Origin of the sequence: Pseudomonas vanderleydeniana (genome assembly GCF_014268755.2) — a bacterium.
In the GTDB taxonomy this organism is placed as follows: Bacteria; Pseudomonadota; Gammaproteobacteria; order Pseudomonadales; family Pseudomonadaceae; genus Aquipseudomonas; species Aquipseudomonas vanderleydeniana.
This window is the reverse complement of the sequence record NZ_CP077093.1, coordinates 4354705-4411797: the sequence shown is the minus strand read 5'-3', so window position 1 is coordinate 4411797 and position 57093 is coordinate 4354705. Positions and strand designations below refer to the sequence as shown.

The 57093-nt window shown below is 57.8% G+C and carries 51 protein-coding genes and 2 pseudogenes (2 of these 53 cut by a window edge); 22 read left to right on the top strand and 31 right to left on the bottom strand.

Translation table 11 applies throughout. The features are described from left to right. The 3 genes from HU752_RS19640 to HU752_RS19630 all read left to right on the top strand — a co-directional run. Positions 1–769: the 3' portion of a p-hydroxyphenylacetate 3-hydroxylase oxygenase component gene (locus HU752_RS19640; protein ID WP_186679089.1), read on the top strand. It extends 401 nt beyond the left edge of the window; the window shows 769 of its 1170 coding nt (coding positions 402–1170); its start codon lies off the left edge, out of view; it ends in the stop codon at positions 767–769. A 61-nt stretch (positions 770–830) separates the two neighbouring features. Next, on the top strand, positions 831–1757 hold the full coding sequence (locus HU752_RS19635) for a p-hydroxyphenylacetate 3-hydroxylase reductase component (protein ID WP_186679093.1): 927 nt from the start codon (positions 831–833) through the stop codon (positions 1755–1757). A gap of 291 nt (positions 1758–2048) precedes the next feature. Then, complete coding sequence (locus HU752_RS19630) at positions 2049–2780, top strand: hypothetical protein (protein ID WP_186679097.1); 732 nt, start codon at positions 2049–2051, stop codon at positions 2778–2780. Between the two features lie 258 nt (positions 2781–3038). Here the strand turns inward: HU752_RS19630 and HU752_RS19625 are convergent, their stop codons facing one another. Further along, a complete protein-coding gene (locus HU752_RS19625; RefSeq protein ID WP_186679099.1) occupies positions 3039–3446 on the bottom strand; it encodes a helix-turn-helix domain-containing protein in 408 nt (135 codons plus the stop codon). Between the two features lie 246 nt (positions 3447–3692). Here HU752_RS19625 and HU752_RS19620 point away from each other — a divergent pair, with 246 nt between their 5' ends. Next, entirely contained in the window at positions 3693–4154 is a 462-nt protein-coding gene (locus HU752_RS19620; RefSeq protein WP_186679101.1) for a RidA family protein, read from the top strand. Positions 4155–4168: 14 nt separating this feature from the next. Here HU752_RS19620 and HU752_RS19615 read toward each other — a convergent pair whose 3' ends face one another. The 7 genes from HU752_RS19615 to HU752_RS19585 all read right to left on the bottom strand — a co-directional run bounded on the left by HU752_RS19615 (position 4169) and on the right by HU752_RS19585 (position 10048). Beyond that, complete coding sequence (locus tag HU752_RS19615; RefSeq protein ID WP_186679103.1) at positions 4169–5155, bottom strand: LysR family transcriptional regulator; 987 nt, start codon at positions 5153–5155, stop codon at positions 4169–4171. Positions 5156–5219: 64 nt separating this feature from the next. Continuing rightward, a complete protein-coding gene (locus tag HU752_RS19610; RefSeq protein WP_186679104.1) occupies positions 5220–5912 on the bottom strand; it encodes a DUF1963 domain-containing protein in 693 nt (230 codons plus the stop codon). A gap of 189 nt (positions 5913–6101) precedes the next feature. Continuing rightward, positions 6102–6446 carry a hypothetical protein gene (locus HU752_RS19605; protein WP_186679106.1) on the bottom strand — a complete coding sequence of 115 codons (345 nt, stop codon included), beginning with the start codon at positions 6444–6446 and terminating at the stop codon, positions 6102–6104. A gap of 219 nt (positions 6447–6665) precedes the next feature. Next, positions 6666–7091: a hypothetical protein gene (locus HU752_RS19600; protein ID WP_186679108.1), complete on the bottom strand. Its 426-nt coding sequence runs from the start codon at positions 7089–7091 to the stop codon at positions 6666–6668. A gap of 700 nt (positions 7092–7791) precedes the next feature. Then, positions 7792–8148, bottom strand: coding sequence for a DUF6124 family protein (locus HU752_RS19595; RefSeq protein WP_186679114.1), 357 nt, complete (start codon positions 8146–8148; stop codon positions 7792–7794). 421 nt (positions 8149–8569) lie between these two features. Then, positions 8570–9610 carry an alpha/beta hydrolase family protein gene (locus HU752_RS19590; RefSeq protein ID WP_186679116.1) on the bottom strand — a complete coding sequence of 347 codons (1041 nt, stop codon included), beginning with the start codon at positions 9608–9610 and terminating at the stop codon, positions 8570–8572. 99 nt (positions 9611–9709) lie between these two features. Further along, positions 9710–10048, bottom strand: coding sequence for a hypothetical protein (locus tag HU752_RS19585; protein WP_186679117.1), 339 nt, complete (start codon positions 10046–10048; stop codon positions 9710–9712). Between the two features lie 299 nt (positions 10049–10347). Here HU752_RS19585 and HU752_RS19580 point away from each other — a divergent pair, with 299 nt between their 5' ends. From HU752_RS19580 to HU752_RS19570, 3 genes are all read left to right on the top strand, one after another. Then, entirely contained in the window at positions 10348–10893 is a 546-nt protein-coding gene (locus HU752_RS19580) for a GNAT family N-acetyltransferase (protein WP_225920027.1), read from the top strand. A gap of 321 nt (positions 10894–11214) precedes the next feature. Continuing rightward, entirely contained in the window at positions 11215–11841 is a 627-nt protein-coding gene (locus HU752_RS19575) for a TetR/AcrR family transcriptional regulator (protein ID WP_186679119.1), read from the top strand. 196 nt (positions 11842–12037) lie between these two features. Next, positions 12038–13309 (top strand): OmpP1/FadL family transporter, encoded by a 1272-nt coding sequence (locus HU752_RS19570; RefSeq protein WP_186679124.1) that lies wholly within the window; start codon positions 12038–12040, stop codon positions 13307–13309. 117 nt (positions 13310–13426) lie between these two features. On the opposite strand, the gene HU752_RS19565 is transcribed toward HU752_RS19570, so the two are convergent. Beyond that, on the bottom strand, positions 13427–14212 hold the full coding sequence (locus HU752_RS19565) for an SDR family NAD(P)-dependent oxidoreductase (protein WP_186679127.1): 786 nt from the start codon (positions 14210–14212) through the stop codon (positions 13427–13429). A gap of 100 nt (positions 14213–14312) precedes the next feature. Beyond that, positions 14313–15770 (bottom strand): efflux transporter outer membrane subunit, encoded by a 1458-nt coding sequence (locus HU752_RS19560; protein ID WP_186679129.1) that lies wholly within the window; start codon positions 15768–15770, stop codon positions 14313–14315. A gap of 170 nt (positions 15771–15940) precedes the next feature. On the opposite strand from HU752_RS19560, the gene HU752_RS19555 reads away from it, so the two are divergent. Next, the gene (locus HU752_RS19555) at positions 15941–17050 is read left to right on the top strand and encodes an efflux RND transporter periplasmic adaptor subunit (RefSeq protein WP_186679131.1); all 1110 of its coding nucleotides are present in this window, start codon (positions 15941–15943) and stop codon (positions 17048–17050) included. Next, entirely contained in the window at positions 17047–20136 is a 3090-nt protein-coding gene (locus tag HU752_RS19550; protein WP_186679133.1) for an efflux RND transporter permease subunit, read from the top strand. The genes HU752_RS19555 and HU752_RS19550 overlap by 4 nt, the downstream gene beginning before the upstream one ends. A 301-nt stretch (positions 20137–20437) precedes the next feature. On the opposite strand, the gene HU752_RS19545 is transcribed toward HU752_RS19550, so the two are convergent. The 7 genes from HU752_RS19545 to HU752_RS19515 all read right to left on the bottom strand — a co-directional run bounded on the left by HU752_RS19545 (position 20438) and on the right by HU752_RS19515 (position 25047). Beyond that, entirely contained in the window at positions 20438–20941 is a 504-nt protein-coding gene (locus HU752_RS19545) for a hypothetical protein (RefSeq protein ID WP_186679135.1), read from the bottom strand. A 94-nt stretch (positions 20942–21035) separates the two neighbouring features. Next, positions 21036–22097 carry a diguanylate cyclase gene (locus HU752_RS19540; protein WP_186679139.1) on the bottom strand — a complete coding sequence of 354 codons (1062 nt, stop codon included), beginning with the start codon at positions 22095–22097 and terminating at the stop codon, positions 21036–21038. Positions 22098–22293: 196 nt separating this feature from the next. Further along, complete coding sequence (locus HU752_RS19535) at positions 22294–22764, bottom strand: hypothetical protein (protein WP_225920026.1); 471 nt, start codon at positions 22762–22764, stop codon at positions 22294–22296. Between the two features lie 271 nt (positions 22765–23035). Beyond that, positions 23036–23407 (bottom strand): hypothetical protein, encoded by a 372-nt coding sequence (locus HU752_RS19530; RefSeq protein WP_186679144.1) that lies wholly within the window; start codon positions 23405–23407, stop codon positions 23036–23038. A gap of 169 nt (positions 23408–23576) precedes the next feature. Next, the gene (locus HU752_RS19525; RefSeq protein ID WP_225920025.1) at positions 23577–24029 is read right to left on the bottom strand and encodes a hypothetical protein; all 453 of its coding nucleotides are present in this window, start codon (positions 24027–24029) and stop codon (positions 23577–23579) included. Positions 24030–24119: 90 nt separating this feature from the next. Beyond that, on the bottom strand, positions 24120–24587 hold the full coding sequence (locus HU752_RS19520) for a GFA family protein (protein WP_186679145.1): 468 nt from the start codon (positions 24585–24587) through the stop codon (positions 24120–24122). A 16-nt stretch (positions 24588–24603) separates the two neighbouring features. Further along, positions 24604–25047, bottom strand: a complete 444-nt coding sequence (locus tag HU752_RS19515; RefSeq protein WP_186679147.1) for a GFA family protein — start codon at positions 25045–25047, stop codon at positions 24604–24606. A 121-nt stretch (positions 25048–25168) separates the two neighbouring features. On the opposite strand from HU752_RS19515, the gene HU752_RS19510 reads away from it, so the two are divergent. The 5 genes from HU752_RS19510 (at position 25169) to HU752_RS19490 (ending at position 28820) form a co-directional block, all read left to right on the top strand. Further along, positions 25169–26062: a LysR family transcriptional regulator gene (locus HU752_RS19510; RefSeq protein ID WP_186679149.1), complete on the top strand. Its 894-nt coding sequence runs from the start codon at positions 25169–25171 to the stop codon at positions 26060–26062. 47 nt (positions 26063–26109) lie between these two features. Then, positions 26110–26580 carry a hypothetical protein gene (locus tag HU752_RS19505; protein WP_186679151.1) on the top strand — a complete coding sequence of 157 codons (471 nt, stop codon included), beginning with the start codon at positions 26110–26112 and terminating at the stop codon, positions 26578–26580. A gap of 439 nt (positions 26581–27019) precedes the next feature. Beyond that, complete coding sequence (locus tag HU752_RS19500) at positions 27020–27487, top strand: hypothetical protein (protein WP_186679153.1); 468 nt, start codon at positions 27020–27022, stop codon at positions 27485–27487. Between the two features lie 177 nt (positions 27488–27664). Further along, positions 27665–28096 (top strand): tetratricopeptide repeat protein, encoded by a 432-nt coding sequence (locus HU752_RS19495; protein ID WP_186679155.1) that lies wholly within the window; start codon positions 27665–27667, stop codon positions 28094–28096. Between the two features lie 268 nt (positions 28097–28364). Next, positions 28365–28820: a methyltransferase family protein gene (locus tag HU752_RS19490; RefSeq protein WP_186679157.1), complete on the top strand. Its 456-nt coding sequence runs from the start codon at positions 28365–28367 to the stop codon at positions 28818–28820. Positions 28821–28855: 35 nt separating this feature from the next. Here HU752_RS19490 and HU752_RS19485 read toward each other — a convergent pair whose 3' ends face one another. After that, positions 28856–29848, bottom strand: a complete 993-nt coding sequence (locus tag HU752_RS19485; protein ID WP_186679159.1) for a zinc-dependent alcohol dehydrogenase family protein — start codon at positions 29846–29848, stop codon at positions 28856–28858. A 108-nt stretch (positions 29849–29956) separates the two neighbouring features. On the opposite strand from HU752_RS19485, the gene HU752_RS19480 reads away from it, so the two are divergent. Then, positions 29957–30835 carry a LysR family transcriptional regulator gene (locus HU752_RS19480; RefSeq protein WP_186679162.1) on the top strand — a complete coding sequence of 293 codons (879 nt, stop codon included), beginning with the start codon at positions 29957–29959 and terminating at the stop codon, positions 30833–30835. Between the two features lie 209 nt (positions 30836–31044). On the opposite strand, the gene HU752_RS19475 is transcribed toward HU752_RS19480, so the two are convergent. The 4 genes from HU752_RS19475 to HU752_RS19460 form a co-directional block, all read right to left on the bottom strand. Next, positions 31045–31410, bottom strand: a complete 366-nt coding sequence (locus HU752_RS19475; protein ID WP_186679165.1) for a DUF6124 family protein — start codon at positions 31408–31410, stop codon at positions 31045–31047. 531 nt (positions 31411–31941) lie between these two features. Beyond that, entirely contained in the window at positions 31942–34647 is a 2706-nt protein-coding gene (locus tag HU752_RS19470; RefSeq protein WP_186679181.1) for a pentapeptide repeat-containing protein, read from the bottom strand. 181 nt (positions 34648–34828) lie between these two features. Beyond that, the gene (locus HU752_RS19465) at positions 34829–37483 is read right to left on the bottom strand and encodes a DEAD/DEAH box helicase (RefSeq protein WP_186679185.1); all 2655 of its coding nucleotides are present in this window, start codon (positions 37481–37483) and stop codon (positions 34829–34831) included. Further along, positions 37480–38466, bottom strand: a complete 987-nt coding sequence (locus tag HU752_RS19460) for a HamA C-terminal domain-containing protein (protein WP_186679187.1) — start codon at positions 38464–38466, stop codon at positions 37480–37482. Before HU752_RS19460 ends, HU752_RS19465 begins: the two co-directional genes overlap by 4 nt. Positions 38467–38705: 239 nt before the next feature. Here HU752_RS19460 and HU752_RS19455 point away from each other — a divergent pair. Both HU752_RS19455 and HU752_RS19450 read left to right on the top strand, forming a co-directional pair. Beyond that, positions 38706–39084, top strand: a pseudogene (locus tag HU752_RS19455) (histone-like nucleoid-structuring protein, MvaT/MvaU family). Between the two features lie 508 nt (positions 39085–39592). After that, a complete protein-coding gene (locus HU752_RS19450) occupies positions 39593–39961 on the top strand; it encodes a hypothetical protein (protein WP_186679197.1) in 369 nt (122 codons plus the stop codon). Positions 39962–40079: 118 nt separating this feature from the next. Here the strand turns inward: HU752_RS19450 and HU752_RS19445 are convergent. From HU752_RS19445 to HU752_RS19410, 8 genes and pseudogenes are all read right to left on the bottom strand, one after another. Beyond that, positions 40080–40466: pseudogene (locus HU752_RS19445) on the bottom strand (aldehyde dehydrogenase (NADP(+))); the annotation flags it as partial. Between the two features lie 68 nt (positions 40467–40534). Next, positions 40535–41035 (bottom strand): hypothetical protein, encoded by a 501-nt coding sequence (locus tag HU752_RS19440; RefSeq protein ID WP_186679199.1) that lies wholly within the window; start codon positions 41033–41035, stop codon positions 40535–40537. Between the two features lie 24 nt (positions 41036–41059). Next, a complete protein-coding gene (locus HU752_RS19435; protein WP_186679201.1) occupies positions 41060–42247 on the bottom strand; it encodes a DUF3800 domain-containing protein in 1188 nt (395 codons plus the stop codon). An 870-nt stretch (positions 42248–43117) separates the two neighbouring features. Next, complete coding sequence (locus tag HU752_RS19430) at positions 43118–44698, bottom strand: aldehyde dehydrogenase (NADP(+)) (RefSeq protein WP_186679203.1); 1581 nt, start codon at positions 44696–44698, stop codon at positions 43118–43120. Between the two features lie 204 nt (positions 44699–44902). Beyond that, a complete protein-coding gene (garD, locus tag HU752_RS19425; protein WP_186679586.1) occupies positions 44903–46456 on the bottom strand; it encodes a galactarate dehydratase in 1554 nt (517 codons plus the stop codon). A 79-nt stretch (positions 46457–46535) separates the two neighbouring features. Continuing rightward, positions 46536–47903, bottom strand: a complete 1368-nt coding sequence (locus HU752_RS19420) for an MFS transporter (RefSeq protein ID WP_186679204.1) — start codon at positions 47901–47903, stop codon at positions 46536–46538. Between the two features lie 105 nt (positions 47904–48008). After that, on the bottom strand, positions 48009–48920 hold the full coding sequence (kdgD, locus tag HU752_RS19415) for a 5-dehydro-4-deoxyglucarate dehydratase (RefSeq protein ID WP_186679205.1): 912 nt from the start codon (positions 48918–48920) through the stop codon (positions 48009–48011). 286 nt (positions 48921–49206) lie between these two features. Then, the gene (locus HU752_RS19410; protein ID WP_186679208.1) at positions 49207–50106 is read right to left on the bottom strand and encodes a LysR family transcriptional regulator; all 900 of its coding nucleotides are present in this window, start codon (positions 50104–50106) and stop codon (positions 49207–49209) included. Positions 50107–50206: 100 nt separating this feature from the next. Between HU752_RS19410 and HU752_RS19405 the strand changes: the two genes are divergently transcribed. The 5 genes from HU752_RS19405 (at position 50207) to HU752_RS19385 (ending at position 55633) form a co-directional block, all read left to right on the top strand. After that, positions 50207–51445 carry a 3-hydroxyacyl-CoA dehydrogenase gene (locus HU752_RS19405; protein ID WP_186679212.1) on the top strand — a complete coding sequence of 413 codons (1239 nt, stop codon included), beginning with the start codon at positions 50207–50209 and terminating at the stop codon, positions 51443–51445. Continuing rightward, complete coding sequence (locus tag HU752_RS19400; protein ID WP_186679214.1) at positions 51442–53229, top strand: acyl-CoA dehydrogenase C-terminal domain-containing protein; 1788 nt, start codon at positions 51442–51444, stop codon at positions 53227–53229. The genes HU752_RS19405 and HU752_RS19400 overlap by 4 nt, the downstream gene beginning before the upstream one ends. A 78-nt stretch (positions 53230–53307) precedes the next feature. Then, positions 53308–54471 (top strand): iron-containing alcohol dehydrogenase, encoded by a 1164-nt coding sequence (locus HU752_RS19395; RefSeq protein ID WP_186679216.1) that lies wholly within the window; start codon positions 53308–53310, stop codon positions 54469–54471. A gap of 357 nt (positions 54472–54828) precedes the next feature. After that, complete coding sequence (locus HU752_RS19390) at positions 54829–55026, top strand: hypothetical protein (RefSeq protein WP_186679218.1); 198 nt, start codon at positions 54829–54831, stop codon at positions 55024–55026. 55 nt (positions 55027–55081) lie between these two features. Further along, complete coding sequence (locus HU752_RS19385) at positions 55082–55633, top strand: DUF2857 domain-containing protein (protein ID WP_186679221.1); 552 nt, start codon at positions 55082–55084, stop codon at positions 55631–55633. Between the two features lie 66 nt (positions 55634–55699). On the opposite strand, the gene HU752_RS19380 is transcribed toward HU752_RS19385, so the two are convergent. Next, positions 55700–57093 carry the 3' portion of a TonB-dependent siderophore receptor gene (locus HU752_RS19380; RefSeq protein WP_225920024.1) on the bottom strand. It continues 709 nt past the right edge of the window, so the window shows 1394 of its 2103 coding nt (coding positions 710–2103); its start codon lies beyond the right edge, outside the window; the stop codon is at positions 55700–55702.

Sequence of the window (57093 nt, the reverse complement as noted above, 5' to 3'; positions counted from 1 at the left end):
GGGCTGGAGCAGCGGTTGCGACCACGCCGAGTGGGCGATCCTCGGTTGCCGCCGGGTCAACCAAGAAGGCGGCCAGGACTACGGCTTCGCCGTGCTGCCGCGCAGCGACTACGAGATTCGCGATGACTGGTTCTCCGCCGGCATCAAGGGCAGTGGCACCAAGACCCTGGTCGTCGACAACGTGTTTGTGCCCAACCATCGTATCCAGAAAGCCAAGGACATGATGGAAGGCAAGTCGGCCGGTTTCGGCCTGTACCCGGACAGCAAGGTCTTCTACTCGCCATACCGTCCGTACTTCGCCAGCGGCTTTGCCACCGTCAGCCTGGGCGTGGCCGAGCGCATGCTCGACGCCTTCAAGGAAAAGACCCGCAACCGCGTACGGGCCTATACCGGCGCCCAGGTCGGCGCGGCCACCCCGGCGCTGATGCGCCTGGCCGAGTCCACCCACCAGGTTGCCGCAGCACGCGCCTTCCTGGAAAAGACCTGGGCCGAGCACGCCGAACACAGCGAAGCCCATCGCTACCCGAGCCGCGAGACCCTGGCCTTCTGGCGAACCAACCAGGGCTATGCGGTGAAGATGTGCATCCAGGCCGTCGACCGGCTGTTCGAAGCCGCCGGTGGCGGGGCGTGGATGGAGTCCAACGAACTGCAACGCCTGTGGCGCGACTCGCACATGACCGGCGCCCATGCCTACACCGATTACGACGTCTGCACGCAGATCCTCGGCCGCGAGCTGATGGGCCTGGAACCCGACCCGAGCATGGCCTGAAACCGCTCCATCCATAACAACAATCGAGGGGCTGCCACCGAGGCGGCTCCGGGAGTCTTGCATGTCTGCTGAATTCGATTCGCGCGCGTTTCGCCGTGCGCTGGGTAACTTCGCCACCGGCGTGACCGTGGTCACCGCCGCCACCGCCGACGGTCGCCGGGTCGGCGTCACCGCCAACAGCTTCAACTCGGTCTCGCTGGAGCCGGCGCTGATTCTCTGGAGCCTGGACAAGCGCTCGGGGAGCCTGGAGGTGTTCGAACAGGCCAGCCATTTCGCCGTGAACATCCTCGCCGCCGACCAGATCGACCACTCCAATCACTTCGCCCGCAGCAAGGACGATCGCTTCGCCGACATCGAGCATGAAGTGGGCGAAGGCGGGGCGCCGCTGCTGGCCGACTGCTCGGCGCGCTTTCGCTGTGAAAAGTACCAGATGGTCGACGGCGGCGATCACTGGATCCTGATCGGCAAGGTGGTGGCCTTCGACGACTTCGGCCGCGCACCGCTGCTGTATCACCAGGGTGCCTACTCGATGGTGCTGCCGCACACCCGCATCACCCAGCCGGACCTGCAGGAGCGCCCGAGCAGCCACTTCCAGGGCCGCCTGCGTGACAACCTCTACTACCTGATGACCCAGGCCGTGCGCTGCTACCAGGGCACCTACCAGCCACGGCAACTGGCGACCGGCCTGCGCACCAGCGAAGCACGCATGCTGATGGTGCTGGAGAACGATGCGGGCCTGAGCCAGGCCGAACTGCTGCGCGAAGTGGCAATGCCGCAGCGTGAAGTGGAAGAGGCCATCGCCAACCTGTGCCGCAAGGGCCTGGTCACCGAAACGGAAGGGCGTGTGCGACTGTCCGTAGCCGGCATCGACCAGACCGAGGCGCTCTGGACCATTGCCCGTGAGCAGCAGGAGCGGGTGTTCAGCCAGTTCGATGAGGAGCAGGTGGCGAACTTCAAGCAGGTGTTGCAGGCGATTATTTCGGCCTGAGAAATGGACCGACGCCACGTAATGACCAGTGTTCTGCGGTGAGGCGACTGGCCTATTCGCGGGCAAGCCCTGCTCCTACAGTGGGGTGGCGTTCACAGGCGTTGTGGTTGCCTCTCTCTCCCGTAGGAGCCGGCTTGCTGGCGAAGCTTTTGATCTTCAGGCACAAGGGAGCGACGCTGCCTGGTTCGACGCTGAACGAGTGGACGCTGCCTCTGGTGGCGACCCAAGGCAGATACTCAAGTATCGACTAAGCTTGGGTCGGTTCAGCCCCCTGCCAGAAGGATCTAAGCCATGGGAAACCTGGTTGTTGCTCACGTGATGAAGGTAATGCCGGATTTGGAGTCACTTGGTGCCTTACCGATGAGTTTGGGTTGGTCATTGCATCACGATGAGAGCGCCAGTTCGTTCTACCTGGATACATTCAAGGCCGGTGCAGAACAGAAATGGCCCTTTACGTCTATGCCTCCGAGCAAGGATTTCCCGCTTGAGCTTCCTCCAGAATTGGACGTTCTTTCTCGGGTGTACAAGCTGCTTGTGGACGCTCAGCTAGCCAACCCCTTCAAGAGGGCCTTCTTGAATATGAGTTTGGCGCTGAGCAAGAGCCTTCAGTTACACATTTGCAGCTTTTGCACAGATGACAATGGGCTGGATTTTGTGTGCATATCATCAAATGGTGAGCTGAAAAAGCTGCATTGCATTTGCGGTGATCTGGACATCAGCTATGAGCTTGGGGAGATCACGATACAGCCACTTTTGCTCGATGGCACCGAAGGTACGGAGGCAAGCAGTCTGCATGATCCAGAGAACGGCATACGTGTCTTGGATCGAAATGTCGCGCCATCGCCATCGTTACATTCGGTGGCCTCAGCAGAGACCACTCGCTTTCTACAAGTAGAAATCCCACCGCTGGGACTCGGTAGTTTTGATGGGATGGATGTTGTCCCGATAAAAATTGCCGGCTCCGAGATCGCTTCACTGACGCCTAGGGTGCCAGTGAAGAAGGAATGGTGGAGATTGTGGTAACAGTGCCCACCCAGGGCTATTAGGCTATGTATGAAATCGCTTGAAACTTGGTTATGCGGCGTTAAAAACCGGCTCGGAATGCTCATTGACAACCAGTCAAGTCGGGCGCGACCCCGGTCGTTCCTCGCCGGTTTTTGCCTTGCCTAACCTGCGTTTCAAGCAATTTCATACACAGCCTAGGACACTGAAGAAACCAAGCAGGAGATGACCAGTTTCCTATCGATGCAGCGGATGCGTTCGTGGCCGGCCCGGTCACCGTCACGCCGACCGGAGGCCGGCGTTCGGATAGAGGGCCTGCTGCCTCCAGGACAACGGCGTCATCCCCTCGGCTTTCAGGAATGTTCTGGAAAAATGCGCCTGGTCACAGAAGCCGCACTCCAGCGCGATATCGACCAGCAGCATCCGTGAACGGGTCAGTAGCTCCTTGCTCTTGCTCAGCCGCTGTTCGCGCAGCCACTCCTGGGGAGGGAGCCGAGTGCTTTCCTTGAACATGCGTGAAAAGTGACTGCGTGACAGTGCGCAGGCTCGTGCGATTTCTGCCACCGATATTCCTCGATCCAGATGATCCAACATCAATTGCTTGGCCGTGCGGACTTGCCAGGGCTTGAGCCGCTTGGGCAAATCCACTTCAACAGTCGCCAACACGATGCAATCGTTACTGTTCATGGAGTTCCATTTCCCCTGGGTGTTAGGTGTTTGGGTCAGGCAGCGCGCCGTCCTGAGACCTCGGGTAGTGAGAGCCTTCTCAGCGGGTTGTCGCCAGGTGCCGGCAAAAGATAGCGAAACATGCGTCGAAATGAAGGCGCATTTTTGCCTCTTTGTAGGCGCATTAATGCGCCATGAGTAGCGCTCTGGCGGTGCTAGCATCTGTGCCACGCGGATCACGTCGATCCCACTCGCCAGGAGAACCCAATGGCAGCTTCACGACCTTTCAACGACGACACCGCCTACTGGGGTGTTCCATGGGAAGACAGCTACGGTTATCCGCAGGCGCGGCGGGTAGGGAACGAGATCTTCGTGTCGGGGCAGTTCAACCACGACGAGGAGGGCAACCTGGTCGCCCCCGCGCCGCTGGATGCCGACGGCAGGCCGAGCGATTACTCCTCGATGGGAGAGCAGATGCGGGTCTCCTACGACAACATTTCCAAGCTGCTCGCCCTGTATGGCGCCACGCTGCAGGATGTCGTCGAAGAGACGCTGTATGTGCTGGACATGGACGCGGCCTTTGCCGTTGTCGGCAAGGTGCGCAAGGCCGCCTACGGCACGGAACGCCCCCAGGCTGCCAGTAACATCATCGGGGTATCGCGACTCGCGCAACGGCCGCAACTGATCGAGATCGTGTGCAGGGCGGTGATCGGCGCGCAGAGCCGATAATCAGCACTCGCAACCTATGAGGCCTGTAAAGGCTGATGCCCTTCCACCAGAGGCTTGAGGTCGGCCACGGCCGCTGCGCAGAAGGTCATGAAGGCTTTGACCCGCCAGGACTTTCTGATGTCCTGGTGGGTGAGCAGCCAGAGCTCGTCCTGCAGCTCGCGCACCACGGGGCCGACGCGAACCAACCCGGGCGTGATGTCGCCGAGCATGCAGGGCAGAAAACCAAAGCCCAGGCCGGCCGCGATGGCCGCGCTGGCGGCGGCAACCGAGTCCGTGCGGTACGAGATACGCTCCGGGGCCACCCGGCACTCGACATAGTTCGTCGCCTTCAAACCCTGTAAGCCGCCTGAGTAGGACACCCAGGACTGTCCTTCCGCGAAGGGATCGGCAGTGACCGCCTGCTTGGCGGTGCCATAAGCGGCCCAGGCGATGTTGGCCAGCTTGCGACCCACCAGCGTGTCCGCCGGCTTTCGGGTGGCACGCACGGCGATATCCGACTCATCCCTGGCCAGGCTCAACGTCTGGTTGCCCACCAGCACTTCGATCGTGATGCCTTCATTGAGGGTTTTGAAATTCGCGATGATCGGGGTGAGAAAGTACAGAAGCAGCGAGTCGCTGGTGGTGATCCGCAGTTTCCCCAGGGGGCCCTGGCCGGCCCGCGAAACCCTGCGGGTGACACTGACGATGTCCAGCTCGACGCGCTCGGCCAGTGCACGCAACTCGGCACCCTCGGCCGTCAGCAAGTAGCCCGCCTTTCGATGATCGAAGAGCGCCACCCCGAGTGATTTCTCAACCTGGGAGAGGCGCCGCGACACGGTGGAGACATTGATGCCGAGCTTCTTGGCCGTGTCAGCGCGATTGCCACAATCGCTCAAGGTCTTGATGATCCGCAAATCGTCCCATGAGAGCTGGCCGACAGCCTCGCCAGCATCCCATTTGGGGCCTTGGGGAGCAGCAGGGGCGGGCGGACGGCTTTCAGGTGACGACTTCACGTAAAACATTCCAGATAGGGTGCGCTGATGATACGAGAAGGGGCCGGTTCAACCAAATATGGCGAGAACACCCTCAGTAGAAGTCGTAGTAAAGCTGCCATTCCCCTGTTGCCGTGTTTTTCCAGAACATGAGGCTACCGCTGTCGACCACGTTCAAATGGATCTTTGCATCTGACGAAACCTGAAACACGAACTCAAAACCATCACCCGGATCAACACCCGATTGGCAAAACGAGGGATAGCCGCCGATCTTGTGCTCGTAAACATGGGTGGTCAGGTCGTAGTAGCTGTCTATCGTCCCGGCTCGTTCGAGTTTGAGTATCTCGTCCTCAAGCTCTGCGGGAACGCCACCGCCATCCCATAACGGAAAGTCGTCCATCAACTCGGCCTTCAAGGGAAACGCCTTGAGGGGCGAGTCCGCCACGGAAAGTGATTTGTTGACCAGGGTATCGGTATCGCCGTACTCCCTGATCAACCAATTGGCGCCCATGGGCTCGAATGGCTCTGGAAACTCCCTGGACATGAAGAGCGTGAGTACCCGAACGTTCGCCAGTGCCGGGCAGGTGTAGGGCAGGCTGGGCAGGTAAAACTGCGCATAGGGCAGTATCTGCTCACCCGCGGCGTTCACCGGAATGGTTTCATCAGGTCGAAACAGGAAGACCTTGCCCAGCCAGCTTTCATCGTGCTCATGGGTAGGTCGAAACCCGCCGGCGACAAATTTTGTCGCGGGTCGTACCAACTGCAACTTGATCTCTTCGATATCCATTCGGGCGTTAACTTGATCGGGAAATGAGTCGATGGGCGAGCATACCATGGGGAGGGGTGCCGCTATTTTGAGCATGCTCAGACGGGCGTGTGGGAACGATCATGGCTGCCTGGCTCGGGTCGATAGCTGCCGGGCCCGAGCAGCATCGTGCCTTCAAACTAGCACTGTCCGCTGTGCCCCAACGCTCACTCAGTCAAAGTGATGGGCATAAATCTCTACTTGGTTTGGGAACAACTCTTCGTAAAGGGGATGAGGCACTCCCAGAACGCTGACTTCTATACTGCCATCTTTTAGGTCTTTCGAATAATCCGAAATATTAATGCCTGCGCATGGAATCGTAATGCCTGTAACAGTTCTAACGGAAAGGCATAGAGACGATTGGTCTCTGAGGCTGGATTGGCACTCAACTTGGATGGCAGCGTAACCATTGGCTGGTTTGAACTCGCCAGAGGCGACGCCCATCGGAGGATCGCCGTCTTCGAGCGCTGACCAGCCCACCAAAGTTGACCCGCTGTAGAAGTGAAATAGCTCCATGTCTCCGCCCGCTGCTTCTTCGAGGGCGGCGTGCGCCCTAGTTTTGATTTCATCCAGTAGCAGGAAGGTAGAGTATTTGCGAGGCCAACGGCAACCCGACGCGGTCTCGTCGAGCGGTAGCTATCGGCTAATGACAGACATTCTTGCTTGTCTCTACGGATCTGGCTCGCGACATACGTGTGGTTCCGGATTTTTCGTAGTGGGCATCTATGGTGCCTGTCAGCAGTTGTACTTGCCCAGGTAAGTGACAGTAGCTGTGCTTTCTGGCAAGCGAGTTACGGGCTCGACTTGAGATGAACGCGAGCGACGATCGTGCCATATAGCGTTCGGATTTGCACCAATCATTATGAAATGAGTGAACGGGGATCCTTTGGCGACCACCTCTGCCCGCTCTGCCGGGCAGCTTATCTGAGAGACGACACTATCGAGCCCACCTGACAGTTCCACAAAGTCGGAGTCGATATGGAATTCAAGCTCGGCAGCCATTCGCCACGTTGGGTTGCGATCTTCCCAGTCATTCCATTCGGTATCGGTAGCCGCTGCGGGAGGTTCTGGTTCCCATTGTTCAAAGGCGTATAACTCTGCCTCTTCAACACTTGCGAAATTCGCACCGAACAGGTGAAATCCCCAACGTTCTTCATCCATGGGCCACATCTCGCTTAGAGAAAAACACATTGTAAATAATCAAAAGATGAACTTACAAACTCACCAAAATCGCATTTCTCACACATCAGTTCGGGGCTAAAGAAAAGCTGGCCCGTGGCCCCACTCCGTCCTCTATGGATCAAGAGCTGATATCCCGGCATCGACGAAGGTTCACGACTGAACGCAATGACTTTGCCGAAACTTCCAGGATGCATTCGCGCGGTGGTTACAAATTCATACTGATCATTCCTTATCCTCACGCGCGACAAGGATTGCCGCCATGCTTAGACCCAACAAGCCCATCCTGGCTTCGTTCCTACTGCTAGTCTCGACCGTTTGCACCGCCGACGATGAGATTACTCAGGAGTGGGGGCGCTTGATAAAAGCTGATTTTCCCCAAGGATGTGTGATCCGGCTTCACAAGTACCTGTCAGCCAATGGAGTCAACGGCTCGCGAGGCGGTGCGTGGCTTGTGCAGAGCTGCGAGGGTAACTTTGAATACGGCACCAGCTACTATCCACGTGGGGTGCACATGGACAAGAAACGGATCAGCGCGAGTCGCAACCGCAAGCTTGACGACCTGACCCCGTTGCAGTTGAAGCGCATGTACTCGCTCCCGGACTAAACCAGATTCGATTCAGTCAATGTCCGCAATGGGTCGATAGCGGATTCGTCATTGCCGCCATCGACCGTGACACCGTCAACTACTGGCGGCTACTACCTGCTGCTCCAGCAGGCCCATTCTCAACTGTGCAAGCTCAATCAGGTGCACCACCCCCATCGCGACCTTGCGATTCGGGCCGGTCTGGTTGTCGGCGTTCTCATAGGCCGTGGCGGCCGCTGATTGCAGGATCGAGTGAAGGTCGAGCAGGGTGTCTTCGGGATTCGGCGAGGTCGGTGGCTGGTTTGTCGGTGCGGCGGCAGTGACAGAGGCGGGTGCAGGTTTCGGTACAGCATCCGGCCCCAGATCATAGTGGGCCAGCGCCTGGTCGACTAGACGAGGATCAATGATTCCGGCACGAGGTGTAGCCGGCGGATTGGGGGTGGGTTTGAACATGGCTTGCGATACTCCTAGTGCAAATTAGGAAGCCGTCACCATCGCTACCAAACGATTTAAGGTGGCGGCCGTACGCAGGTTGGTAGACCGGTGCACTAGGAACCCGGCGCGTCCGAGGACGCCCTGCGCACGGCCACCATGAAACGGAGGCCGAAAAAAAGCGCCTCGCTCAAGGTGGCGCTTTGCGCCTAGTGACACCAGGGCTACCAAACCCTGTCACTGATGTGCAGTGACAGGCCGAAGATAGCCACCGGCGATGGACCGGCGCAAGCGGTCAGGATTTTCTAGGAAATTTCACTCAAGGGAAAGGGAGTAGTCTGGTTGGGCGCTGAGTGGACTGGGACTGCCGTCGTGAAGGGCAGGAGTCGACCCAGCCGTTAGCCACTCACCAAGCACCCATCGCCAAGGGCGTCAGCACCCGTCAGTTGTGAAATGATTGCGCCAGAAACTCGGTGATCAGCGAGGCAATCTGCGATTGGATCAACGCCCGCGGTCGGGCGTTATCGCCGTCCCGACAAATGACTCCATCGCCGGGTGCGTCTTCTTCGAGCAACGCCATTGCGCCAGGTTTGCACCTCGACAAGAAACTGAAGTGGCTGGCATCGCCGATCTCGACATAACGACTGATCGCCGGTGGCAGCCGCTTAGCCAGATCGGCCGACTCCAACCGGGCAGGGAGATCTTCGGAAGGGGCGCCTGCCGCAATCACCAGTGCCGGCACCGGCAATCTTGCCAGGCTTTCATTGGTCAGGCCGCGTGACAGACCCAGGTCCAAGGTGACGATGGCGGTGACGCGTTTGTCTCTCAGGTCACTGCTCAATCGAGCTTTCGATGACGGGTCGCTGTCAGGGTTGAGCTGTTTGTAGACGCTGCAACTGGACAGTTGCGGATAGGTGACGCATTCCTGGAGGAAACGCTTGGAGTCGAACCGGGCACCGGCCATTTCCAGTGCGGTCCAGCCACCGAGGGAATGTCCCACCACCGCAATCTGATCTTTCGCCACCCGCCCATACGGGCTCGGCTCAGCCACGACCGCATCAATGGCACGCTGCAGGTCGATGGGCCGCTGCCACAACTGGGCTGCAGCTGCTGGATTGCGGTCGCGGGTGGTCGTACCGGGATGGTTGACCGCTGCCACGATGTAACCCTGGTGAGCCAGGGCACTGGCGATCCATGACTGGTTCCCCCAGTTACCGCGAAAACCGTGGGAAAGCACCACCAATGGATGCGCGCCTGCGGCCGGAGGCGCATCGCGTACGGCAACGTCACCGACAAATACCGCACTGTCAGCGATCAACTGCGGTGTGGCGGTGGTTTTGCTCGGATACCAGACGACCAGTTCCAGCGGGCGATTGTTTTGCTCGTCCGGCAGCGTCTTGTTCTGAAAGCCGATGCTCTCGTAGCTGGCGAATGCCGGTACGTTCAGGCAGGTAAGAAGCACGAAGCCGAGTACTGTTTTCATTGTTTTTCTCTTCCTTGATGGGACTGCATCGATTGGACGCGACCAGGCGCGCGAGCAACCTATCCGTCCTCGTGACAGGTGCTCAATAAGATCATTAACCTAGAGAGAGTAAAGGCGTTTCAACTGCGCAGGAGGCATGTTGAGCTTGCGCCCGCGACTGACGCTGATCAGTTTTCCATTTGAACGCGTGGCCGCTGGACGGTAGCTTGCACCGTATTCGTAACTGCCCTGGCAGGTTTGCACCAGCCATGCACTGGTGCGCACGCCGTTCGCCCCGGTGGTCGATAAATAGGGGGTCAACTGAGTCACACAACCCTTGGGGAAGTCTGCCTTGATCAAATGCATCCATTCCTGAGTAACCGCGTCGTTCTCGGTTGAATAGGCGGCCGAGCTCAGCGCCAGGGCAAAGCCCAGCAGGAGTGTGTTGAGTGTGCGCATGCCGGCAATCCTTGTCGTGCGTGAGGGGTGGAGAAGGGTGGGCATTATGCTGATCGGATCAAGAAGCGGATAGCATTGACGAACGACCCTCATTGACCCAAAGCGGGTTTCCTCGCGCCGATCCGATGCCAAGTGGTCTGTCGATGGGTTGCCTTCAAATCTACGCGAGGGTTTCGCACAAGCGATTGCACCTGCTGGCGATGGCTCTATCAATATCCGTCGTATTGGATCTTTTTCTTATGATCTGTCGCTCTAGACTGGCTCCATTCTCACGATTCGCCGGGAAAGGAAACCATCTTGTGCGTGACTTCGACTGCCAACCCGTTTTGTGTGGGAGCACACTAAGGCTCAGGCCTCTCGCCGAACATGATTTTGAAGGCCTGTTTCTGGCGGCCAGTGACCCGTGCATCTGGGCCGGCCATCCCGCCAGTGATCGCCATGAACGGGAGGTATTTGCAGCGTACTTCGCCTCTCGACTGTCCACCGGCAACGCGCTCACCGTCATCGATATCGACTCGGGGCAGATTGTGGGGACGTCGAGCTACTACCCGCCGCCTGACCGGCCGGAGAGTATCGCCATCGGCTTTACCTTTTTAGTGCGGGCGAAATGGGGTGGCGATACCAATCGCGAGCTGAAGCGATTGATGGTGGAACATGCATTCAAGACCTACGACACTGTCTATTTCCACATCGCGCCTTCGAACATTCGCTCACAAAAAGCTGCCTTGAAGATCGGCGCCGTGCATTTGTATGACGCCGAGCTGAAAGTGTCGACTGCGCCTGCGGTGTGCAAGTGCTACGGACTCACCCGGGCACAATGGGCTGCGTCGCAACAAAGCACCTGAAACAGCGGCGCCATGGATGCCCATGAGGGGCAGCGTCCATCGCTACCAAACGATTTGGGGTAGTGGCATCGAGGACCAGAACCGGCGCGCACGGCCACCATAGAGCGGGAGCAGACGATGACCTGGTCTGCATTTTGAGTTGTTGAGCGTCTGCGAAATCTGGGACGATTCAGGCTGCAGAACGAATCAGGGCACGACCTCGTTTGCCGATCTCGATGTCACGACGCTCTGCATGGCCTCATCTAGAATCACCGGTCTTGTGACCTTATTCCTGTGTAGTCACGAGTTGTCAGCCCACCATAGGATGAGTAAGCTGCTGTCATGAATCAGCTATCAATACCTGCCTCCTCGTCGAACACCCGTGGCCCGGCCGAGCACGACATTCGTGACCAGATTGTCGCCGCGGCCAATGAGCACTTCAGCCAATATGGCTATGCAAAAACCACGGTTTCCGACTTGGCCAAGGCCATCGGTTTTTCCAAGGCGTACATATACAAGTTTTTTGATTCCAAGCAGGCGATTGGCGAGGCCATTTGCGCCAACTGTTTGGGTCAAATGGTTGCCGCCGTTGAACAGGCCGTTAACACCGAACCTGTTTCGGCGACCGAGCGTTTGCGCAGATTGGTAAAAACCGTGATTGCCACGGGTGTGGACCTGTTCTTCAACGACCGCAAGCTCTACGACATTGCGGCGTTTTCCGCTTCGGAGCGTTGGCACAGTGCCCAGGTGTATGAAGCACAGATCAAGGACTTTATTGTCGACATCGTGCGTCAAGGGCGAGAAGCGGGGGAGTTCGAGCGCAAGACGCCACTGGACGAGACCGTCGATGCGATCAATCTGGCGCTGCGACCTTTCGTCAATCCCTTGCTGTTGCAGCACAATCTGGATTTTATCGAGCAAGTGCCCACGCTGACCACCAACCTCATCCTGCGCAGTCTCATGCCCTGACTGTCACTGATCCAATGGGTCAGCGATTCGAGTCAAGCCACATCCCCACATGACGTTTTCCGTTCCCGGCCGAGGAGGGCTGGGGGTGCGCACTATTTTGTTTTTTGTGACCATTGACTGAATTGGTCACATGGATAATATGGCTTCGCTGTAGTGCTCTATGTTTTCTTTCAGTGATCTCCATAGAGTCCCGACAATGAAAAAAATAATGCTCAACAGTCCTGTGGGGCTGGCCGTCGTGCTTGCGTCTTCCAATGTGCTGGCTGGTGGCTTTGCACTCAACGAACAAAGCATCAGCGGGATGGGGTCCGGTTTTGCCGGGAGATCTTCATCGGCCGAAGACGCCAGTACGATCTACGGCAACCCGGCGGGTATGGCCCGGTTCAAGAAAGAGCAGGTCAGCGTGGGGGCGGCTACATTGTTCGCCAAGTCTGATATCAGCCGGACTCGCAGTACGTTCGGCGGTAAGGAGGATGGCGACATGGTGCCCACGACCACCGTACCGATGGGGTATTACGTCAAGCCCGTCGATGACCATTGGGCATTTGGTGTCGGATTTTACGTACCTTTCGGGTTGATCACCGACTACGGCAGTGGGTTTGCCGGACGCTACTACGCCAATAAGAGCGAAGTCACCACGCTGACTTTCCAACCGACCATCAGCTACGCCTTTAACGAAAACGTGTCGATTGGTTTCGGTCCAACTATCAACCGTATCGGCGGAGAGATATCGGGCATGGTGCCCAATCCGTTGAGCCCAGGGCGTAATGACGGCAAGCTCAAGAGTACGGGTGATGACACCGCACTGGGGTTCAACGCCGGCGTGCTGGTGCAGGCGACAGATCAGACCCGCCTGGGGCTGACTTATCACTCCAAAGTCAGTTACCACCTGGATGCGAAAACCAAGGTCACCGATGGCATCTTCAGCGTGCTGGGCGTCAGCGGTCGTAGTTATGACGCCTCTCTGGATGTGAATACGCCGGAGTCGGTGGACTTTTCGGTCACGCATCAGTTCAATCACGACTGGACGCTTTATGTTGGCAGCACTTGGACGCGCTGGAGCCGCTTCAAGGCGCTGACGATCGAAAACAGCGGCCTACCGTCGTTGCTGAGCGGCCAGTTGGGTACGATCAGCGAAGAGCAGAACTGGCATGACACATGGGCTCATGCTATCGGTGCAGCCTATCAATTGAATAACCAGTGGGTGTTGCGTAGCGGGTTTTCGGTTGATCAATCACCCACCAACAATACCGATCGCGGCCCCCGCATCCCTACGGGCGACCGAAAGGTCATCAGCTTCGGTGCGGGTTGGACGCCGGTGGAAAATGTCACGATCGACTTCGCTTACTCCTACCTCTGGGAGGAGAGCGTGAAGGTCAACGACACCTCGCCATCCAGAGGTGCCTACAGTGCCAGGTACAAGAACAGCGCGAGTGGGCTCGGTACGGCGGTCAGCTACCGTTTCTAGTTGGGGGCTGTTCTTTCTCGATGTCGGCTCGGGAGTGCGTGTTGCCTCCCGAACCCGCATGCACAAGACAAGGCGTATCGGGTCGACTCTTGCAGAGACGCTTGCCCTTTTTGTACGTCAAACCCCCATCACTTTCGCCATTAGGCTCTGATGGAAGCGACGTGGAGTCGCCCACGTCAAGACAGCAATGAGCTTATTGGCAAAGCCCGGCACGACACTCATACGTCCAGCGTGCAACGCGTTGATTCCAGCCCTCACGACAGGTTGAGGCTGCATCATCACTCCTTTGAGTGCGGGCGTGAGCTTTTGCCGAGCGCTTGCCGCAAACCCGGTGTCCGACATTCCGGGGCAAAGCGCAGTGACCACCACGCCGTCGTGCTTGAGTTCACGATGCAGTGCATCGGAGAATCTGAGCACAAATGCTTTCGCTGCGGAATAAACGGCAAAATTCTTCACGCCCTGAAAGGACAGCAGGCTGGCAACCATCAGGATATGGCCTTTGCGCCTGGCACGCATGTCGTCTGCAAAGAGCCGCGTCATCGCGGTCAGGCTGGCAATATCCAGGTCGATCATAGCCAGAGAGCTTTCAAGGGGTTCGTCCAGGAACGCGCCCTGTAAACCGTACCCTGCGTTGTTGATCAACACGTCGACGACAAGATTGTGATCGTGCAGATACTGATGCAGACCCACAATCACATGGATGGAAGAGAGATCGGCCTGCCTGACGATCACGTCTACGGCGAAACGGTTGCGCAACTCATCCGCAAGCGCCTCGAGTTCGGCCAGCCTGCGTGCCACTAGAATCAGCGATCGACCTTTTGCTGCGTACTGTCGAGCGAACTCTTTGCCGAATCCGCTGGAAGCGCCAGTAACGAGCACCCAGGAGTTCTCTCTATCAGTCATTTTGTTAACCTCTGCTTGAATGGGAGGAAAGGTGTCTGGCCTTGCTGCGAACATAAGGTCGAGCAAGGCTGAAACCTGGCCCGTGCAAAGCTGGCGAACATCATCGCGACACAACCGGTAGGGTTTCAGGAACGTGCCAGCCCCCGCCGAGCGCTTTGAATGCCGCAACCGCGGCGCGCGCCGATTCCGTCTGCGCTTGCGCACGGGCATCGCAAGCCTGGAGCAACGTTTCGTCGGCGTGGAGCACCTCGATCAGGCTCGCGGTGCCTTTTGTGTAGGCGATAAAAGAGGATTGCCGAGCCTGCGTCAGAGAGGCCTCGCCTCCCGCGAGCGTGGTCGCCTGAGCGCTGCGGTTTACCAGCGCGGAGAAGGCGTTCTCGACATCCTCGGTAGCGCGTAACACCGACTGACGATAAGCGGCCAGCGCTTCGGCTTCCTGCCCCTTGGCCTGATCGATTTGCGCGTTTATCCGACCAACGTCAAAGAGTCTCCAGCGCAATCCAAGGACGGCCCCCGACTGACTGGCACCGCCGGTGAACAGGTTGCCGCCGGAAACAGTCGTTGCGCTACCGAGCAATGCGCTGAGCGAGAGTTTCGGGTAGTACTCGGCAATCGCCACGCCGATGCGTGCATTGGAGGCTGCCAGGCGGCGCTCGGCCACGATCAGATCCGGCCGGCGGCGCAGCAGATCGGCCGGTGTTCCCGAGGCGTTTATCGGCGGCACAACAGGAATGCTCCCGGTACCAGCCAGTTGCGTGCGGTGAGTACCTGGCGGAGTGCCGAGCATGACGTCCAATGCATTCATGGCGGCATCCAGGCCGGTCTGCAGCACGGGTACGGTCGCCTGAACCTGCGCCAGCGCTCCCTCAGTCTGTTGAACCTGATAGCGGGCAGCGAGGCCCTTGCCGTAGAGCAGGCGGACTTTCTCCAGCAGCCCCTGCTGCGTTTCGACTTGTCGGTTGGCAATCTCCAATCGCGCCTGCAAGCCACGAAGGGCGATGTAGATGTCGGCCGTTTGCGCCGCAATGGCCAGGCGTGTGGCGATTGCGCCAGCCTCGGAGGCCTGGTACTCGGCGAGTGCGGCTTCGCGCTCGCGTCTCAGACCGCCAAAGACATCAATCTCCCAGCCTGCATTGAGGTTGAGCTCGTAGGAGCTTCCATGGCGATCGTAGCCAGGCGTTGAGTTCAACACCTGGCCGAGTGGTGTCTCGACGGATTGATAGGCGCGCGCAGCCTGACCATCAATGCTTCCCGAGGGCAACAAGGCCGCATTGGCGGCGCCCAATCCTGCCCGTGCCTGTGTGACCCGCGCCGCTGCTTGTGCCAGATCGAGGTTCTGTTCCAGCGCCTGGGTGACGAAACCGGTCAACACCGGATCGTTAAAACTCTCCCACCAGCTCACCAGCAGGGGCGGCACCTCCGCCGACGCCTGTTCGGCCGACTGACCCAGGTAACGATCAGAAAGCGGGAGAGCAGGCCGTTGATAGTCGGGACCGACCGCGCAGCCAGCCATCAAACTGGCGGTCACCAAAAGCGTGATAGGGCGAACAGGAGACATGGAGGTACCTGCAGGAAGAGGGTATGTGACTTTATTAAATGATGGTCACAGCCTTTAGGTCAATAATATCTGCTTATTTCGCATTTTGTCTTGCATGATTTGTGACCATTGACATTAGTGGTCACTGAAATGAGAATGCCGGCATGTCCTATTCTTGAGTAACGGAACCTATGCGCCGGCCTCTAGCTATCCCGATTGCCGCTTGCCTGTTGCCGCTCGTCCTGACGGCATGTGGCGACTCGAACGTCCCTGATGATCCACGTCTGCATGCACCGTTGGTGAGGGCGGCTGCAGTTCAGGCGGCATCCGAAGCCTCACGTTCCTTCACCGGTATCGTGGTCGCCCGTGTCGAGGCTGATCTCGGATTTCGGGTCTCGGGCAAGATCCTTGAGCGCCTGGTCGATACGGGCCAGGCGGTCAAGCGGGGTCAGCCACTGATGCGCCTGGACCCGATTGATCTCGGGCTGCAGGCGCGGGCACAGCAAGAGTCGGTCATGGCCGCTCGGGCGCGAGCCAAACAGACGGCGGATGACGAGGCCCGGTATCGCAACCTGGTCGCCGCCGGCGCCATTTCTGCCTCGGCCTACGATCAGATCAAGGCCGCCGCAGATACCGCCAAGGCACAGCTGAGTGCGGCCCAAGCGCAGGCTGACGTCGCCCATAACGCGTCGGGTTATGCGGTGTTGGTTGCTGATTCCGATGGCGTGGTGGTGGAAACGCTGGCCGAGCCAGGACAAGTGGTGAGCCCGGGGCAACCCGTGGTTCGACTGGCGCGGGCAGGGCAGCGCGAAGCCATCGTGCACTTGCCCGAGACGCTACGTCCGGCGATAGATTCGACCGCGCAGGCCACGCTTTACGGCAACCCCTCGGGTGCCGTGACAGCCAGGCTCAGGTTGCTGTCTGATTCGGCCGATCGCATGACCCGCACCTTTGAAGCGCGGTATGTCCTGGAGGGCGCGTTGGCCAGTGCGCCATTGGGCTCGACCGTTACGCTGCAGATCGCTGGCAGCCGCGCAGAGGCACAGCGGTTGCAAGTGCCGCTGGCGGCGATTTACGACCCGGGCAAAGGCCCCGGCCTGTGGGTGATCGCCGGCAACCCGGCCAAGGTGACCTGGCGACCCGTGCGGATGTTGGGCGTGAGTGATGACACGGCGCGAGTCGACGGTGAACTCAAGGTCGGTGAGCAAGTTGTTGCTTTAGGCGCTCATCTTTTGCGTGAGGGGGAGGAGGTGAGGCTGGCTCAACAGGGTGACGTTCAGGTTGCCGGGGGCCGTCCATGAGCCAGGGCCGTTTCAATCTTTCGGCGCTCGCTGTGCGCGAGCGTTCAATCACGGGGTTTCTGATCTTCCTGATCGGCGTTGCCGGGGTCCTGGCGTTTTTCCAGCTGGGGCGCGCGGAGGACCCGCCGTTTACGGTCAAGCAACTGACGGTCATCACTGCGTGGCCGGGCGCGACCGCGCAGGAAATGCAGGACCAGGTCGCCGAGCCGCTGGAAAAACGCCTGCAAGAGTTGAAATGGTACGACCGCACCGAAACCTACACTCGTCCGGGTCTTGCCTTCACCGTGGTGACACTGCTTGATCGTACACCGCCCTCCCAAGTGCAGGAGGAGTTCTACCAGGCGCGCAAAAAACTCGACGATGAGTCCATCAAGCTCCCGGCCGGTGTGATTGGCCCGATGGTCAACGATGAGTTTGCAGATGTGACCTTTGCGCTATTTGCCTTGAAAGCCAAAGGTGAGCCGCAGCGACGGCTGGTGCGTGATGCCGAATCGCTGCGCCAGCGTCTGTTGCATGTGCCAGGCGTGAAAAAGGTCAACATCATCGGTGAGCAGAGCGAGCGTATTTTTGTCTCCTTCTCCCATGATCGGCTGGCCACGTTGGGTGTAACCCCGCAGGATATTTTTGCCGCGCTGAACAATCAGAACGTACTGACGCCAGCCGGCTCGGTTGAAACCAAGGGGCCGGAAGTCTTCCTGCGTCTCGACGGCGCCTTCGATAAGGTGCAGAAGATTCGTGACACACCGCTGGCGATTCAGGGGCGCACCTTGAAGCTCTCGGACGTTGCGACGGTCGAGCGTGGTTACGAGGATCCGGCCACCTTCCTTGTGCGTAACAACGGTGAAGAGGCGCTGTTACTGGGTGTGGTGATGCGCGAGGGCTGGAATGGCCTTGACCTGGGTAAGGCACTGGACGTGGAGACAACCAGGATCAACGAAGGCATGCCACTGGGCATGACACTCAGCAAAGTCACCGACCAGTCGGTCAATATCAGCTCAGCCGTCGACGAGTTCATGATCAAGTTCTTCGTCGCCTTGCTGGTGGTGATGCTGGTGTGCTTTCTCAGCATGGGCTGGCATGTCGGTATTGTCGTGGCGGCGGCGGTGCCACTGACGCTCGCCGTGGTATTTGTGGTGATGGCGGCCACGGGTAAGAACTTTGACCGCATCACCTTGGGCTCGCTGATCCTGGCCCTCGGACTGCTGGTGGACGACGCCATCATTGCGATCGAGATGATGGTGGTGAAAATGGAGGAGGGCTACGACCGTATCAAGGCGTCCGCCTATGCCTGGAGTCACACTGCCGCACCGATGCTTTCCGGCACGCTGGTGACCGCTATCGGCTTTCTGCCCAACGGCTTCGCGCAATCGACAGCGGGTGAGTACACCAGCAACATGTTCTGGATCGTGGGCATTGCCCTGATTGCCTCATGGGTGGTTGCAGTGGCCTTTACCCCCTATCTGGGGGTGAAGCTGCTGCCGGACATCAAGCAGGTCGAAGGTGGTCACGCTGCCATTTACAACACGCCCCACTACAACCGCTTTCGCCGGATCTTGACGCGCGTCATCGCCCGTAAATGGCTGGTCGCCGGTACGGTCATCGCAACGTTTGTCCTGGCCGTTGTCGGCATGAGCCTGGTCAAGAAACAGTTCTTTCCCACCTCCGATCGTCCCGAAGTGTTGATCGAGGTGCAAATGCCCTATGGAACCTCCATCGAGCAGACGAGTATCACCACGGCCAAAGTCGAGGCCTGGCTGCAAAAGCAGACGGAAACAAAAATCGTCACGGCCTATATCGGACAAGGGGCGCCGCGTTTCTACCTGGCCATGGCGCCGGAACTGCCGGATCCGTCATTCGCGAAGATTGTGGTGCTGACGCAGAGTCAGGAGGCACGGGAAGTGCTCAAGTTCCGCCTGCGCGAGGCCATTGCCGAAGGGCTTGCTCCAGAAGCGCGGGTCAGGGTTACGCAGTTGGTGTTTGGCCCGTATTCACCGTTTCCTGTCGCCTACCGGGTGATGGGCCCCGATCCCTCGACATTGCGTGAGATTGCCGGTCAGGTGCAGGCCGTGATGCAGCAGAGCCCCTTGATGCGAACCGTCAATACTGATTGGGGGCCGCTGACACCCACGCTGCATTTCGCCTTGGATCAGGACCGTCTGCAGGCGGTGGGGTTGACCTCCAGTGCGGTCGCGCAGCAGTTGCAGTTCCTGCTTGCCGGCGTCCCGATCACGGCCGTTCGTGAAGACATCCGTTCGGTACAAGTGATCGGGCGGGCGGCGGGTGATATCCGGCTCGACCCTGCAAAAATACAGGGCTTTACGCTGGTGGGCGCGGCGGGCCAGCGGATTCCGCTGTCTCAAGTGGGGGCCGTGGACGTGCGCATGGAGGATCCCGTCCTTCGACGTCGTGACCGCACGCCGACCATTACTGTACGGGGCGACATTGCCGAAGGCTTGCAGCCTCCGGACGTTTCCAGCGTGATCACGAAGGCGCTGCAGCCGGTCATCGACACGCTGCCCGATGGCTATCGTATCGAGCAGTCAGGGGCCATCGAGGAGTCGGGCAAGGCCGGACAAGCGATATTGCCGCTGCTGCCGATCATGATTGCCGTCACGCTGCTGATCATCATTGTGCAGGTCCGTTCGGTGTCGGCAATGATCATGGTGTTCCTCACCTCGCCACTCGGGCTGATAGGTGTGGTGCCGACATTGCTGCTCTTCCAGCAGCCGTTCGGTATCAACGCCCTGGTCGGGCTGATCGCCCTGTCGGGGATTCTGATGCGTAATACGCTGATCCTGATGGGACAAATCCATCACAACACACAAGAAGGGCTTGATCCGTTTGAGGCCGTGATCGAAGCCACGGTACAGCGGGCGCGCCCGGTGTTGCTGACGGCACTGGCGGCCATCCTGGCATTCATTCCGCTGACGCACTCGGTCTTCTGGGGCACTCTGGCTTACACCTTGATCGGTGGCACATTCGTCGGAACCATCGTGACGCTGGTGTTCCTGCCGGCGATGTACTCCATCTGGTTCAAGATCAGTCATGTCAATCAGAGGCAAACTGAAACAGCAGACCTGAAGTAAGCACGCGGATCTACGACAGAGAGGGCTCTACAGTGCCCTCTCGTTTTTCAGCTGTCACAGCGCTTGAGTTGTACGCCATCGCTCGATTCGGGGGGAGGGCGACTGAAGGATCAACCTCGAAGCTCACAAGCGAATCGTAGTGATGGGTGCTGGCATTGTCGGGCCTCTTGGTTGCGGAGTGGGAGAGGTCTCGCAGCGATTGCTGGATGGACGCTCTGGCACCCGCAACCTGGTCTGTCCCGGGCTGAGTGGACGCTGAACCGATGGCTGACGCCGGATAGGCTGGTACTCAGCGCCGCCATTATTTTTTCTTCCACTGCCACCAAGCACGTTTGGTCGCAACGGGAGGTGATACTGGAACCTCTAAGGCCTGGACACCCATTAGCGTCTGTGCACAGATTGAATTCCACACCTCGGCATTTAGCGGTAAAACGCGTGACCAATCTATTTCGCCTACCAGCGCGGGGTGGGGAGCAAATCCGAAGAACTGTCCGGCATCACGAAGGATGCCCCTCTCATGGAGCAGCGCGACTCCTTGGCTCAGGAGGTTCTGTTCCTGCCACTCCTGCGAGTTCATCAATTTGGAAAATTGCTGAAAGCTCTCCGCGACAAAGTGCAGTCCGCCCTCGAGCACATCTAGCTTCTCTACTTCGCCCGTTTTTCGCTCAAAAAAAAGATCGCCAAACACCGACGCGCCGATTGGGCGGATCTGCTCAGCTATCACGCCGGGCCATTCCTGGAGTAAGGCGTCAAAGTCGAGATTCGCGGCTTCTATAAATAAATCGTCCCAAGTTAATACGCTCACGCTTATAGACTCCATTCTATCCACAGCTAATGGTTAAGGCGCATCAGCGCCAACTCTGCCAATTGGTAATCCGAGTGCCGTAGGTAAAGGCCGTTCAAGTCATGATGGCGATATCTTTTGAGGTGAAATTGATCTTGTTGCGGCCATTGTTTTTAGCTGCATACAGCGCCTTGTCCGCCTCGTCGAGCCAGGCGCAAGGGGCGACCATTTCACTGCGGTAAGGCGCAAGGCCGATACTCAGACTGACCTGCAGCCCAGGCAATTTCTCATTGCGGAAGTTGCCCATCACCTGCCGCAGTCGCTCCATGACGTCGCAGGCTTTGCTGAGTGAGCTGTTGAGCAAGATCACGCAGAATTCGTCACCCCCATAGCGACCCGCCAAGTCGCCTTCGCGAAGGTTTCTTTTGAGCTCTGCGCTTATCTCACACAGCACGCTGTCGCCGGCAATGTGGCCATAGGTGTCGTTGATTTTCTTGAAGTGATCGACATCGATGATCGCGATGACTGCTTCGCCTTGTTCCCGCCGACAGGTGTAAAAGTGCAAGTGAAGCAAGTCCTTCAACGACCCATGGTTGAGCAAACCGGTAAGGCCGTCGGTACGGCTCAGAACGCTGAGCTTTTGCTTGTGTTCGGCGAGCTTGATGGCCAGGCGGTAACAGACTCCACCTAAGGCCAAGGGGTAGAGCGTCAGCATCGGCAGGCAGGCATAGAGCTGCAGATCGGTGATCGCAAGCACCAGTCCCGGGCCGAACAACGCCATTGACACTATCATCCCGGCGCCTTGGGCCAATGCCCCTTGCACAAGCAGGCGCTGGCCGCCGGCAGCGATGTTGTTCATCGTCATCATCGAAAGAATGGTGACTGTGGGCAGCGGGTTGAAATGCATGGTTGCAGCCCAGAATCCACCGAGCAAGGAATCGTAAAGCAGGTTGCGGCGCTCTGCCTGATAGGGCTCGCGTGTACGAGTGGATAATTGATAGGCCAGGTGTGGCCAGGCTAGACCGTTGAAGAACAGAAGTGCCCACACCCATCCGGGCAAACCGAGCGGCGCGATCGCGGCCATTACACTGAGCATGCCTATCGCCAATCCGATGGTACGCGGCGGGTAAATCCGCTTGGCGAACGATAGCCCTTTGCCGACCCTATTTTGCTGCATCCCCAACTCCAGTCATGCTTGGCGTCTATCGGCCTTGCAGTTATCGTCCTTCCAGTTCGTTGGGAGGATATCCTTATCGTATGTCCAAGCTGCACTCTTGTGCAGCTCAAACCTTGATCCGTTTAAGCCACAGATTTATGCGCTATAGAAAAACCAGCCTGATTGAGGGCTGTGGTGCGCATGCCTGATTGCCGAACTAATCCTCAAGCTCGAATTGCTGAAACCCCACACGCGTAACATGAATCCAAAAGTCATCTCCTGGCTCATATTGCTCCATGCAAACGCTGTGTTCCTGGCCCAGTTCATCTACGTCGATCAGAGTGCGATCCCAATCGAAATCATGGTTCCTGGAAATGGTATAGCTTGGGTACGGCTTGTCGAGGTCGAAGTGGATCGAGTACACGAGCAGCGGCGACTCCCAGGGCATGTGGGTTTCGTAAAGCCGCATGAGTTCGGGCATCTGCGCCTTGCAGTGCTCTTCGGCAAACTTGACTGCCTGGGGCAAGTCATCCCATACGGCTTGAACTACGCGTTGCGCGGCGGCGATTCTGACGTGGGGTGACTCGTTATCGCGGTGCTGGACATAAATCAATCGGCTGCCGAACTGGAACTCACATTGCCAAACACCCGAGGAAGCAGGCCAGTGGCCAAGCATGGATTCGGTCATTAGATTGATGTCCATATCGGTACTACACAGATAGAAAGATGCTCAGGTTATCCCCTCAAGCACCCGCTTGGGAATGCCATAAGTGCTTGGGCCATTTGCCTGATACTCATGGGGACTAACCAGTTGCTTTGGGTCGAAAGTGGTTGCTCACGATCGGCAGCTACCAGCCAAAAGCGGAAATCAGCTCCACGCCTGATAGGTTTCCCTACGCTGAGCTGATACCGGGTGGCAAGGTTGGTCTAGCGGGAGTATTGGCGCTACTGGTTTCTGGTCAAAATCCAGAGAGAAACATAAACCAAGGTAAAAACACGCTAACTTTATGCCCTTTGTACTTCGCTTCTCCCCGCAGATCCTTTAGGCACAGGCATAAACTGATCGTGGCTGGGATAGCCAGAGCGTTTAGCATCCACAAAAAGGGATTGCTGGATTCGAACATCACCAGCGCGATGATGTTGATGACCAGGACGCTGATTATCAGAATATTGTATTTGAGGTGTTGACGTCTGACGGAGGCAAAGCTATCCCAGTCATAAATCAGCCAGTCATGAGAAAAAACTCCACATTCTTGGCACTTATGGGTGGGCGAGAGCCTGATGGGGACATGCCCGCAATTGGGACACCGAACCTTCATATCCTTATCCATGGTGAGATGATGTTCCTGGCTACGCTTTCTTGGCGATGTCATTGCGGGAGGCGTCAGGCCTATTGAGGAGGGCCCGACCTCGGCGGCGAGACGAACACAGCATGTTGTACCAGGTAGCTGCTTTCAGCCTCGCACCGTTGTCGCTGTAAGGCTTTACGGCCGCTGTCTCCTACGGCTCCGCATACTGCTCGTAATCCAGCGAAATCCGATCGCTGGCCGCATAGCTGACGTAAACCACGATATTGTCACTGGTAGCCACGATTGCGTACGGCCATTTCCCATTGGCCTTGCGCATTTCCTCGTACAGCGGGAGGAAAAAGCTTTTCGTCTGCCCAGTGGGATCGTATGGCACTTGCCCGGTGAAGATAGGGTAGTGGTCCCCGTTGCACAGCTGGACTCGTTCCAGCTTGATGTCATGTTTTTCCAAAACAGTGCGGGCCGGATGTTGCCAAGTCTTGAGATCCACATCATGACAGTCCGCCGCCTTGCTGCTGTACAGCTCGGTGTCCTTCAGCGCCGGCAGCGCCCACGCCAGAGACGGCAGAATCAACAAAAGCACGGAAAGAAAGCGCATCACACGGGCATCCTTGAACGTTGGGATGCCGATTGTAGAGGTTTCCATGTGCAAGCGACTATCGGCACAGCACCCAGCCGAGCCTTGGGCGTGACTTGATCGGTAGCCTTGTCCTGATAGCCGCTATCGCTCGCGACGCTAACGCTCAGCAGCCGAAGCCAACGCGGCGAACGCCGCCATCAATGCAGGATAATCCCGTGGATCGGGAAAGGCCTCGTAACTAGCGCTGGCTCCGGTACTGGCCCAGGACAGTTTTTCTCGAGTCCAGGTCTCCATGTAAGGGGCGTAACGCTCGGGCTTGTCGAGCAGGCTGCTGCGCACACCCACGAAGGCATCGCTTTCGGCAGGCCGGGTGAACAGCCAGGACAAACAGTGGGGACAGAAGAAATGCCGGGTCGGGCCATGCAGGCCGCCGATCACGGGTGAACCCCGCGTGACGGAAAAGGCATCAGCCGCAAACAGCGCCGTCAGGGAAAAGGCGCTCCCCGACATTTTCTGGCAGCCGACGCAGTGGCACGCGCTGGTCATCACGGGTTGTGCGCGCATTTCAAAGGTCACCTGGCCGCAGCGGCAACTGCCGGTTGCACAGAAGTCGTCAATGCTCATCGATACCTCCACTCGGTCAGGACTGACCCGCATTCAAGACGGCCGCAAATTCTTCAGGCGTTGGGCTTTCCGGCCAGGTTGCGATGTTGGCGGGCAGACTCAACCAGGGTTGCTTGTGCTTGACCCAGATATGCGCCATCGGGCTCAACGAGCTGCGTTCGTCCAGCGTACCTGCACGCAACACCCACAGGCCAGGGGCCGCGGTGGTGGTGTTGTAAATGCGCGTGTGACAGGTCGCGCACAGGTGGTGACGCGAGGTCTGGCCCTGGTCTTCATAGGCATATTCCACCGTCAGCCCCTGCAGCACGAAAGCGTCACCGGGCAGCAACGCATGCAGCGCAAAGCTGCTGCCGCTCCAGATCTGACAGAACTGGCAATGACAGGCGTAAACGGCGACCTGCATGTCGCGCTCTGAACGATAGGATACGGCGCCGCAACGGCAACCACCGGCAAGTTTCATAGGTCAATTCCCTGGTTTTCGACACTCGATGCTTTATGCCAAGCACCGATCGGGTTAAGAATGCCCAATCTTCATACTGATGAAAATTAATCAAACCTGACGACCTACTCATAGGAAATGTATGAATATCCCGCCACTTCAGTGGGAAACCCAACGCGTATTCCTGGCCGTCCTGCGAACCGGCAGCCTGTCGGCGGCGGCGCGGGCACTGGGCATCGCCCAGGCGACTGCACGACGACGCATCGACTCGCTGGAACAGAGCGTGGGGACCAGCCTGTTCGTCCGCTCGCCGGCGGGCTTGATGCCCACCGACACCGCGCGGGAACTGATCGAGCATGCACAAGCGATGGCCTTGGCCGCCGAAGCGTTTACCCGCGCCGCGTCTGCGCAGGCCAACGTGCAAGGCGGAACCGTGCGCGTAACCAGTAGCCAGTTGCTGGGCGTCGAGGTGCTGCCTCCCATGCTGGGCGAGATCCGCGCTGCCCAACCCCAGCTGTCGATTGAACTGAGCGTGTCGAACCGGCTGGAAGACCTGGCCTTGCAGGAAGCCGATGTGGCCGTACGCATTCGTCGTCCCTCCGAGGCGGCGGTCGTGACCCGCCATGTCGGCGACTTGCGCATAGGCCTCTATGCCACCGCTCAATTGATAGAGCATCGAGGGCTGCCTCGTTGCGCAGAGGCATTGAGCGAATACCCGGTGATCGGCCCGGACCGTAACCTGACGGAACAGACCTTCCTGAAAGAGCGGGGGTTTTCCTGTACCGGGGAAAACGCCGTCATGCGCAGCGATGACCATCTGGCCCAGTTCGCCTCGCTGCGGGCTGGCCTGGGCATCGGCGTATGCTCCAGCCAACTGGCGCGACGCCATGGCCTGGTGCGCGTGCTGCCCGAGCTCGTGGACTTCCCGGTCGACGTCTGGATCGCGATGCACCACGACCTGAAGCGGGTACGGCGCGTCACGCTGGTGTTTGATGCGCTTTCGCAGGCGCTTTCACGATTTTTGGCCGACGTTTGATTATCCGCTCTCGGCCAACTGCTGACATTTATGAAGTAGGGAGAACTATGGCAACTGAGCGCGTCTATAGCTACTTTGGCTATGATGGAGAGATCGAACTGCCGGAAGAAGGAGTGGCAGATTGCGGAGGCGTGCCACACTACTTTTGGCTCCGTGAAGGCAGTTCAACACCTGAACATGGAATTTATGACCTTGCTCCCATCGATGTCATCCTACTGGACAAGGTAGTCGAGGCGGAAGCAATCTGGCGCGCATGGGACTTGGACTACCATGCAGGGAAAGTGGAACTGGATAGTCATCCAAGGCGCCCCGGTGTCAACCTTCGTTTCGCGAATCTCATACACGAAATCTCAGCAGCCTCCTCGCGGCTTCGCGCAGACGCGTTTCGGCGCGGTGCGATTTTCAGGCCTACCCAAGCGTATCAAGTCCATGCGAGTCAGTTCCAAGGCAAGCGGTGGCCTGCACCAGGACTTTACTCAGCTACTCTTGAAGTAAGCTGGATGAACGCCTGGGTTTGATTGCGAATGCGGTTGAACGGCCATTTTTCGGCGAAGCGAACTTCCGCTTCGTGTCGTTAGCTGGCAGCCATGGGTCGAAAACGGTCAGTCACGAATGGTCGCTTATGGCCGCCCTCTGTCCGTCACTACAGACGGGAATCGGCCAATAGCTGCCCGATAGCAGCGTCCAAGACTCCACAGTCACTCAGGTTGAAAAGCGACTTGAGTCACCGTCAGCCCGTGCTTGCGCTAGCGAGCCGACTTAGAAAGAAAGGAGTTCAAGTGAGCGAAAATAGCACTTAAAGGAAGATGAGAGCGACCCATGTTTAATGACTGGTTGGATCTTTCTTCGCGTAAAGCACGACTAAGATAGCGCGGCGGGGAAAATGGCCCCATAATCTCTCAAGAATGCTTTTTCTGAAAAAATAAGCTCGTTCCGATTTATATATCAGGTTTTTCCATGTTCAACAGAAACGATTTTGATCAACTCACTGGGGAAGAAAAGTCTTTTTGGAGAGCGCTCGGTGGCTGTCGCGGTCTCTATTTTGTGACGTATCCATCAGTCGCCTTTCAATACCCCGATTCTGAGGAAACCATTCGAATAACCCGCGCGCCTAAACAGCAAGGCGAAAACGGATTGAAATTCTGGCTTCATGCCGAATGTGTAGATTGGCATCACGAAAGAGCAAGCTACTTCGTGGGCTACGTGTCTGACGCCAAGTTTGAGGATATTTCGGAAGCTGTTTTTAATAAGATGGTCGCGGGCGCGGCGCATTATTTGATCGCTCCCCTCAAGCAGCCGCTGCATGAGCCCAACGGTTTCATCGGAGCGTTGTTGATGTATTCAATGAAGACGGAGTTCACCATTTCACTGTTCGCGGAGTATGAAGACGAGTACATCCATTTCTATTGGGACACGACTGCATGAGCGGTAGCCAAGAGCCGAAAGCGAATTAAGCCGAACGCCAGAATGTCGACGAGAAGGGACCGTTGCGGACGGCACCTATTGGCCTATAATTGTCGTGATTTATACGATTATTTATCGTCCGGTTTGGTTGCAAAATCGGCGGCTAGCGCGGTTGAGCCTTATAGACAGGGAGTTAAGATGGAAACTTTCGAATTGGATGACTTGACCCATGAGCAGATCAAGGTGTTTTGCCAATTGGGTGATGAGCATCTGGAGGGTGGTAATTTCAAGGCTGCCATCGATCAGTACAACCTAGCGTGGGAGTTGATTCCAGAACCCAAAAATAACTGGGAAGCGGCGACATGGGTGCTTGCCGCTATCGGCGATGCCTGTTTTCAGGGAAAATTCTTTACCTCCGCAAAAGAGGCCCTTGAGTATGCGATGACTTGCCCCGATGCGGTCGGCAATCCATTTTTGCATTTGCGCTTGGGCCAAGTGCTGTACGAAAAAGAGGAAACTGATCGGGCTGCCGATGAACTTATGCGAGCATACATGGCGGCTGGAGATGAGATTTTTGACAACGATGATCCTAAGTATTTCGCGTTCCTAAAAACGCGGGCCGTGATTTAAAATTTGGAATAGCCGATAAAAAAGCTCGACGGCGGCAGTAATTGGCCGATAGCTGCCCATCGTGACCCACTGCACTCGGCCATAGGCGATTGTCGGTTTTCCAGGAAATCCCAAGTGGCTCACTGACGACCGTGACGATTGATCACCGCTCTGAACTCAGTGAGACGGGCCAAATGCCCTTGAGTCTTCATCGCGCTCAGGATGCTTGACCCTGAAGTGGCTACAGCCCTCATGCTGGCGGCAAGCCCGTCTCTTCCCGGAATTCATCATGGACAATCGTATTCCTCCGCCGTTGGTTGCAACCCTGTTTGGCCTGCTGGCGTGGCTCGCTGCCCGGTACCTACCAGGCTCCTTGGTACTGACGATGGAATGGCGCGTTGGCCTGGCGCTGATCGTGATGCTGGCCGGTGTGGCCATCTGTCTGGCTGGCGTATTTTCATTCCGCCGCGCACGGACCACGGTCAACCCGCTGAAGCCGGAAACGGCTTCTGCCCTTGTCAGTTCGGGTGTCTACCGATACACCCGCAACCCCATGTACCTGGGTTTTGCCACCGTCCTGGTCGCCTGGTCGATCTTCCTCGCCTGGCCGCCCGCGCTCCTGGGCGTGCTGGGCTTCGTGGTTTACATGAACCGCTTCCAGATCGGGCCGGAGGAGCGAGCCCTTGCCAGCCTGTTCGGCAGCGACTTCAGCCAGTACTGTCGCCAGGTCCGGCGCTGGCTCTAGCAACGGCGCCGTCTCTCAGCCCCGAGCTGGCTCGCTCAACTGAGCAACTCGATCACCGTCTTGCCTTGCCCTTGGGCAACCTGGCGGAACGCCTCGTTGACGTCTTGCAGGGCATAGCGCTGCTGATCGACCCTGATCCTCAGTTGTCCGGCGTCCGCCAGGGCCGCCGCCTCGCGCAGAATCGCCCCATGGTGTTCTCGGCCTTTGCCAGTGAGTAGCGGCAGCAGCGTGAACACCCCCGAGTAGGTCGCGCTTTTGAACGACAGCGGCGCAAGGCGGTGCTCCCCCCAACCCAGGCAACTGAGTACATGGCCGGTGTAGGTCTTCACCGCCTGGAATGAGGCATCCAGGGTTTGACCTCCTACCGTGTCATAGACAATGTCGAAACCTTCGCCTGCGGTGTACTGCTCAAGGTAGCTGTCGACGCTCTGAGCCCGATAGTCGATCGCCGTCGCCCCCAGCGAACGAATGAAGTCCAGGCTGTCGGCGGAACCGGTGGCGAAGACCTCGGCCCCTCGGGCCTTGGCCAGTTGCACGGCCACCTGGCCGACGCCGCCTGCACCGCCATGCACCAGCACGCGCTGGCCGGCGCGGACGTTGGCACGATCCACCAGGCCTTCCCATGCCGTAATGAACGCCAGCGGCAGCGCCGCGGCCTCACGTTGGGTCAGCGCCTGCGGCTTTGCTGCAATCAGCCGGGCATCGACCGCGATGTATTCAGCCATCGCGCCCTGGGCACCGCCAATCCCGCCGGCCATGCCGAAGACCTCGTCACCCGGCGCAAAGCCGGTCACGGCTTCTCCCACCGCGACGACCGTCCCGGCCAAGTCCAGGCCGAGTATCGCGGGCAGCGCCTGGCGAGCGTGAGCGGCTGCGCCAGCGGCAATCTTGGTATCGAGCGGGTTGACCCCGGCGGCATGGACCTTGACCAGCACCTGGCCCTTGCCGGGAATAGGGCGGGCGACTTGGCGCAAGGCGAGGGGGGCTTGGGCTGATTCAGCGATGGCGGCGAGCATGGTGTTGTTCATGACGGAAACCTCTGATGGGGTGGACGCTTTCAGGTTGCCGCACCCCAGGTATTCCGATAAGAAGCTAAATTTGAATATCACCTATTCCTCGAAAGGACCTAATTTCCCATGGATCTGTTTGACAGCATGCGCACCTTTGCGCGCGTGGTAGAGCGCGGCTCGTTTTCCGCCGTGGCTCGAGAGCTGAACGTGGGGCAGCCGGCCGTGAGCAAGCAGGTTCGCGCGCTGGAGCAGTACTTGGGCGGACCACTGTTTGCCCGCAGTACCCGCCAGCTGTCACTGACTGACCAGGGGCAACGGTTCTACCAGCACTGCCAGGAGATCCTGGGAAGCCTTGAGACGGCTACACGCAGCTTTGCCAGTGGCCAGGAGCAGATCGCCGGCCCCCTGCGGATCACGGCTCCGGTCAGCTACGGACGATCCTGCATCGCGCCGCTGATCCGGGTTTTTCTGCAGCGCTACCCGGAGGTGCGGATTGACCTGCGGCTGAGCGATCACAACGAGGATCTGCTCAAGGAAAACATCGACCTGGCGATCCGCATTGGCAAGGTGAAGAACGAGGGCCTGGTTGCGGTGCCCCTGGGCACCACGACACGGCGGGTCTATGCCGCTCCCGAGTACCTGAAGCAGCACGGCGTGCCGCATGAACCCCAGGAGCTGGCCGGCCACAACTGCATCGGCTTCACTTTGCTGGAACACTTCGACACCTGGCACTTCACGCGCGATGCACAGGCGTTGGCTATTCCGATCAAGGGCAATGTCACCAGCAACAACAGCGAAGCCATTCGAGAAATGGTGATCTCCGGCCTGGGGATTGCCCTGTCTCCCGAATGGCTTTTTGCCGCGGATGTCGAGCAGGGCAGGGTCGTCACCGTGCTCGACTCTTACCAGACAATAGCGTTGCCGGTGAACGCCGTACTCAGCAGCGAACGGCGACGTTCAGCGCGCACGATGGCGTTCGTCAACTTTCTGCGGGAACACGTGTGAGTGGTGCGTTCAAGCGGGTGTTGCGGGCGACCATCTGTACCCAAGAAGCCCGCCACCACAGCGAAATACTCAGATGTTTTGTTGAGACGACTGGCCTATTCGCGGGCAAGCCACGCTCCTACAAGATTGAGGCGACCACCACCCTGATGACCACCGCCGTACTGTAGGAGCCGGGCTTGCCCGCGAAGCTTTTGACCATCAGCCAGCCATCAGTTGTTGGTCGCCACAACCTGCTGCTCCAGCACACTCATTCTCAACTGCGCCAGCTCAATCAGGTGCACCACGCCCATCGCCACCTTGCGATTCGAGCCGGTCTGGTTGTCGGCGTTCTCATAGGCCGTGGCGGCGGCTGATTGCAGAATCGAATGGAGGTCAAGCAGGGTGTCTTCGTGAGCCAGGGAGCTTGGCGGTTGACTTGGAGGTGCGGCGGCTGCGATGGGCGCGGCGGAGGCGGGCGCTGGTTTCGGTACTGCATTTGGCCCCAGGTCATAGTAGGCCAGTGCCTGGTCAGCGACACGAGGATCAATGATTCCGACACGGGATGTGGTCGGCGGATTGGGGGTAGCTTTGAACATGATCGAACTCCGATATGAGGTGGAGCTGTCACCGTTCGCTTGCACACGAATGAGGGTGGCAGCCGTACGCAGGTGTGCAAGACCGGGCATATCGGACCCCGGCAGACTCGAAAGTCTCCCGCGCACGGCCACCATCAAGCTGGAATCGAAGAGGGCAGAAGCACCCGTCGAAACGGCTTGTTTGAGGGCGCGTGACGCACCGATATGAACGGACTTGCACATCCGTGTCATCCGTTGGGATGACCGAGCCAAGACTATCGGCGGCGTATGGCTCAAACAAGCGGTTGCGATTTTCTAGGAAATTTCACTCAATGGAAAGGGAGTTGTCTGGTTGGAGCTAAATGGGCGGAAGCTGCCAGTCACAAACGGCAGCTTTCGATCCACAGCAGTCGTTCGTCAAGGGCAGAGATCGGCCCGTATCTGCCATATGTTTTTACCGCGAAAAAAGCTGGGGATGTGGTACTACATACGCTGGGTAGAGCAAGAACTCCGTCACCATCAACAAGATGATAACGGGTTCATATGAGGGGGTTACGGCTGTTTTTTTCTAGACCTAGTTTTCGATTTTATGGTGCCTCGAAAACTACAGCGGGTCAAATCGGCATTTTCAAAATTTGTAAATTCAAGAGTGGCTTCTGCAAAATTGCTGCCGGAAAGTTTTGCATCTGCAAAGCTTGCAAAATCAGCTTTGACGTATGAGAAATTAGATAGCTCCAAGTATGATCCGGCGAAGTTCGCATGCTTGAGGAACGCTGAATTTAGATAGCTCTCCTCCATATGAGCGTTTTTGAAAGAGGTTTTATAGGCTCTGGCGCGGCCTAAGACAATCCTGAAAGCTTGAATGTTGTCAAGGATCGAATGAGCAATATCAGCACCATAGAGATCCGCAAAATCCAAGCTTACCCCAGAAAGATCAAGCCAAGAAAGGCAGTTGAGCGCGATACCTGACTCCGGGCCGCTTCGTTGCTTCTGAATTCGCTTTAACCAAGTACCGAATGCAGTACGGTCAGGATGGTCGATTTTGGAAACCGTTTCAACTGCTATCGCGCATGCATTCAGAGTGGCGAGCAAAGTCTCCTCAGCATTTCTAGCTTGGTGAGCGCAGTCGTGGAATGTTATCGCAGATGCGACTTTTTCCATAGGCATGCCATGGCGTAACACGTGATTGAATAGCGAGATTAGACAATCTTGTGCAGCCAGAATCGCCTCATGCTCCATGAGTAAAACTTCCGACTCAAGAAATTTGTGTATATTTTCTGAAATTGCTGTTGGCCCGCACACCTCACCCCAGTGTGTCAGCGCATCAACATCACTCCAGCCTCTTCCACGAGACTTGCCAATACTCTCACGTCTGCTTTTCTCCTCTATGATGTCGCACATGGCCCTGACAATTCGTCTTGCAGCTAGGTATTCACCGAAGCTTTTATGTGTAAACACGAAAGTTGGATCACCTTTCGGGCGCGAGCCGTGCTGACGAAAGAAAAATGCTGCAAGCAGAGACGTGATACCAACCTTTGCACCATCTTGAAATGCGTCAAGTTGTTCTCCGAAACCTCCTAAGCGGCAATACTGTTCAATTTCGCTTACCGTCGTAGTGCGTCCATCTCCGTGCCAGGCAGCCAGCCCAATTTCTTCCAGGATTAAATAAAAGTCGTCGATATCAATACTTCGGATAGATTCATGTTTTCGACCATTTTCATAGCCTCGCTCGTAAATAGCTTGCACAAGATCATTGTAAATCTCATTAAGATTGACATGATCAGTAAAATCTAATTTTCCTCGGCAGTAGCTAAGTGCCAGCAAGTAGTTTAATAGGGGCTGGGCGGTAATTTCATTGAGATCGGGACGGTCTAGCTCTGGAGGGATACCATCATAAGTTCTTCCGGTGAGTGCCCCATAATTCCTCCACCAATCTGACCTAAGATCACTCTCAAGAAGCTTGTCCGGATCATAATAATCGCTCCGGTCTTGATAGTTAACTACCAGCGGGTTGTGAAAATACGGCATGATTGTAAGGACTTGATGAGGGCGCCGAAATTCAGACTCGCTTTCTTGGACCACAACCTCTCGCCCGCTGAATAGAACTCTCAGGGCAAGAGAGTGCATGTTTAAACGATCGACAGTCTGCTGGACGCTTCTCACGAAATTTCTAGCTGTAGTTGCAGCTGCGCGGCCTTGGCTTGCCAGTTCGTCCAAGCCGTCCAGTATGATCAAAAGCTCCGGAAAGCTGTAATCTTTTTGCAGTGGATTATTTTTTAGTATTCCTTCATCTCGTACGAAACGCCCAATTTCATCAATAAAATCTCTACTAGGATCGATGAAGTGCAAAGGTACCAGAAGGACCTTTATTTTATTTTGGCTGGCGATATGCGCGCTGTAAATTTTAGAAAAGGAGGATTTACCGCTACCCGGGCCACCACTAATTGCACGAACAGCATCATCTTTTTTTGAAGAGGCTAGCCAGTTATCCAGCTCATCTATCAAGCGCACTACTACTCGCTGTTTGGTTTTCGATTCTTCAAGTGATTCGTTTTTGTCGCCTTTAGTTTCATAGTATGCGTTCAGTGGGATGTATATCTGGCGCAAGCCGAATGGCTCTCCGAATACTGGTTCCTCCAGTCGCATTTGAAGTTGGGCGCTGTACGCATCCCAACTATTTATATGCTCTATAGTGCTTGTGAAGGGAGAAGATAATGCGCTTTTTATCGTCTCGTATTCAGCTTTGTTACGCTGCCACTCTTTGTGAAGGGAATAAGCTATGTAGCCGGGCAGCCTGGAAGATATTGTGCATGCTATGCTTTTCGAATGCCCTTGGCGGACAAGCCATTCAATTATTGCTTCTTGAATAGAATTGACTATTGGTAGGTTCTGGGGTGCCAGGAAAAAGTCTTCAGTAATTTCGAAGTTGCCGATATGCTGTTCTAGCAGTATTTCAAAGCTGCCGAAGTAATCTGTTTCACCTATTACCTCCTTGGTGTCTTCAAGCAACGCCTTTATAGCGGTAATTAAAGAGTTTTGTAGTAGCGTATACGCCATGATCTCTGGGCCAGTTTCGGCAAGGCCGATTGCGGCCATTGCATCAAGCCCATCGTCGCCTAGATCGTCAAACTTCCCTAGCAAGGCATGTCCGGCTCCTTTCGCCAGCGCGATCGCGAAAGATTTTACATCCAATGAAATAGGTCTTTTTATTATTGGCGTGTTTTTTTTAACTTTTACTCTTGGTCGCTGACTTGCCATGCAGAACGTCCTGTTATGTAGATATGCTTGGTCGGCTTGTATTTTTATGTTTTTTCTTATTAGTTTCTAATGTGTTAGGCGATTCGAGAAAATAAATCCGTCCCGAATGGCAATATTTTAAAGTAAATGGCGCGTGAGTTAAGTTTTTGATGGAGCTGGTGACCCAGCTCCATGAGCGATTTTAGTATATTTCCTGCTCAGTCCTTTTCGTGAGTCCTGAGCGTTCGAGGTACCTGCGGAGGAGGGGGGAGAGCCGGGCAGTATTGTATTTTTGTAGCCAGGCTTCAACATTTTCCACGTTCGTTGGTAGATCCTTACGTAACTTAAGCGCAATGCTTCTATTAATGCCAAGTGACATCAGTTCAAGAACTCTTGGATCGTAACTGCCGAGCTCAATCATTGAAGGCAGACTCAGAGCATATGCATGTTGCTCATGCTCTGACTCTGGTAGACATGCCTTTGTTATGTCTGACCAAAGAGAAAAGTATTTGACGAGTTTGAATGTAATGTTGCTACTTATATTCTTTGTTACATGGCTGGCTGCCCTGTCAACGCTTCGGGTTTTAGTGCTGCCTTCAGAGTCATCATCTTTATCGGAGTCGTCAGGGTTTGCGGTGAGCTTTACCAGGAATTTGTCAATAAAGTACCGGTGCGGCTTTCCGGACATCCACTGGAAAGCATCATAAACTAATGGGCGTATGCCAATGTATTCGCCCCATTTTGAGTTGACTTCTGCCTCTATATGGAAGATTGAGTCCAGTCTCCGGGCAATGTCATCGAATTGCTCATAGAAGCTCAAGTCTTCAAAGTCAATTTCTTCAGTTGGCGTTGTTGAACGTCGAGAGTTAGGAAAGCTTGTAGGAATCCATGCATATGGATCTGAATGAATTTTTAGGTAGAGCTGATTTTGAAGCAGAGGATCTACATAGGGGTTCTGGCGGAGGAGTTCCAAAGGGATCGAGAGCTGATTTTTGATCTCGGAGAGCTTCTCTTCAAGAAGAACTCGATTCTGAGGATTTATTTGTGCCGTATCTAGGAGACGCTCAAAATGCTTTTGGTCGGATACGAATAGATGCCTAAGATAACAAATGGTGGTGTAAAGGGCTCCACCCTCTTCGTCCTCAACTATCTCACTACGTGTTGCAGTGGCCAGGCGGATTAAGGTATCCGTGTGTTCCTGCAGAATAGAGGTGGTGTTAGGCTTGATCTTGGTTTTTTCATCATTTGTCAGTCTTTCTTCACCCCACTCTTCGTCTTTAACCTCTAGGCAATAAACTTCGCCATAGAGGTTTGTGCTAATGCGTCCAGCACGGCCAATCAAGTTTTTGAACTCGAACGGAGTTAATGGGGTTGTATCATTTTTTGGGTTGATGACAATAAGCTTGTCTGCAGGAAGGTTAACGCCTTGTAGAAGAGTAGAGGTGCATACAAGGCTGGTAATCGCCTCTCGTGAGTAAAGTTCTTCGATCTCAATCCTGGCGATGTCAGGAAGCCCAGCGTGGTGAAACGCCACGCCATTTTTCAAGGTTCTGATGAGCGAATAATCGGGATGGATCTCCTCTGCCAGAAAGTCAATGAGCTCGCCAATTGCTTCCGTTTGCTCAAGGTTAGCCTTGTTCGAAGGAGGCAGTTCAAGTGCCCAGCTTTCAGCTGTGGACTTACGAGGAGCGAAGATGATGCAGCTTTCATCCTGTTTGAGATTTTGCAGAAAGATTGAAATTGCCTCTCCCTTTTTCCCCTTCGCCTTTGAATACAGCTTCTTATTCAAGACGGTCGTGCCTGATATGATGTTACCAGTCTGACTGAAAATGCGATATTCGGCTGTAGCTGTCCGAGGAAGAAACGTGACGGTAGCTCTAACTTGGAACACTGGCGTGGCGACGGTCGTCTCATCAATGAGATCTAGTCCCGAAAGCTCTTTTAAAGGAGTGACTATGTCTTCAATGAAGGGGCCCGCAAAGATAAATTGGCTGTTCGGGAATCGTGCAACAAGGCCATAGAGGCAGTTTTCGAAAACCATTCCTCGACCTTCTGCTTCAAGGTTATGGACTTCGTCAATAAAGATAATTGAAGGTGGTCTCGTAGTTTTATCTTGCAGTAGCTTGTTGCACCGCTCTGGAGTCAGAACGTAGATGATGGATTTATCGTCCTCATCCTGAGGGCGGTATGTGGTGTATACGTGAGCATTGTCTTTGAGGTCTGACTTGAAGTCCATGCTGACCTGGTTGATTAGCGCTTTAGTCGGTACCACAAAAATTGCGGTTTCAGGCTTGGCTTTCAGTTTTTCAACAATATATCGTCTGATGATGAACGACTTGCCCGCAGATGTAGGCGCGGAAATGGCAACGTTAGATCCGTTTCGAATCGCTGACCAAAGCCTTGCCTGGTAATCTGTAAATACGAACTCTCCAGCGCCTTCCAACTTGTGGGTTAACCTTCCCCTAGTAGCACCTAACTCAAGGTCTAGAAGAGCACCAAAGCTATTCAGGTATTGACCATTTTCAAAAATGTTGGGGATGTGTTTGCTTGATAATAAATTCCCAGATCTGGATTGAATAATGTAGCAGGCGCGTTGATATGCTGCGTTGTCGGGGGAGTAGAGGTGTAATAATGCCCCAAACGAGTTGGCTAGGTTTTTCAGGGCTTCAGACTTGCTGAGTGAAATGATAGATGCAAGCCATGTGGCATTCTGAAGTTTTTGTAATGATATCGGAACTCCTTCCTGGGTTCCGGCCTGCTTGCTGAGAAATAGATGCTTCAGCAAGTTGTCGTAAGTCTCTACAAAGTCCTCATCCCTAGACGCCTCTAGGGGTAGGCTTTCAAAATCTCTGTTCATTTGCTGGCCTTCCTAGCTGCTTTCTTAGGCTTTGGATCCTTAGGTGGTTCTTTGAATTCAATGCCGTGAATTTGTTTGAAAAGAGTCTTTTTGAAAGCTTCAACGCTGCTCATTGGTATGAGGAAGAATTCGAGAAATAGCTTTCGTAATTCTGATTTGTTGTCTAGTCTTGATCTTATGCTCTTGACCGCTTCTGTGGTATGCTCTTTAATCCACTCGGCAACAAGTTCTTCTGCATGATCTTTGCTGCTCGCTTCCTCCTCAATGCTGTCAATTTTCTTTTCGTCATAAATGAGGAGTATTGGAAAGATTTTGTTGCAGGCTTGATATTCTTCTGTTCCAGGGCGAAATGCTTTAAGTAGGGCTTTCACTTGGTCAAGAGTGAAGTTTTTTGAAATATTAGATCGGGCGATAAAAAGCTCATGGTCTAGCGAGCTTGGTAGGTAGTTTTGGTTGAATCTGTCGATTGATTCTAATGAGCTGCCAATCGCTCCGCCTAGCTCTTGGTATATTTTGGATTCGCCGATTAATATAGATATATTGCTGTGCCTTTCTCCAAAGAATATACCATCTCCACCTTTTACTTGATCTTTCACGTTGGTGAGCAAGCTTAGTTTGTGGCATACCATCGGAGTTTCGAAAATGGCTTCGACTAGCAGATAAAGTATTAGCTCGCCGTACTTTCCATCGAACACTGGATCGGTGTTTGCGAAAAAACTAGACGCCATCGGGAACGGGTTTTCGTCTCTGGCTCTGTATTCATCCAGTTCGTTTTTATCGAATACATAATGCTCGATTCTGTTTCCGACATACTTTGCTAAGGCTAGGCTTTCTTGGCGATTCCCCGAGAATTTCAGGGACAATGCGTGTGCTCGGACTTTGAGGTCCAGAACCTCAGGGATCCGATGGAAGAAGTTCTCGACCCAATCAGTTTTGACGGTGAGGCAGTCACTCCAAGTGATACCCTCGAACAGCTTTTGCATCTGAATCCCTTCTGGATGGCTGTGTAGTGCCAGAATGATACTACAACCGTTTCGCTTGGTGTTTCTCCTGCGACAAACGAGCTAGGTGGGGGCCTCGTCGGATGAACTTTATTTCGCGCTTGGCCCCTAAAATGGCCCAATTGACTAGGAGGTTCCACGAGGAAATGCACAGGTACATTGGGTGTATAATGTTCAGTATCGCGGCTCTAGTCCTACCTCCACACAAGGAAAGCCACCCCATGTCCCGCCTGGCAGAATTCCGCCAACTCGAGCAGCAACTCGCCGCCCAGCTCGCTGAGCTCGAAGTACTCAAGGGCAGCTCAGAGCTGTAGAAGGAAATTGAGTTTGAAACCAAACTGCGTAACCTACTCGTCGAGTATGGCTGCAGCCTTCGAGACGTGGTCAACATTCTGGATCCGCAGGCGAACCGTCGTGCAACTGCTCCTAACAGTGGCTGAAAAGTAGCCGCGCTGCGCCAGCCAGGCCAAGCAGTATAAGAACCCGCATAACGGCGAGAACATCGAGACCAAAGGCGGCATCCACAAGCTGCTGAAGGAATGGAAAGCCGAGTACGGCAGCGACACTGTCGAGACCTGGTTGACTCCTAAATTGCCTTGAGAGTCCGGCTCCAATGCAACGGTCGTGATTGCAGGGCTCTGGGGTGGAGCTGGATACGAAAAGGCTCCGGTGACCTAAGTCTTCCGAGGCCCTATCTAAAGCCGAGCTACTCAGTGGTTTTGGAAGTCTGTGCCGTGGCTTCGCACGGCGTCCTGCCCCCTAGCGCTTCATGTTACCTAGCTTCTAAGGTCAAGGTGGAAGGGTCTTCCTAAAAATCTAATATTTCCCACACGATTCAGGCGTGGGACAATATTGTGTGCGCCAAAGGTCATGGCTACAGTCCCAAGGTCGCTGCAAATTCAGCGATACGGGTTTTGCAGCCCGGGACAACAAAGGCGCACAACGCCGCGATCAGCGGCATTTTTTCGTTCGCGTTATGGCGAGCTGTGCGCAGGAGGCTTCGGCCTGCCGGTTCCTTTGTTGCCGGTCTGCAAACCTGTGTACGGCTCGCCACCCCTCGTTTTGCAGCGTAGGTGACGGGCTCCTGACCCAACAAAGGAACTCCACCATGACCAAGAAAATTATCCCTGATCCGCCGCCTGCCAACAGGGCTTTCGGCACAGACAACACAGCATCCAGCACCCGCTTACTCGACAGTCTCACATTCACCCGTTTCCGCCCCGTTGCTCCAGAATCCGTTAATAAACCTTCCTTGTTCGTCATCCAGCAGGGCGTCACTGCCTATGACGCGCTGGCCCACGTCTCGCGCCTGCTCGAAACGGCAGAACTCAACGGCGACGAACTCAGCCTGCACACCGATCCTTTCGAGCGGGCATTGTTCTGGAGCATGCTGCATTCCGTGGAGATGGCACGGGCAGTGGTCGATGCGCTGCTGGATGGCGTCCCTGTAGCGAACCAGATATCCCCCGAAAACTGAAGACCCTCAGGGGGAGGTCGCTCCTCCCTTCAAGCGGACATGCACCGCTCCGGAAATAAAAAGCCCCGCCAAAGCGGGGCTCTCTCTACCAACGCCGCAATCAGATCGCCGCATCACTCTACTGCCCATTCACCAGGCGACGCAGCCCCAACGGGTTGCCATCACGCAGCGCCTCAGGCAGCAGCGACTGCGGGTAGTTCTGGTAGCACACCGGACGCAGGAAGCGATCGATCGCCAGGGTACCCACCGACGTCCCACGGGCATCGGAAGTCGCCGGGTACGGACCACCGTGAACCATCGCATCACACACTTCAACGCCAGTCGGGTAGCCGTTGATCAGGATACGGCCGACTTTCTCTTCCAGCAGTGACACCAGCCAGGCGAAGGCTTCGAAGTCTTCCGCTTCACCGATCAGGGTGGCGATCAGTTGACCACGCAGGCCGAGCAGGGCAGCGCGCAGTTGCTCGCTGTCCTTGACGGCGACGGTGATCGGGCCGAAGACTTCTTAGAAAATAGATCCGTCACCTTGTCTGCTTGAATTGCTTCCCTCGTCTGCATCTCAGTTTGTTCTGGTTAGGGGGGGCTACCGAAAAGCTTTTCATACAGGTCATTTACCGTATTCAGCTTTTCGAACTGGCCTCTGTTCAACACTCGAATATTGGGCCTTTGCGCTTTTACGCCACCAGCATCGCCTTTCGTGTGCTTCGCGATTTTCAGATGATCCAGACTTGGCAAGGGAAACCCTGGAGCCGCCCCATAGAAATAATACGGCCCCAGCTCGAGGGTTTCATTGTTGAAATAGACCAGCACCACGCAACCAGATGGTTTCTTTGACAAGGCGATATGGATTTTCTGCGATGCCGTGGCAGACACCACGAACGCCGCCTTGAGCTGGGTATGCCTGATGATCCCATTTGACTCAGCAATAATGTCGTAGCCTGAGTTATCGACTTCCGGCTTAGCTATTTCGAGGGTGAAGTCTTTGTTTAGCCACGAAAACTTCAGTAGCTCGCCGATGAGCAAGTGCTCAATCAACTTTTCACGGTATGACGAATGCAGTGAGTGTTCAGACATCTCTATTTCTGCTTAGCATGTTTTTTAAACAAAGCCATTCGGCCCATGCCTGACTAGCTGGTCAGCAAAAAGCACTTCATATTTTTCAATATCTGCCGGAACCATAACTGTATGAAATAGCATTCCGCACTCTTCAATAGATCCTTCAAGCAAAGACTTAAGCTTGACAAAGGTTTTTTGCTCCATTGGATTTAAGCCTTTCAAAAAGAGTTTGACATCCTCAAGCGAAGAGTCTTCCAGATACGCCAACAAAACTCTAAAAATTCCTGCCACACAATCCGCAACTTGAATTGGCAGGCTCTCATTTGATTTTATAAAATCGTAGTCGTATGTGTCACTTTTTTCCATTGCAGCAAACACGCTGTCTATCAGAGGCTTAACCTTGTCCTCTTCATCGAGAATATGTTCAGATGCCGGAAACGTAGAAATTCTATTCACATAGAAATTTGAAAAATCACCTATAAGATATTTTTCATCATTCCCATAGACGAGAGTAAACTCTAATTCATCAGCATTAAGCTCAAGCCGTTTATACATGAACAAGCCTAACCGCATAAGATCGGCGCACAATCCATTTGGATCTGCATCTTTCAAATCTTTAGGGACCAATTTTACCCACGCATCTCGATTAAAGTCATGAAGTGCTTTAAGAAATGGGACGGCTTTTGGTTTCTCAATTTTGGGGTAGCCAAATTCATTAAGCAGATTTATAAATCCAACCTTGTCGTTTTTAATCAGCTTATACAAACAATCCTTGTAGTAGTGCTGACTTAGTGTTTCCTCCATAGACGCATCAAAACAGAGCAGGTCTTCCACAATATCAAGAGACGACCAGAAGGCGGTGTTTATTGAGAACACATGGATAGAAACATTGTGTTCGACAAGCCAACTCAAGATGTTCTGAACTCTGCGATTCCCAAGGGTAAATTTCAGAGCTTGATAAGGGGTAAAACCAGCTTTTAAAGCAACAATGCTTTTGAACTTCAACTCTTCAGCAGATTTATCAAGCCTCAGAGATTCTTGAAGCGCTACGAAATCCAAATCTGATTGGTGTTCTTTTAACGCAATACCAGCTAATACAAATATTGGAGATATTTTTTGATTGGGGTCGCTATCAATATTATACTTTCCCTCTCGCAGGGAGAAGACTCGCATGTTATTCGACTCATCGTAGTAAAGCTTGTATTTTTCAGGCACTTCGATGTTATGCATTCCGAGATTCCTTCCTCAAATTGATCAGCGCTTCTCTATTCCCTAATCTTAATCCTTTGTGATGCCTAATAGCCAGCACAGGTAGGGCAATAGTAGCCTCATCAGATTGCCCTACCCTGCTCGACCACAAGCCAGTGTGGTTGGCCTGAAAGCATGAGGTCGCATTGAAAGGGCTTCGTAGCTTCCTGCCTCGTAAAAACGCTACAGCACGCTCCTACATGCGTTTCCGTGAACGCTGCGGCCTGACGTCAAAGGTTCGGTGACACACACCACTACGAGCCGTAGCCCTTTAGAAGTCTGCACTCAGATAAAGTATTAGAGGTGCAGCACAAGGAGGGGAAAGTTTCGGGGTAAATGCAGGCAGGATGATTCAGACAGGCACAAAAAACGGCGACTTGTGCGTCTTGGGTAGCTACAAAAATTGCTACAAACTACTGCTACAAATCGCTGTTTCGCTAACTTTGTAACTAATTGATTTGAAAGGGATTTCCTATAATGGCAGAGAGATAGGGATTCGAACCCTTTCTACTCATATCGCATGCCGCCAGCGCAAAAAAATCTGTTCTTGAGAGAAAATTTTAACCCGTTTCAACGTCCGCTTCTGACCGATTGCTGCCGTTCGCGAGCGATCGCTATGTGCGCTTAGCGGATTTGTGAGTACAGCCTCGACCTTGATTTAACCATAGCGGCTGTCAGAACTGGCCATCACAACGTTTACCCTGCTCAGGAATATGGTGGTTGACCGCTAACGCCATTGGCGTTCACATCCATGAACTCCAGCCGATTGGTATCCGTGTCCTTCTCAAGCTCACACACGCCCCCCAACGAAAAAGCCCCGCCAAAGCGGGGCTCTCTCCATCAACGCAGCAATCAGATCGCCGCATCACTCCACTGCCCACTCACAAGTCGACGCAGCCCCAACGGGTTGCCATCGCGCAGTGCCTCAGGCAGCAGCGACTGCGGGTAGTTCTGGTAGCAAACCGGACGCAGGAAACGATCGATCGCCAGGGTACCCACCGAAGTACCACGGGCATCGGAAGTCGCTGGGTACGGACCACCGTGAACCATCGCATCACACACTTCCACACCAGTCGGGTAGCCGTTGATCAGGATACGGCCGACTTTCTCTTCCAGCAGTGGCACCAGCCAGGCGAAGGCTTCGAAGTCTTCCGCTTCACCGATCAGGGTGGCGGTCAGCTGGCCACGCAGGCCGAGCAGGGCAGCGCGCAGTTGCTCGTTGTCCTTGACCTCGACGGCGACGGTGGTCGGGCCGAAGACTTCTTCCTGCAGCAGTGGATCGGATTCCACCAGCAGGCGGGCATCAGCCTTGAACAGCTGGGCACGGGCCTGGCTGCCTTCCTGGGTTTGACCGGCCAGGTGCTCGATACCGGCGTGAGCCTTCAGGTGCTCCAGGCCGCCGACGTAGCTGCGCAGGCCACCGGCGTTGAGCATGGTCTGGCCCGCCTGCTGGTCCAGGTGCTGACCCAGCTCACCCAGCAGTTGGCTGTACTGTGGCGATTGCAGGCCGATGACCAGGCCCGGGTTGGTGCAGAACTGGCCGGCACCCAGGCAGACGGAGCCTGCCAGTTCGCGCGCGATGGCTTCGCCACGCTTGGCCAGGGCGCCCGGCAGGACGATCACCGGGTTGATGCTGGACATCTCGGCGAACACCGGGATCGGCTGTGGACGCTCGGCGGCCATGCGGCACAGGGCGTCACCACCTTTCAGGGAACCGGTGAAACCAACGGCCTGGATGGCCGGGTGCTTGACCAGCCACTCGCCAACGCCACCGCCGAAGACCATGTTGAACACGCCTTTTGGCATGCCGGTACGCTCGGCCGCACGCTGGATGGCGCAACCGACCAGGTCGGCCGTCGCCATGTGGCCGCTGTGGGCCTTGAACACGACTGGGCAACCTGCCGCCAGGGCCGCAGCGGTGTCACCACCGGCGGTGGAGAAGGCCAGTGGGAAGTTGCTGGCGCCGAACACGGCAACCGGGCCTACACCGATGCGCATCTGGCGCAGGTCGACGCGTGGCAGGGGTTGACGCTCAGGCAGGGCCAGGTCGATACGTGCACCGAGGAAGTCGCCACGACGCAGCACCTGGGCGAACAGGCGCATCTGGCCGCTGGTACGGCCGCGCTCACCCTGGATACGGGCAGCGGGCAGGGCGGTTTCGCGGCAGACGACGGCGACGAAGCTGTCGTCCAGCTCATCCAGTTCGGCGGCGATGGCGTCGAGGAATTCGGCGCGACGGGCTGGGGCCAGTTGGCGGAACTCGGCGAAAGCGGCGGCAGCGGCCTTGGCCGCCTGGTCCACTTCGGTTTCGGTGGCCTGGGCGAAGTGGTAGGGCAGGGCTTCGCCAGTGGTGGCGTCCAGGCTCTGCAGACGCTGGGTGCCAGCGGCGCTGCGCTGACCGGCGATGAAGTTGTGGCCGAGGATCTCAGGCATGGAATGCTCCTTTAGAGAGAAGTGAAGGAAGGAATGCGGATGGAATGGGCTGGCTCGATTCCCTGTAGGAGCCGGCGGTGCGGCGACCCGACTTGCCCGCGAAGCAGGTACCGCGGTGTAGGGCACCGGCTTTGCCGGTGTTCGCGGGCAAGCCCGCTCCCACAGGGGCCGCAATACAGGGATAGGACGAGCCAGATCGGTGCATCAGGTGATTGGCGCCGGGTTGAACAGGGTGATGTCGTTGTGCAGCTTGTGCTGCTCGGCCCAGGTCTGCTTGCGGCCGCTGGCGACATCCAGGTAGTAGTGGAACAGCTCCCAGCCCAGTTCCTCGATGCTCGAACGGCCGGTGGCGATGCGCCCGGCGTCGATGTCGATCAGGTCGGGCCAGCGCTCGGCCAGCTCGGTGCGGGTGCACACCTTGACCACCGGGGCCATGGCCAGGCCGTACGGGGTACCGCGACCGGTGGTGAACACGTGCAGGTTCATGCCGGCGGCCAGTTGCAGGGTGCCGCAGACGAAGTCGCTGGCCGGAGTGGCGCAGAAGATCAGGCCCTTGCGGTTGACGCGCTCGCCCGGGCCGAGTACGCCCTGGATGGCGCCGCTGCCGGACTTGACGATCGAGCCGAGGGATTTCTCGACGATGTTCGACAGGCCGCCTTTCTTGTTGCCGGGCGTGGTGTTGGCGCTGCGGTCGGCGGCGCCTTGTTGCAGGTAGCGGTCGTACCAGTCCATCTCACGGACGAGGGCGTCGGCGACGTCCTGGTTCTCGGCGCGGGAGGTGAGCATGTAGATCGCGTCGCGCACTTCGGTCACTTCCGAGAACAGCACGGTGGCGCCGGCGCGTACCAGCAGGTCGGCGGCGTAGCCCAGGGCCGGGTTGGCGGTGATGCCGGAGAAGGCGTCGCTGCCGCCACACTGCATGCCGAGGATCAGCTCGCTGGCCGGCACGCTTTCACGGCGGCGCTGGTCGAGTTTCTTCAGGCGCGTTTCGGCCAGGCCCATGATCTGCTCGATCATTTCGCTGAAGCCCATGCTCGCGTCCTGCAGGCGATACAGCCACGGCTCGCTCAGGTCGACCGAGGGGTCGTTGTCGTGCATCACCTGGCCGGCCTGCAGCTTCTCGCAGCCGAGGCTGATGACCAGCGCTTCGCCGCCCAGGTTGGGGTTGCGCGCCAGGTTGCGCACGGTACGGATCGGGATGTAGGCGTCGCGGGCGTTGATCGCCACGCCGCAGCCGTAGCTGTGGGTGAGGGCGACCACGTCATCGACGTTGGGGTATTGGGGCAGCAGCTCGGCCTTGATGCGCTTGACCGCGTGTTCGAGCACGCCGGTCACGCATTGCACGGTGGTGGTGATGCCGAGGATGTTGCGGGTACCGACGGTGCCGTCGGCGTTGCGGTAGCCTTCGAAGGTGAAGCCTTCCAGCGGGGGCAGGGCGTCAGGCACGGCATCGCAGCGTGGCAGGCTGTCCAGCTCGGGGGCGGACGGCATGGCCAGTTGGCTTTCCTGGACCCAGCTGCCTTGGCGCAGGTCTTCCAGGGCGTAGCCGATGATCTGGCCGTAGCGGCGAACCGGTTCGCCCTTGGCGATCAACACGGTGGCGACCTTGTGGCTCTGCGGTACGGCTTCCACCAGCGTCAGGCCGTCGGAGAAGCGGGCGCCTTCGCCCAGGCCGCCGTCATTGACCACCACCACGACATTGTCGTCGTCGTGCAGGCGGACGTAGCGGGGCGAGTCAGAATGTTCGATCAACTGCATGGTCGTGCCTTTCTTATGGATTCTCAGGCTTTGTACTGCGCTCATGCCCGGCGGCTGCCGGGCATGAACGGGTTCTTACTCAGTGACGCGCACCCGCGACCTGGATCGTGGGGTTGGCATCCTTTGCCGATTCATCCTTTGGGCCGTCACGCAATTCGATCCGCTTGATCGGGCCGACGATGACCAGGTAGCTGAGCACCGCGACCAGGGCGTTGGCACCGACATACACCAGGGCCCACTTGAACGAACCGGTGGCGCTGATGATGTAGCCGATGACGATCGGCGTGGTGATCGAGGCGATGTTGCCGAAGGTGTTGAACAGGCCACCGGACAGACCGGCGATCTGCTTGGGCGAGGTGTCGGCGACGACCGCCCAGCCCAGTGCACCAATGCCTTTACCGAAGAATGCCAGGGTCATGAAGCCGACCACCATCCATTCCGCCTCGACGTAGTTGCAGAAGACCATGGTGGTCGACAGCAACAGGCCGCAGACGATCGGCAGCTTGCGCGAGAAGGTCAGCGAGTTGCCACGACGCAGCAGCCAGTCCGAGATTACACCACCGAGCACACCACCGATGAAGCCGCAGATGGCCGGCAAGGAGGCGATGAAGCCGGCCTTGAGGATGGTCATGCCGCGTTCCTGCACCAGGTACACCGGGAACCAAGTCAGGAAGAAGTAGGTGATGGCGTTGATGCAGTACTGGCCCAGGTACACGCCCAGCAGCATGCGGCTGGTCAGCAGTTGCTTGATGTAGTTCCACTTCGGACCGTCGTTGGCGCGCTTCTGGTCCATGTCCACCAGGCCGCCGTTCTGCTCGATGTGCTCGAGTTCACCCTGGCTGATGCGTGGGTGTTGTTTCGGGTTGTAGATGGTCTTCATCCAGATGCCCGAGAACACGATGCCGAACACACCCATGACGATGAACACGTGTTCCCAGCCGAAGGTGTAGACGATCCAGCCCATGATCGGTGCGAACAACGCGGTGGCGAAGTATTGCGCCGAGTTGAAGATCGCCGAGGCGGTACCGCGTTCCGCTGCCGGGAACCAGGCCGCGACGATCCGGGCGTTACCCGGGAACGATGGGGCTTCGGCGAAACCGACGAGGAAACGCAGGGTGAACAGGGTCACCACCGACCAGGCCACCGGCATGCCGCCGACGAAGCCCTGCAGCATGGTGAACAGCGACCAGCTGAAGATACTGAAGGCGTAGACGTTTTTCGAACCGAAGCGGTCGAGCAACCAGCCGCCAGGGATCTGGCCAGCCACGTAGGCCCAGCCGAAGGCGGAGAAGATGTAGCCGAGGGTGACAGCGTCGATGCCCAGGTCTTTCTGCAGGCTGGAACCGGCGATGGCGATGGTGGCCCGGTCTGCATAGTTGATCGTGGTCACCAGGAACAGCATGAGCAGAATCAGGTAGCGCACATGCGTCTTTTTAGTCGCTTGCATGCCTTGTACTCCCACTAGTTATTTTTGTGCGGGCTAACGAATTGTGAACGGAGCCGGCGGTTAACCCGGCTCCGTGTGCGGCTGTGGCAGTCCGCGGGGTCGCGCTTATTGCGGACCCATCTTGTCCATCAGGGCCGCCAGGGCTTCGTATTCCTGTGCGGTCAGGTCGGTCAGCGGGGTACGCACCGGGCCTGCGTCGTAGCCGGCGATCTTGGCACCGGCCTTGACGATGCTCACGGCGTAGCCGGCCTTGCGGTTACGGATGTCCAGGTACGGCAGGAAGAAGTCGTCGATCAGCTTGCCAACGGTGGCGTGGTCGTCACGGGCAATGGCGTTGTAGAAGTCCATCGCGGTTTTCGGCACGAAGTTGAACACCGCCGAGGAGTAGACCGGTACGCCCAGGGCCTTGTAGGCAGCAGCATAGACTTCAGCGGTCGGCAGGCCACCCAGGTAGCTGAAACGATCACCGAGGCGGCGACGGATGGAGACCATCAGTTCGATGTCGCCCAGGCCGTCCTTGTAGCCGATCAGGTTCGGGCAGCGCTCGGCCAGCTTTTCCAGCAGGTCGGCGTTCAGGCGGCAGACGTTGCGGTTGTAGACCACCACGCCGATCTTCACCGATTTGCACACGGCTTCAACGTGGGCGGCCACGCCGTCCTGGCTGGCTTCGGTCAGGTAGTGCGGCAGCAGCAGCAGGCCCTTGGCGCCCAGGCGCTCGGCTTCCTGAGCGTATTCGATGGCCTGGCGGGTCGAACCGCCGACGCCGGCGAGGATCGGGACCGACTTGGCGCAGGTATCAACGGCGGTCTTGATGACCTGGCTGTATTCGCTGGCGGCCAGGGAGAAGAATTCACCGGTGCCACCGGCGGCGAACAGGGCGCTGGCGCCGTAAGGGGCGAGCCATTCCAGGCGCTTGATGTAACCCGCGGCGTTGAAGTCGCCCTGGGCATTGAAGTCGGTCACAGGGAAGGACAGCAGGCCGTGGGAAAGGATGGATTTCAGTTCTTGTGGAGTCATTGTTGTAGGTATCCAGTGGCACTTGGGTGGAAGGAATTTCTGTGGAGGTAAGTTATCGTACAACTTAACCGAAAGCTAGTGCCTTTTATCTCGATTGAGGGTGTCGAGGTGTTTGCCTCAGGGCCGTCCTCGTCCGCGGTAGATCGCCCCGTTATAAAGGGCGGGCTATGTGTAACCGAAGATTTCATGGGCCGTTGGGCGCACGGAGTACGGGCCGCCCTCAGACGAGAGAACGGTGGAGAGGTCATCGTACGATTGCGCGGCAGTGGCCGGTTCCCGCCAGGATTCAGGCTGCGCGGATGTCCATGATCCGTTCCACCAGCCAGGCCAGCGCCGGGTCGTGCTGGCGATGCGCGAGGTAGACCAGTTCCATCTCGAACGGCTCCAGCGCGAACGGCAGCTCGAACAGTTGTAGCGGCAGCAATTGCGCGAAGTGTGTGGCGAGCGATGTCGGCAGGACCACGCACAGGTCCGAGTCCGCCGCCAGGTGCGCAGCCTGCAGGTAGTTGGGCGTGGTGTAGACGATGCGCCGCGACAGGCCCTGTTCGGCCAGCCACTGATCGACCATGCCACGGGTCTGTCCGCCATGGACCCACAGGTGGCGCAAACCGAGGAAAATGTTCAGGTCGAGCGTGCCGTTGACCACCGGATGCTGCTTGCGCACGGCGATGCGCAGGGTTTCGTTGCGCCAGTGGCGGCGTTCGAACCGTGCTGGCGACTCATCGAAGCGCCCCAGCACCAGGTCCAGCTCGCCGCGATCGAGGGCCTCGACCGGCAGGCTCGGAGGCAGATGCACGACATCGACCCGCAGGTGCGGCGCCTGTGTCTGCAAGGTCGCGAGCAGGGCGGACATGCACAGCTGTTCGGCGTAGTCGGTCAGGGCGATACGCAACTGCCGGTGACTGCGGCTGGGGTCGAAGCTGTTGTCGCCGCCCAGGGTCTGTTCGATCTGTTGCAGCGCGGCGCGAATCGGTCCCTCCAGCGCCAGGGCGCGCGGCGTCGGGCGCATGTGCCGGCCGACCCGGACCAGCAGCGGATCGCCCAGCAGGTCGCGCAGGCGTGCCAGGGCGTTGCTCACGGTGGGCTGGGTGAGGGCCAGGCGTTCGGCGGCGCGCGAGACGTTCTGCTCGCGCAGGAGCATGTCCAGTACCCGCAGCAGATTGAGATCGAAGGTCGATATATTCATGGCTGAAATACATGGGATGCAAAATTAAAATTTCAAAAATACTAGGGCCCTGACTAGGGTTGCGGCAATCCCTTCGTTCATCGATTCAGGAGCGCCGCGAGTGAGCAACCCCTACAACGTTCAGCAGACCGCCGTCATCGGCGCCGGGACCATGGGCCGCGGGATCGTCATCAGCCTGGCCCGGGCGGGGCTGCCCGTGCTGTGGCTGGATAACGATCCGAAAGCCACCGAGGCGGGCCTGGCGATGCTTGCCCAGACCTGGCGCCAGCAGGTGGACAAGGGCCGTTTGACCGGCGAGGAGGCCGACGCTTGCCTGGCGCGGGTGCGCCGGGTGTCGGGCTATGCCGAGCTGGCCCAGGTCGACTTGGTGATCGAGGCGGTGTACGAGAACCTGGCACTCAAGCAGGAGATCTTCCGGACCCTGGACGCCACCCTCAAGCCCGAGGCCATTCTGGCCAGCAACACCTCGGCGCTGGACATCGATGCGATCGCTGCCGTGACCCAACGCCCCGCGCAGGTGCTGGGCCTGCACTTCTTCAGTCCGGCCCATGTCATGAAACTGCTGGAAGTGGTGCGCGGTGCCGCGACGTCGCCCGCCGTGCTCGACACCGCGCAGGCCCTGGGGCGGCGCATGGGCAAGGAAGTGGTGGTGGCGCGCAACTGCCCGGGCTTCATCGGTAACCGCATGCTCGCCACTTATGTTGCCGAAGCCCGCAAGCTGCTGCTGGAAGGGGCCTTGCCACGGCAGGTGGACGAGGCCTTGCAGGGGTTCGGTTTTGCCATGGGGCCGTTTCGCATGTACGACGTGGTCGGCAATGACCTGCAATGGCGTGCCCGCCAACTGGCCGGGCAGGGCATGGACGCGCCGCTGGTGCAGGTCGACAACGCGCTGTGTGCCCGCGAGCGCTTCGGGCAGAAGGTGGGCAAGGGCTACTACCGCTATGCGGCGGGCAGCCGTGAGGCCTTGCACGACCCGGAAGTCGATGAACTGGTGATCCAGGTTTCCAGGGACCTGGGGATGCGTCGGCGCGAGGTCGACGACGCGGAAATTCTCGAGCGCTGCCTGCTGGCGCTGGTCAACGAGGGGGCGAAGATTCTGGAGGAAAACATGGCCGCCAGCAGCCACGACATCGACCGCGTGTACCTGTTCGGCTACGGCTTTCCGCAGGCCACCGGCGGCCCGATGCACTGGGCCGACGAGCAGGGTTTGGGCTTGATCCTGGCACGGCTGGAGCGCCTGCAGGGGCTGTTCGGTGAACATTGGCGACCCGCCGGCCTGATCCTGCGGCTGGTGGCCGACAACCGGCGCCTGGCAGACGTGCGGGAGGGCCAGGCATGAACTACCGTGCCCCGCTGCGTGACATGCGTTTCGTGCTGCATGAGGTGTTCGACGTGGTGCAGCACTGCCACCGCCTCGGCCATGGCCTGGATGGCGAGACGATCGACGGCATTCTCGAACAGGGCGCGCGCTTTGCCCGCGAGGTGGTCGCACCCCTCAACCGCCAGGGCGACGAGCAGGGCTGCCGCCTGGAACAGGGCCGGGTACTGACGCCGGAGGGCTTTGCCCAGGCCTACCGGCAATACGTCGAACAGGGCTGGGCCAGCATGACCGGCCCGGTCGAATACGAGGGCCAGGGCCTGCCGCAGATGGTCTCGGCCAGTTTCCTCGAAATGATCATGGGCGCCTCGCTGTCGTTTCGCATCTACTCCGGCCTGACCGAAAGCGCGGTGCTGGCCCTGCATCGCCATGGCAGCGACGCGCTCAAGCGCGACTACCTGGGCAAGCTGGTCAGCGGGCAGTGGACGGGCACCATGTGCCTGACCGAGCCGCAGGCCGGCACCGACCTGGCGCTGTTGCGCACACGGGCCCGTCCCGAGCCCGATGGCAGCTACCGCATCAGCGGCAGCAAGATCTTCATCAGCGGGGGTGACCAGGACCTGAGCGAGAACATCGTGCACCTGGTGCTGGCCCGGCTGCCGGATGCGCCGGCCGGTGTCCGTGGGATCAGCCTATTCCTGGTGCCGAAGTTCGAGCCTGATGCCCACGGTGCCCCGGGGGCCCGCAATACCGTCGAGTGCGGCGCCCTGGAGCACAAGATGGGGATCAAGGGCGCGGCGACCTGCGTCATGCACTTCGATGACGCCCGTGGCTGGCTGGTGGGGGAGGCCAACCAGGGGCTGGCGTGCATGTTCACCATGATGAACGACGCGCGCTTTCAGGTCGGGTTGCAGGGCCTGGGCATTGCCGAGGTGGCGTTCCAGGGGGGCTTGGCTTATGCCCGTGAACGGTTGCAGTCGCGCAGCCTGGCCGGGCCGGTGGCCCCCGAGCGTGCGGCCGATCCGATCATCAGCCACCCCGATGTGCGCCGCATGCTGCTGACCCAGAAAACACTGGTCGAAGGCTGCCGCCTGCTGGCGGCGTGCGCGGCCCGTGAACTCGATCTGGAACAGGGCGATCCGGACCCGCAACGGCGTGAGGCCGCGGGCCGGCGAGCGGCATTGCTGATCCCGATCGTCAAGGCGTTCCTCACCGATGTCGGCCAGGAAGTCTCCAGCCTGGCCGTGCAGGTCCATGGCGGGCACGGCTACATCCGCGAGTGGGGCATGGAGCAGTTGATGCGCGACAGCCGCATCACCCAGTTGTACGAAGGCACCAATGGCATTCAGGCGCTGGACCTGATTCGGCGCAAGCTGATGGCGGACGGTGGCGAGCAGTTGCAGAGGCTGATCCAGGAACTGCGAGAAGACGCGGCGGCCTGTCGTGACCCGGCCCTGGAGGAGATGGCCCGGGTGGTCGGCCAACGCCTGGAACAGTGGCGTTCCCTGACCGGGCACGTGCTTGAGGTTTGTCGCGCCGATCCGCAGGAGATCGGCGCGGTGTCGGTGGATTTCCTCGCCTATTCTGGCTACGTGCTGTTGGCGGCGCTGTGGTTGCGCGCGGCCGGCCGTGCCAGCGCGGCCCTGGCCCGCGGACCGGACGATCGCGCGTTCTACCGGGCCAAGCTGCAGGCCGCGGATTTCTACTGGCGCCGGGTGTTGCCACGCGCCAGTGCCCATCACGAGGCGTTGCTCGGTGGCGCGCAGTGCCTGATGGCCATGAACGAGGACCACTTCGATTTCTAGTCTGCTTTCCCACACGGCCGTTCGTGCAGGCAGCGCGGCGGCCGATGCCCTGAATACAAGAACAAGAGGAACCTGGACATGCAGCCATTCAGCTTCGCCACCACCGCGCAATTGCTCTGCGAGTCGGGGGCCGCCACGCGCCTGGCGCAACTGTGTCAGCAGCGTGGCGCCCGTCGGGTGCTGATCGTCACCGACCCCGGCATCATCCGCCTGGGCCTGCTCGATGACCTGCTGCCGGCGTTCACCCAGGCCCGCCTGAGCGTGGCGATCTTCAGCGATGTCTGCGCCGACCCGAGCGACAGCTGCGTGCAGTCGGCCGTCGAGCGGGCTCGCCACATCGGTGCCGAGTTGATCGTCGGCTTTGGCGGCGGTAGCTCGATGGATGTGGCCAAGCTGGTCGCTTTCCTGGCCCACCCCGAATGCATCCAGCAATTGCCGGAGCTCTATGGCGTCGACCGCGCCCAGGGACGGCGCCTGCCGCTGATCCAGGTGCCGACCACCGCCGGCACCGGCTCGGAGGTGACGCCCATCGCGGTGGTGACCACGGGCGAGGCCAGCAAGATGGGCGTCGTCTCGCCGATACTGCTGCCGGACCTGGCATTGCTCGATGCCGAACTCACTCTCGGCCTGCCGCCGGCGATCACGGCGGCGACCGGCATCGACGCGATGGTCCATGCCATCGAGGCCTACACCAGCAAGATCAGGCGCAACCCGCTGTCCAGCCTGCTGGCCCGCGAGGCATTGCGCCTCTTGGCCAGCCACCTTGACCAGGCGGTGCACCAGGGCGACAACCTCGCCGCCCGCCAGGCCATGCTGCTGGGCGCCTGCCTGGCCGGACAGGCCTTCGCCAACGCACCGGTCGCCGCGGTGCACGCGCTGGCCTATCCCCTGGGCGCGCATTTCCATGTGCCGCATGGCTTGGCCAACTCGTTGGTGCTGCCACACGTGATGCGCTTCAACCGCGCCGAAGCCCTGGCCGACTACGCTGCCCTGGCGCCCCTGTTGCTCGGTGAGCGCCTGCAGGCCGGCGACCCGCAGACGCAGTGCGCCCAGTTCATTGAGGAGTTGGCACAACTGGCGCCTCGCTGCGGCTTGCCGACCCGGCTGCGCGAAGTGGACGTGCCGCGCGAGTTTCTTGGGCAACTGGCCGAGGATGCCATGCAACAGCAGCGCCTCTTGGTGAACAACCCGCGCGAGGTCGGCCTGGCCGATGCCTTGGCGATCTACGAAGCAGCCTTCTGAGGCGCGATGGGGCTGCGCCACACCGTCCGACGACGTCGGGCGGGTCCAACGCTTCATCCGCCTGCCATCCGTGCCTGGGCGTCGAATCTGCTGACGGTCCCGGGTGCTCCCTGCGATCAATCCCCCACAAATGACGCCTGCTTTTTCCGGCAGGCGGGACGCCTTGTCTTACAGAAAGCCTTGAGCGCAGCGACTACATAATTAGGGGCATCACAACATTGGGCGGTGTGGGAGAGGGCGGCGGCGCCGAATCACGGGTGTGGTTTCGCGAGCGGCCCGAGGAAAGTTCGCCATGCCTGCTCGACCATCCAGTCCGTCGCACCTGGCTGCGATCGCGATCACAGGGAGTACACACAAATGGATTTGAGTTCCGATACCAGCGCTGACCAGACCTGCATGGTGCTGCTCAGGATCAACCAGGCGTCATTGCGGCGGGACGGCTTTCTGTTCGAGCTGGCCAGCCACGTGGAAGGCTGGGCGGGTGTCGAGATCGTGAGTGTCGAGTTCGGCCGTTGTGATGAACACGGTCCGGGCTCGTCGGAGACCCTGGCGTAAAGCAAACCGGTCCATACGCGGATCGTCATCTGACCATGGAGTGGTAGAGGTTTATATGCAAGCGTTGAATCTGGCTGTCGCCTTTCAAATCATGAGCAACATCAAGAACGGGCAGCTGCGCAGTTGCCTGGCCATGGGGTTCGAGGAAAAGGACCTGCAGACGCTGATCGATCCCCGGTGCATGGGGGCGTTGGTGAACTCGCCGGTCCCCTGGTTCAAGGTGCAGGTCGATGGTGATGTCGTCCATCGACTGCTGTCGCGCACCCGTGACAGTGACGAGGAGGAACAGATCAGTCGGGCGCTGCGCCTGGGGGCCAGTTCACCGATGATCCTGGCGTTGTTCGGACTGTCGCCCAAGGAAGTTTCCACCCGTCGCACGATGTTGGGCATCCCGTACCGCAAGGGCCGTTGGCCGACGGTGCGGCAGGACGCGGAAATGCGCCTGTGGGGGCACTGGGTTCGGCTGACCCGGGAGCTGGGCACCGATACGCGCGACCCGCGTTCGGTGTTGCAGGTGGCGATGCTGATGACCGAGTGCGAACCAACCCTGAACCTGGCCATGGTCTGGAGCCTGGTCCAGGGCTGGATCGACGAGCAGTTGGTGTGACGCAGCCCTGAGCGGACGAGGAGGGGCGGCGGCTGTGGACCCGCCCCTCAAGCCTTGCGCGGACCGTCAGTACTTCCAGCTCAGCGAGGCCGTCACGTTGCGCGGTGCACCGTAGTTGCTGGCCGTGCCGCTGTACAACGACACCAGGTACTTCTGGTCGGTGATGTTGTTGACGTTCAGCGACGTACTCCAGTGGCTGTCGATGTCGTAGCTGGCCATCAGGTCGATCACGGCATAGGGGTTCTGGCGGATGCTGCTGTAGGTGTCGTTCTGCACCGCACTCTGCCAGCTCACCCGGGTGCCGACCTTGGCTTGCGGCAGGCCGGGCAGGCGGTAGGTCAGCAGGCCGTGGACGCTGTGCTTGGGCACGTACTTGCGGGCCCGGTCGCCCTCGTCATTATCGATTCGCACATAGGTGTAGCCGCCGAGCAAGTCCAGGCCTGGCAGCACTTCGCCGGACGCCTGCAGCTCGATGCCATGGCTCTTGTAGTCATCGGTGTAGTAGCGGTACTGCGAACCGACCTGGATGTAGTCGGCGGACTGCACGTTGTGCTGTTCGGTCTTGAACACGGCCCCAGTCAGTGTCAGGCGGTCGTCCATCAGGCTGCCTTTGACACCCGCTTCCAGGCTCTTGCCTTCCAGGGGCGCCAGGGGCTTGCCGTCGACCCCGACCGTGCCGTACTGCGGATTGAAGATCTGCGTCCAGCTGGTGTAGAGGCTCCATTGCTTGTCCAGGTCGTAGACCAGGCCGGTGTAGGGCGTGACCTTGCCGTGTTCGCGCTGGGAGTGGTCGGCGCCATAGCTTTCGCCCGAGCCGTCGACGCTGAGCATGCGCGCGCCGGCGATCCAGTGCAGGTCATCGGCCAGGCTGAAGCGTGCACCGGCGAACAGGCTCTTTTGCGTATCGGTGAAGTCCTGCGTGTTGCCGTCGCTGGTGTAGATGAACGGCGCAGGGGTGGCGGTACCATCCAGGATGCTGGCAAACGAGGTGTGGTAGTAACCCGTCGCCGCGGCATCGTACTCGCGAGCGGTCTGATGGGTGCGACCATAGCTGGCGCCGAAGGTCAGCTCATGTTCGAGCCCGAACAGGCTGAAGGGGCCGGAGACCTTGGCCTCACCGAGCAATTCGTGCGCCTTGCTGGTGGTGTGGGCGGCGAACGCCGTGGCGTCATCGCCGGTGACGCTGGACACGTAGAGCATGTTGGTGTCCTGGTCCTCGGTGACACCGGTGGCGGTCACTGTCGCGTTCCAGCCGTTGCCGAAGTCATGCTTGAGTTCGGCGAAGGCGCGCTGGGTGTGCATGTTCCAGTAGGTCCACGGCTGGCCGACGCTGGAACTGCGGCTGCTGTAGTGAATCGGGTTGTTGTTGCTGTCCACCAGCGGCAGGTTGCCCCAGGTGCTGCCGTTGGAGTCGCTGTTGTGCTGCGAGAAGCCCACGGTGAGGGTGTCGGCGTCGGACA

Coding starts and splice junctions, on each gene's coding strand:
- HU752_RS19635 (WP_186679093.1), top strand. CDS start 831: ATGTCTGCTGAATTCGATTCGCGCGCGTTTCGCCGTGCGCTGGGTAAC.
- HU752_RS19630 (WP_186679097.1), top strand. CDS start 2,049: ATGGGAAACCTGGTTGTTGCTCACGTGATGAAGGTAATGCCGGATTTG.
- HU752_RS19625 (WP_186679099.1), bottom strand. CDS start 3,446: ATGAACAGTAACGATTGCATCGTGTTGGCGACTGTTGAAGTGGATTTG.
- HU752_RS19620 (WP_186679101.1), top strand. CDS start 3,693: ATGGCAGCTTCACGACCTTTCAACGACGACACCGCCTACTGGGGTGTT.
- HU752_RS19615 (WP_186679103.1), bottom strand. CDS start 5,155: ATGTTTTACGTGAAGTCGTCACCTGAAAGCCGTCCGCCCGCCCCTGCT.
- HU752_RS19610 (WP_186679104.1), bottom strand. CDS start 5,912: ATGGATATCGAAGAGATCAAGTTGCAGTTGGTACGACCCGCGACAAAA.
- HU752_RS19605 (WP_186679106.1), bottom strand. CDS start 6,446: ATGGAGCTATTTCACTTCTACAGCGGGTCAACTTTGGTGGGCTGGTCA.
- HU752_RS19600 (WP_186679108.1), bottom strand. CDS start 7,091: ATGGATGAAGAACGTTGGGGATTTCACCTGTTCGGTGCGAATTTCGCA.
- HU752_RS19595 (WP_186679114.1), bottom strand. CDS start 8,148: ATGTTCAAACCCACCCCCAATCCGCCGGCTACACCTCGTGCCGGAATC.
- HU752_RS19590 (WP_186679116.1), bottom strand. CDS start 9,610: ATGAAAACAGTACTCGGCTTCGTGCTTCTTACCTGCCTGAACGTACCG.
- HU752_RS19585 (WP_186679117.1), bottom strand. CDS start 10,048: ATGCGCACACTCAACACACTCCTGCTGGGCTTTGCCCTGGCGCTGAGC.
- HU752_RS19575 (WP_186679119.1), top strand. CDS start 11,215: ATGAATCAGCTATCAATACCTGCCTCCTCGTCGAACACCCGTGGCCCG.
- HU752_RS19570 (WP_186679124.1), top strand. CDS start 12,038: ATGAAAAAAATAATGCTCAACAGTCCTGTGGGGCTGGCCGTCGTGCTT.
- HU752_RS19565 (WP_186679127.1), bottom strand. CDS start 14,212: ATGACTGATAGAGAGAACTCCTGGGTGCTCGTTACTGGCGCTTCCAGC.
- HU752_RS19560 (WP_186679129.1), bottom strand. CDS start 15,770: ATGTCTCCTGTTCGCCCTATCACGCTTTTGGTGACCGCCAGTTTGATG.
- HU752_RS19555 (WP_186679131.1), top strand. CDS start 15,941: ATGCGCCGGCCTCTAGCTATCCCGATTGCCGCTTGCCTGTTGCCGCTC.
- HU752_RS19550 (WP_186679133.1), top strand. CDS start 17,047: ATGAGCCAGGGCCGTTTCAATCTTTCGGCGCTCGCTGTGCGCGAGCGT.
- HU752_RS19540 (WP_186679139.1), bottom strand. CDS start 22,097: ATGCAGCAAAATAGGGTCGGCAAAGGGCTATCGTTCGCCAAGCGGATT.
- HU752_RS19535 (WP_225920026.1), bottom strand. CDS start 22,764: ATGACCGAATCCATGCTTGGCCACTGGCCTGCTTCCTCGGGTGTTTGG.
- HU752_RS19530 (WP_186679144.1), bottom strand. CDS start 23,407: ATGGATAAGGATATGAAGGTTCGGTGTCCCAATTGCGGGCATGTCCCC.
- HU752_RS19525 (WP_225920025.1), bottom strand. CDS start 24,029: ATGGAAACCTCTACAATCGGCATCCCAACGTTCAAGGATGCCCGTGTG.
- HU752_RS19520 (WP_186679145.1), bottom strand. CDS start 24,587: ATGAGCATTGACGACTTCTGTGCAACCGGCAGTTGCCGCTGCGGCCAG.
- HU752_RS19515 (WP_186679147.1), bottom strand. CDS start 25,047: ATGAAACTTGCCGGTGGTTGCCGTTGCGGCGCCGTATCCTATCGTTCA.
- HU752_RS19510 (WP_186679149.1), top strand. CDS start 25,169: ATGAATATCCCGCCACTTCAGTGGGAAACCCAACGCGTATTCCTGGCC.
- HU752_RS19505 (WP_186679151.1), top strand. CDS start 26,110: ATGGCAACTGAGCGCGTCTATAGCTACTTTGGCTATGATGGAGAGATC.
- HU752_RS19500 (WP_186679153.1), top strand. CDS start 27,020: ATGTTCAACAGAAACGATTTTGATCAACTCACTGGGGAAGAAAAGTCT.
- HU752_RS19495 (WP_186679155.1), top strand. CDS start 27,665: ATGGAAACTTTCGAATTGGATGACTTGACCCATGAGCAGATCAAGGTG.
- HU752_RS19490 (WP_186679157.1), top strand. CDS start 28,365: ATGGACAATCGTATTCCTCCGCCGTTGGTTGCAACCCTGTTTGGCCTG.
- HU752_RS19485 (WP_186679159.1), bottom strand. CDS start 29,848: ATGAACAACACCATGCTCGCCGCCATCGCTGAATCAGCCCAAGCCCCC.
- HU752_RS19480 (WP_186679162.1), top strand. CDS start 29,957: ATGGATCTGTTTGACAGCATGCGCACCTTTGCGCGCGTGGTAGAGCGC.
- HU752_RS19475 (WP_186679165.1), bottom strand. CDS start 31,410: ATGTTCAAAGCTACCCCCAATCCGCCGACCACATCCCGTGTCGGAATC.
- HU752_RS19470 (WP_186679181.1), bottom strand. CDS start 34,647: ATGGCAAGTCAGCGACCAAGAGTAAAAGTTAAAAAAAACACGCCAATA.
- HU752_RS19465 (WP_186679185.1), bottom strand. CDS start 37,483: ATGAACAGAGATTTTGAAAGCCTACCCCTAGAGGCGTCTAGGGATGAG.
- HU752_RS19460 (WP_186679187.1), bottom strand. CDS start 38,466: ATGCAAAAGCTGTTCGAGGGTATCACTTGGAGTGACTGCCTCACCGTC.
- HU752_RS19450 (WP_186679197.1), top strand. CDS start 39,593: ATGACCAAGAAAATTATCCCTGATCCGCCGCCTGCCAACAGGGCTTTC.
- HU752_RS19440 (WP_186679199.1), bottom strand. CDS start 41,035: ATGTCTGAACACTCACTGCATTCGTCATACCGTGAAAAGTTGATTGAG.
- HU752_RS19435 (WP_186679201.1), bottom strand. CDS start 42,247: ATGCATAACATCGAAGTGCCTGAAAAATACAAGCTTTACTACGATGAG.
- HU752_RS19430 (WP_186679203.1), bottom strand. CDS start 44,698: ATGCCTGAGATCCTCGGCCACAACTTCATCGCCGGTCAGCGCAGCGCC.
- garD (WP_186679586.1), bottom strand. CDS start 46,456: ATGCAGTTGATCGAACATTCTGACTCGCCCCGCTACGTCCGCCTGCAC.
- HU752_RS19420 (WP_186679204.1), bottom strand. CDS start 47,903: ATGCAAGCGACTAAAAAGACGCATGTGCGCTACCTGATTCTGCTCATG.
- kdgD (WP_186679205.1), bottom strand. CDS start 48,920: ATGACTCCACAAGAACTGAAATCCATCCTTTCCCACGGCCTGCTGTCC.
- HU752_RS19410 (WP_186679208.1), bottom strand. CDS start 50,106: ATGAATATATCGACCTTCGATCTCAATCTGCTGCGGGTACTGGACATG.
- HU752_RS19400 (WP_186679214.1), top strand. CDS start 51,442: ATGAACTACCGTGCCCCGCTGCGTGACATGCGTTTCGTGCTGCATGAG.
- HU752_RS19395 (WP_186679216.1), top strand. CDS start 53,308: ATGCAGCCATTCAGCTTCGCCACCACCGCGCAATTGCTCTGCGAGTCG.
- HU752_RS19390 (WP_186679218.1), top strand. CDS start 54,829: ATGGATTTGAGTTCCGATACCAGCGCTGACCAGACCTGCATGGTGCTG.
- HU752_RS19385 (WP_186679221.1), top strand. CDS start 55,082: ATGCAAGCGTTGAATCTGGCTGTCGCCTTTCAAATCATGAGCAACATC.